This is a genomic window from Lacticaseibacillus sp. 22 (assembly GCF_055413445.1).
Window position 1 is genome coordinate 1 of record NZ_JBVAYD010000013.1, and the last position, 57671, is coordinate 57671.

At 46.3% G+C, this 57671-nt stretch carries 55 protein-coding genes; 34 read left to right on the plus strand and 21 right to left on the minus strand.

All coding sequences use genetic code 11. The features are described 5' to 3' along the window. Window positions 1–222 precede the first annotated feature (222 nt). Window positions 223–1800 carry a reverse transcriptase domain-containing protein gene (locus ACWP87_RS07580; protein ID WP_223804809.1) on the minus strand — a complete coding sequence of 526 codons (1578 nt, stop codon included), beginning with the start codon at window positions 1798–1800 and terminating at the stop codon, window positions 223–225. A 685-nt stretch (window positions 1801–2485) separates the two neighbouring features. Continuing rightward, on the minus strand, window positions 2486–2812 hold the full coding sequence (locus ACWP87_RS07585) for a helix-turn-helix domain-containing protein (protein WP_005685962.1): 327 nt from the start codon (window positions 2810–2812) through the stop codon (window positions 2486–2488). 656 nt (window positions 2813–3468) lie between these two features. Here ACWP87_RS07585 and ACWP87_RS07590 point away from each other — a divergent pair. Next, a complete protein-coding gene (locus tag ACWP87_RS07590; protein WP_015764995.1) occupies window positions 3469–7071 on the plus strand; it encodes a LysM peptidoglycan-binding domain-containing protein in 3603 nt (1200 codons plus the stop codon). 254 nt (window positions 7072–7325) lie between these two features. On the opposite strand, the gene ACWP87_RS07595 is transcribed toward ACWP87_RS07590, so the two are convergent. Further along, a complete protein-coding gene (locus ACWP87_RS07595) occupies window positions 7326–8084 on the minus strand; it encodes a matrixin family metalloprotease (protein ID WP_005685966.1) in 759 nt (252 codons plus the stop codon). A 201-nt stretch (window positions 8085–8285) separates the two neighbouring features. On the opposite strand from ACWP87_RS07595, the gene ACWP87_RS07600 reads away from it, so the two are divergent. From ACWP87_RS07600 to ACWP87_RS07655, 12 genes are all read left to right on the plus strand, one after another. Further along, on the plus strand, window positions 8286–9146 hold the full coding sequence (locus tag ACWP87_RS07600) for a phosphotransferase (RefSeq protein WP_014569813.1): 861 nt from the start codon (window positions 8286–8288) through the stop codon (window positions 9144–9146). A gap of 127 nt (window positions 9147–9273) precedes the next feature. Beyond that, window positions 9274–12036 carry a DEAD/DEAH box helicase gene (locus tag ACWP87_RS07605; protein WP_005685970.1) on the plus strand — a complete coding sequence of 921 codons (2763 nt, stop codon included), beginning with the start codon at window positions 9274–9276 and terminating at the stop codon, window positions 12034–12036. 136 nt (window positions 12037–12172) lie between these two features. Next, entirely contained in the window at window positions 12173–12571 is a 399-nt protein-coding gene (locus ACWP87_RS07610; protein ID WP_015764993.1) for an iron-sulfur cluster biosynthesis family protein, read from the plus strand. 462 nt (window positions 12572–13033) lie between these two features. Next, window positions 13034–14620, plus strand: a complete 1587-nt coding sequence (locus ACWP87_RS07615) for an ATP-binding cassette domain-containing protein (RefSeq protein WP_005685974.1) — start codon at window positions 13034–13036, stop codon at window positions 14618–14620. A gap of 1 nt (window position 14621) precedes the next feature. Next, entirely contained in the window at window positions 14622–16274 is a 1653-nt protein-coding gene (locus ACWP87_RS07620; protein ID WP_005685975.1) for an ATP-binding cassette domain-containing protein, read from the plus strand. Window positions 16275–16339: 65 nt separating this feature from the next. Beyond that, entirely contained in the window at window positions 16340–16603 is a 264-nt protein-coding gene (locus tag ACWP87_RS07625) for a hypothetical protein (protein ID WP_005685977.1), read from the plus strand. 1018 nt (window positions 16604–17621) lie between these two features. Continuing rightward, window positions 17622–19292 (plus strand): peptide ABC transporter substrate-binding protein, encoded by a 1671-nt coding sequence (locus tag ACWP87_RS07630; RefSeq protein ID WP_014569812.1) that lies wholly within the window; start codon window positions 17622–17624, stop codon window positions 19290–19292. Between the two features lie 103 nt (window positions 19293–19395). Beyond that, complete coding sequence (locus tag ACWP87_RS07635) at window positions 19396–20346, plus strand: ABC transporter permease (RefSeq protein WP_005685979.1); 951 nt, start codon at window positions 19396–19398, stop codon at window positions 20344–20346. 14 nt (window positions 20347–20360) lie between these two features. Beyond that, on the plus strand, window positions 20361–21317 hold the full coding sequence (locus tag ACWP87_RS07640; protein ID WP_005685980.1) for an ABC transporter permease: 957 nt from the start codon (window positions 20361–20363) through the stop codon (window positions 21315–21317). Window positions 21318–21417: 100 nt separating this feature from the next. After that, the gene (locus ACWP87_RS07645; RefSeq protein ID WP_005685981.1) at window positions 21418–21726 is read left to right on the plus strand and encodes a hypothetical protein; all 309 of its coding nucleotides are present in this window, start codon (window positions 21418–21420) and stop codon (window positions 21724–21726) included. Between the two features lie 72 nt (window positions 21727–21798). Beyond that, on the plus strand, window positions 21799–22863 hold the full coding sequence (locus tag ACWP87_RS07650) for an ABC transporter ATP-binding protein (RefSeq protein ID WP_005685982.1): 1065 nt from the start codon (window positions 21799–21801) through the stop codon (window positions 22861–22863). A gap of 20 nt (window positions 22864–22883) precedes the next feature. After that, on the plus strand, window positions 22884–23774 hold the full coding sequence (locus ACWP87_RS07655) for an ATP-binding cassette domain-containing protein (protein WP_005685983.1): 891 nt from the start codon (window positions 22884–22886) through the stop codon (window positions 23772–23774). A 144-nt stretch (window positions 23775–23918) separates the two neighbouring features. On the opposite strand, the gene ACWP87_RS07660 is transcribed toward ACWP87_RS07655, so the two are convergent. Genes ACWP87_RS07660 through ACWP87_RS07670 form a run of 3 tightly spaced genes read right to left on the minus strand, consistent with a single transcriptional unit; the run spans window position 23919 to window position 25708 of the window. Further along, window positions 23919–24632 (minus strand): hypothetical protein, encoded by a 714-nt coding sequence (locus ACWP87_RS07660; protein ID WP_005685984.1) that lies wholly within the window; start codon window positions 24630–24632, stop codon window positions 23919–23921. Next, window positions 24625–25341, minus strand: a complete 717-nt coding sequence (locus tag ACWP87_RS07665; protein WP_005685985.1) for an ATP-binding cassette domain-containing protein — start codon at window positions 25339–25341, stop codon at window positions 24625–24627. The genes ACWP87_RS07660 and ACWP87_RS07665 overlap by 8 nt, the downstream gene beginning before the upstream one ends. Beyond that, window positions 25331–25708, minus strand: a complete 378-nt coding sequence (locus ACWP87_RS07670) for a GntR family transcriptional regulator (RefSeq protein ID WP_005685986.1) — start codon at window positions 25706–25708, stop codon at window positions 25331–25333. The genes ACWP87_RS07665 and ACWP87_RS07670 overlap by 11 nt, the downstream gene beginning before the upstream one ends. A gap of 167 nt (window positions 25709–25875) precedes the next feature. Here ACWP87_RS07670 and ACWP87_RS07675 point away from each other — a divergent pair, with 167 nt between their 5' ends. Further along, entirely contained in the window at window positions 25876–26733 is an 858-nt protein-coding gene (locus ACWP87_RS07675) for an alpha/beta hydrolase (protein WP_005685987.1), read from the plus strand. A 103-nt stretch (window positions 26734–26836) separates the two neighbouring features. Here the strand turns inward: ACWP87_RS07675 and ACWP87_RS07680 are convergent, their stop codons facing one another. Further along, entirely contained in the window at window positions 26837–27868 is a 1032-nt protein-coding gene (locus tag ACWP87_RS07680) for a helix-turn-helix domain-containing protein (protein ID WP_005685988.1), read from the minus strand. A 112-nt stretch (window positions 27869–27980) separates the two neighbouring features. Beyond that, a complete protein-coding gene (locus ACWP87_RS07685) occupies window positions 27981–28718 on the minus strand; it encodes a sulfite exporter TauE/SafE family protein (protein ID WP_005685990.1) in 738 nt (245 codons plus the stop codon). Between the two features lie 471 nt (window positions 28719–29189). Between ACWP87_RS07685 and ACWP87_RS07690 the strand changes: the two genes are divergently transcribed. Further along, on the plus strand, window positions 29190–30593 hold the full coding sequence (locus ACWP87_RS07690; RefSeq protein WP_005685991.1) for an MFS transporter: 1404 nt from the start codon (window positions 29190–29192) through the stop codon (window positions 30591–30593). Window positions 30594–30742: 149 nt separating this feature from the next. On the opposite strand, the gene ACWP87_RS07695 is transcribed toward ACWP87_RS07690, so the two are convergent. The 6 genes from ACWP87_RS07695 to ACWP87_RS07720 all read right to left on the minus strand — a co-directional run bounded on the left by ACWP87_RS07695 (window position 30743) and on the right by ACWP87_RS07720 (window position 36291). Next, entirely contained in the window at window positions 30743–31375 is a 633-nt protein-coding gene (locus ACWP87_RS07695) for a TetR/AcrR family transcriptional regulator (RefSeq protein WP_005685992.1), read from the minus strand. Then, window positions 31372–32988 carry an ABC transporter permease gene (locus ACWP87_RS07700; protein ID WP_005685994.1) on the minus strand — a complete coding sequence of 539 codons (1617 nt, stop codon included), beginning with the start codon at window positions 32986–32988 and terminating at the stop codon, window positions 31372–31374. The genes ACWP87_RS07695 and ACWP87_RS07700 overlap by 4 nt, the downstream gene beginning before the upstream one ends. Beyond that, window positions 32975–33892: an ABC transporter ATP-binding protein gene (locus ACWP87_RS07705; RefSeq protein WP_005685996.1), complete on the minus strand. Its 918-nt coding sequence runs from the start codon at window positions 33890–33892 to the stop codon at window positions 32975–32977. The genes ACWP87_RS07700 and ACWP87_RS07705 overlap by 14 nt, the downstream gene beginning before the upstream one ends. A gap of 304 nt (window positions 33893–34196) precedes the next feature. Then, window positions 34197–34985, minus strand: coding sequence for an NADPH-dependent oxidoreductase (locus ACWP87_RS07710; protein WP_371206769.1), 789 nt, complete (start codon window positions 34983–34985; stop codon window positions 34197–34199). 323 nt (window positions 34986–35308) lie between these two features. Then, window positions 35309–35905 carry a DUF1129 domain-containing protein gene (locus ACWP87_RS07715; RefSeq protein WP_014569809.1) on the minus strand — a complete coding sequence of 199 codons (597 nt, stop codon included), beginning with the start codon at window positions 35903–35905 and terminating at the stop codon, window positions 35309–35311. Between the two features lie 47 nt (window positions 35906–35952). Beyond that, complete coding sequence (locus ACWP87_RS07720) at window positions 35953–36291, minus strand: PadR family transcriptional regulator (protein WP_014569808.1); 339 nt, start codon at window positions 36289–36291, stop codon at window positions 35953–35955. Between the two features lie 231 nt (window positions 36292–36522). Here ACWP87_RS07720 and ACWP87_RS07725 point away from each other — a divergent pair, with 231 nt between their 5' ends. Further along, window positions 36523–37140, plus strand: coding sequence for an NADPH-dependent F420 reductase (locus ACWP87_RS07725; RefSeq protein WP_014569807.1), 618 nt, complete (start codon window positions 36523–36525; stop codon window positions 37138–37140). Between the two features lie 4 nt (window positions 37141–37144). Here ACWP87_RS07725 and ACWP87_RS07730 read toward each other — a convergent pair whose 3' ends face one another. Beyond that, complete coding sequence (locus tag ACWP87_RS07730; RefSeq protein WP_005686006.1) at window positions 37145–37651, minus strand: GNAT family N-acetyltransferase; 507 nt, start codon at window positions 37649–37651, stop codon at window positions 37145–37147. 51 nt (window positions 37652–37702) lie between these two features. Here ACWP87_RS07730 and ACWP87_RS07735 point away from each other — a divergent pair, with 51 nt between their 5' ends. The 15 genes from ACWP87_RS07735 (at window position 37703) to citG (ending at window position 49996) form a co-directional block, all read left to right on the plus strand. Next, window positions 37703–38257, plus strand: coding sequence for an RNA 2'-phosphotransferase (locus ACWP87_RS07735; protein ID WP_005686008.1), 555 nt, complete (start codon window positions 37703–37705; stop codon window positions 38255–38257). Between the two features lie 80 nt (window positions 38258–38337). After that, window positions 38338–38595 (plus strand): hypothetical protein, encoded by a 258-nt coding sequence (locus ACWP87_RS07740; protein WP_005686010.1) that lies wholly within the window; start codon window positions 38338–38340, stop codon window positions 38593–38595. Between the two features lie 281 nt (window positions 38596–38876). Continuing rightward, the gene (locus ACWP87_RS07745) at window positions 38877–40226 is read left to right on the plus strand and encodes a CitMHS family transporter (protein WP_005686012.1); all 1350 of its coding nucleotides are present in this window, start codon (window positions 38877–38879) and stop codon (window positions 40224–40226) included. A gap of 199 nt (window positions 40227–40425) precedes the next feature. After that, window positions 40426–40749 carry a hypothetical protein gene (locus ACWP87_RS07750; RefSeq protein ID WP_005686013.1) on the plus strand — a complete coding sequence of 108 codons (324 nt, stop codon included), beginning with the start codon at window positions 40426–40428 and terminating at the stop codon, window positions 40747–40749. A gap of 5 nt (window positions 40750–40754) precedes the next feature. Further along, window positions 40755–41162 (plus strand): acetyl-CoA carboxylase biotin carboxyl carrier protein subunit, encoded by a 408-nt coding sequence (locus tag ACWP87_RS07755; protein ID WP_005712341.1) that lies wholly within the window; start codon window positions 40755–40757, stop codon window positions 41160–41162. 14 nt (window positions 41163–41176) lie between these two features. Continuing rightward, window positions 41177–42301 carry a sodium ion-translocating decarboxylase subunit beta gene (locus ACWP87_RS07760; RefSeq protein WP_005686017.1) on the plus strand — a complete coding sequence of 375 codons (1125 nt, stop codon included), beginning with the start codon at window positions 41177–41179 and terminating at the stop codon, window positions 42299–42301. A gap of 189 nt (window positions 42302–42490) precedes the next feature. Then, window positions 42491–42634 carry an OadG-related small transporter subunit gene (locus ACWP87_RS07765; RefSeq protein WP_005686020.1) on the plus strand — a complete coding sequence of 48 codons (144 nt, stop codon included), beginning with the start codon at window positions 42491–42493 and terminating at the stop codon, window positions 42632–42634. 1 nt (window position 42635) lies between these two features. Further along, window positions 42636–43640, plus strand: a complete 1005-nt coding sequence (citC, locus tag ACWP87_RS07770; protein WP_005686022.1) for a [citrate (pro-3S)-lyase] ligase — start codon at window positions 42636–42638, stop codon at window positions 43638–43640. Then, window positions 43630–43935 (plus strand): citrate lyase acyl carrier protein, encoded by a 306-nt coding sequence (gene citD, locus ACWP87_RS07775; RefSeq protein ID WP_005686024.1) that lies wholly within the window; start codon window positions 43630–43632, stop codon window positions 43933–43935. The genes citC and citD overlap by 11 nt, the downstream gene beginning before the upstream one ends. Continuing rightward, on the plus strand, window positions 43923–44801 hold the full coding sequence (locus tag ACWP87_RS07780) for an aldolase/citrate lyase family protein (RefSeq protein ID WP_014569805.1): 879 nt from the start codon (window positions 43923–43925) through the stop codon (window positions 44799–44801). Before citD ends, ACWP87_RS07780 begins: the two co-directional genes overlap by 13 nt. After that, window positions 44801–46333: a citrate lyase subunit alpha gene (citF, locus tag ACWP87_RS07785; protein ID WP_005686027.1), complete on the plus strand. Its 1533-nt coding sequence runs from the start codon at window positions 44801–44803 to the stop codon at window positions 46331–46333. The genes ACWP87_RS07780 and citF overlap by 1 nt, the downstream gene beginning before the upstream one ends. After that, window positions 46326–46874 (plus strand): citrate lyase holo-[acyl-carrier protein] synthase, encoded by a 549-nt coding sequence (citX, locus tag ACWP87_RS07790; RefSeq protein ID WP_005686029.1) that lies wholly within the window; start codon window positions 46326–46328, stop codon window positions 46872–46874. Before citF ends, citX begins: the two co-directional genes overlap by 8 nt. Beyond that, window positions 46867–48270 carry an oxaloacetate decarboxylase subunit alpha gene (locus ACWP87_RS07795; RefSeq protein WP_005686032.1) on the plus strand — a complete coding sequence of 468 codons (1404 nt, stop codon included), beginning with the start codon at window positions 46867–46869 and terminating at the stop codon, window positions 48268–48270. Before citX ends, ACWP87_RS07795 begins: the two co-directional genes overlap by 8 nt. A gap of 177 nt (window positions 48271–48447) precedes the next feature. After that, on the plus strand, window positions 48448–49143 hold the full coding sequence (locus ACWP87_RS07800) for a GntR family transcriptional regulator (protein ID WP_005686034.1): 696 nt from the start codon (window positions 48448–48450) through the stop codon (window positions 49141–49143). Next, entirely contained in the window at window positions 49136–49996 is an 861-nt protein-coding gene (gene citG / locus ACWP87_RS07805) for a triphosphoribosyl-dephospho-CoA synthase CitG (RefSeq protein WP_005686036.1), read from the plus strand. Before ACWP87_RS07800 ends, citG begins: the two co-directional genes overlap by 8 nt. Before the next feature lie 78 nt (window positions 49997–50074). On the opposite strand, the gene ACWP87_RS07810 is transcribed toward citG, so the two are convergent. Next, a complete protein-coding gene (locus ACWP87_RS07810; protein WP_014569804.1) occupies window positions 50075–50473 on the minus strand; it encodes a hypothetical protein in 399 nt (132 codons plus the stop codon). A 220-nt stretch (window positions 50474–50693) separates the two neighbouring features. On the opposite strand from ACWP87_RS07810, the gene ACWP87_RS07815 reads away from it, so the two are divergent. Continuing rightward, window positions 50694–51305: a hypothetical protein gene (locus ACWP87_RS07815; protein WP_005686039.1), complete on the plus strand. Its 612-nt coding sequence runs from the start codon at window positions 50694–50696 to the stop codon at window positions 51303–51305. A gap of 104 nt (window positions 51306–51409) precedes the next feature. Here the strand turns inward: ACWP87_RS07815 and ACWP87_RS07820 are convergent, their stop codons facing one another. Continuing rightward, the gene (locus tag ACWP87_RS07820) at window positions 51410–52219 is read right to left on the minus strand and encodes an alpha/beta hydrolase family protein (RefSeq protein ID WP_014569803.1); all 810 of its coding nucleotides are present in this window, start codon (window positions 52217–52219) and stop codon (window positions 51410–51412) included. A gap of 135 nt (window positions 52220–52354) precedes the next feature. Here ACWP87_RS07820 and ACWP87_RS07825 point away from each other — a divergent pair, with 135 nt between their 5' ends. Together ACWP87_RS07825 and ACWP87_RS07830 are read left to right on the plus strand one after the other, a co-directional pair. Next, entirely contained in the window at window positions 52355–53212 is an 858-nt protein-coding gene (locus ACWP87_RS07825) for an RluA family pseudouridine synthase (RefSeq protein ID WP_005686041.1), read from the plus strand. A 211-nt stretch (window positions 53213–53423) separates the two neighbouring features. Beyond that, entirely contained in the window at window positions 53424–54740 is a 1317-nt protein-coding gene (locus ACWP87_RS07830; RefSeq protein ID WP_005686042.1) for a Fic family protein, read from the plus strand. Window positions 54741–54965: 225 nt separating this feature from the next. Here ACWP87_RS07830 and rpmG read toward each other — a convergent pair whose 3' ends face one another. The 4 genes from rpmG to ACWP87_RS07850 form a co-directional block, all read right to left on the minus strand. After that, window positions 54966–55115 carry a 50S ribosomal protein L33 gene (rpmG, locus tag ACWP87_RS07835; RefSeq protein ID WP_003566154.1) on the minus strand — a complete coding sequence of 50 codons (150 nt, stop codon included), beginning with the start codon at window positions 55113–55115 and terminating at the stop codon, window positions 54966–54968. A 62-nt stretch (window positions 55116–55177) separates the two neighbouring features. Then, window positions 55178–55753, minus strand: coding sequence for a hypothetical protein (locus tag ACWP87_RS07840; RefSeq protein ID WP_005686053.1), 576 nt, complete (start codon window positions 55751–55753; stop codon window positions 55178–55180). 12 nt (window positions 55754–55765) lie between these two features. Next, complete coding sequence (locus ACWP87_RS07845) at window positions 55766–55990, minus strand: hypothetical protein (RefSeq protein WP_155404102.1); 225 nt, start codon at window positions 55988–55990, stop codon at window positions 55766–55768. A gap of 54 nt (window positions 55991–56044) precedes the next feature. Continuing rightward, window positions 56045–57076, minus strand: a complete 1032-nt coding sequence (locus ACWP87_RS07850; protein ID WP_005686056.1) for a DUF916 domain-containing protein — start codon at window positions 57074–57076, stop codon at window positions 56045–56047. Between the last annotated feature and the right edge of the window lie 595 nt (window positions 57077–57671).

Genomic DNA, 57671 nt, shown 5'->3' on the forward strand with positions numbered 1-57671 from the left:
ATAGTGAATCGTCAATGACGAAGGCTTGATCACGGCCGCTCACGACAAATTGATGGAGGTATTGAATCAGACGAACCGCTACCAGTAGAACCATCCGCTGCCAATTGATTCGAGCATCATTCAAGCAATTACGCCTTGTCCGTTTTGAAAAGTTGGGATCAGCTTCAGCTCGATGCAGTGAGTAACGTCGAAAGACGGACCGACTTAAAGGGCTTACACTCTTTAGAATTGATATTTAGAGTATCGCCAATGCTTATAATTATCCCGCCCTTGATGAAGCTTTTTTTGGTTATGCTTAATCTGACGCAATACCTGACGAAGAATGACAATTCGATACTTAGGTTGTCCAACTTCAAATATCTGCTGAGCTCGCGAAGCATACGCTAACATTGAGGCTCTTGGATTTTTTACCTCAGCACTTAAATATCGGATCGTCACCCCTTTGTGAATAGCGCGCAGTGTCTCATATTTCATTTCTCTAATCTGCTGAAGTCGGTGAAGAGTCTGTACCGTCTGATATATGTTTGGAACCACAGGTCTTTTTTTACTTTTTTCGGAACGTGTATTATATTTAAAGGCCATTTGATTTTGAATGATATCTGAATCGCTAAATCCATTCTTTACCTGATCATACAATCGACCAAGAGTGACATACTTGCCGACCTTTCGTCTTCCTCGATAGATAAATTTGTAAATGCTCTTTGACCGCATCGAAACAGAAATACCATCAAAAACGAATCCAAGATAGTCAATTCTCCCTGAGCGTTGTTTACCTGTTTCCTGAATAGGGTATAACATCACGGAATGGTTGTCTTGATCATATGAATACAGTTTTGTTTTTGTCGACTCAATTTTTAATCCCAGTTCAGTTTTGCTTCGCTGAATAACTCCCATCGCAAAAGTTTTGACGGACTCCTCACTAAACTGTTTTTGAGGTAAAACGATAATAAAGTCATCAGAATATCGGCGATAGAGTCCTCCCTCTTTCTCACACAATTTTGCTAACCACTCGTCAAAGTCAATCATGTATACATTGGCTAATACTGCACTAACAGCAGTACCTTGTGGAATGCCCACACGGTTTTTCCCAGAAAGACGAATTTTCTTGTCCTGAATTAGTTTGCCGAGTTCTTGTAAATTTTTTACATATGCGCGGGCATTGGACTGATCCGAATGATGCGTCCGGTAGGCAACTTTGATATGCGCCGTTTGCAGCTGTTTTTCTAAAGTCTTTCGACTGATCGATTGGCATTGTGTGATTGCTCGAAACATCTTTTTCCAGTCCTTGGGCAGATTTCCACTAAAAACTTTTTGTAAATTGGTTCCGAGGTATCGATGAGATAGAGTGTCGAAAAAATGATGGAAATCACCCTTAATAACCCATGATTTCGACAATGCAGTTATGCGGTCAAAGACTTCTTTTGCAGTGGTAATGTTTGAAAGATGGACTCCAGGATGTCGTTCGCGATACGCGACAGCAACATCGTTAATGTGATGACTTAAAGCATAGTCAGAGTATAGCCGATTCAATGCTTGGCCATAAAAGCGATACATCAAAGCATCATGATGGGAAGGTAGCATAATTCTTCGCGCTTTAGCCTGAACTGACTTTTGTCGAGCGTGATAGATCCGAAATCGAATTTCAAAAGAAATAAACGGTAAGTAACGGTGATGGACAATATCACCACTTACAATATCCGAAACTAACTGTTTCCTTTCACTCTCTGTAACTGGAAAGTCAAAATGCAAGTAATCTTTACCATTGATTCTTTCAAGCGCACGTAAACCAACCTGTGTCACTAAATCCAAGAAATTTCCTCCGCCAATTTTGCAATATCAATGACTTTAAAGCTAAAAATGAAATCAGGCGAAACCTAAACGACTGTATTTGTCGAAAGTCTCGCCTGTCTATCTTATCTCCGCAGGGATACACTGCTTCGAAAATAACATCTATCATTGTCTGACAGATGAATACAATTAACATTACAATTATAGTGGTTAACATTATAGTTGTGTCGTTAGTCAGCCATAAGGAGAACAGCCAAATGAATAAATACATCGTGTCTGCACTTGCTAACAGCATTATCGAGCAAATATGCTTGACATTACCAGCGGCTGGCATTGCGAAAGTCTCACCCGCGACCAACGTCGAATAGTATCATATCGGGATCGGTAATTTTAGTCTACCATATTTTGCATCCTGAATAAAGTTGTGCCTAACCTAACACCAGACGGCATTGTGCCTAACACCAAAAGTCCCGTCTTCTCGGGACTTTCTCCGGACATTCAACTTTCACTCTTTAGTTATCGCACATAAAAACCTCCAGTCGCGTGCATTTGCACAAAACTGGCGGCTTTTTTGATGAGACTTGATTGAATACGTTAAAAACAAGAGGAAGAATTTAAAATTGCCATTTTGAAATCAAAAATATAAGAAAAGATGTTGGATTAAATAAATTCATGATCAGTCGTTTACGCATGGTTATCACTTATTGTCCCTATGAATCAACGTGTTCACGATCTTGTGGAGTGCCCGGATAACTTCCGGATCTTTAATCAAAGCGATTGAAGAAGCCAGTTCGGTTGTTTCATCTCCGTCTTCTGGAAAAGTGAAGAATTCTTGATAACTGACGTCTAATCCGGAAACGATGCGTTCTAGTGTGCTCATTCTGATGTCGCCGCGGCTTCCGCGTTCGATTCTGGCTAGCATGGAAACGTCCATGTTGGCTTTTTCGGCTAGTTGTTCCTGGGTCATGGATTTGCTGAGTCTTAATTCGTGGATTCTTTTGGCGACCTTTTCCTGTAACCGCATCCCTTAACCCCCTATCTGCCTTGGTCATAACATCAACGCTACCTGACTCCGGATTGAAGGATTAGGGCTAAATAACACATATTTTTAAAAAAAGTGGACTTATTAGACCATAAAGCTTTATAATATTATTTGTGGTTGACAGATGATGTGAGGAGCAATTGCCATGGTAAACCTTGTTATTCGCTGGAATCGTCGGACGGATAAGGTTTGCGCCACTGTTGGGGTGGTAGTGTATATACTTTCAATCATGTTGCCAGCTGCAAGTCGTAGGCAGATCAAGCCGGCTTTTTTGAACGCATCATGAAAAGCATATGGGGATGTTCTTTTTTCGACAAGATGCTTACAAAACATAACAGTCTGTGTGGCGACAATTTTCGTGTGGGGCGAAGATTATCGCTGCCGTTCGTATATCATTAGTTTATTTTAATGGCTTGCAGGATCTGTCTTTTCCTAGTAAGTTGTGCCTTGAATATCCTGTCTATGGCGGGATATTCTTTTAGTTTACGCTGGTTTTGATCATTGTGAATTTGTAAATTGATTCTGTAAAAAAGATTTGGTAACTTTTACAAAAATTGTTGAATAGTTTGTATAAAGAAATCGAAAATAGAAGTATAATAACATTTGTATTTAATATTAAAGGATTTGGAGGAGTACAAATGGGAACAACGAAGCGGCGAAAATTTTGGACAGCGCTTACAAACAACGAACATAAGGTGACATTGGTTCATAGTAAGCATCATGGCTGGTTGGCAATTGGATTAACGTTTTTTGCAATGGGGACTGCAGGAATCGCCTTGTCAAGTCAGGGCCAAGTGGTGCATGCAAGTGACCAACAGCCTGCAACACAGCAAACAGCGACCAATCAGGGCCGAGTTTGGAAAGTTCGTCCAGTAAGCCAAATCGAAGCACAGATTAAAGCTTCCGGGACGGGCTCGACGAATTACAACATTCAATGGGGTGACACGCTTTCAACGATCAGTGAAGCGCTGAATCACACCGGCTTCACAACATCAGTAGCGCGACTGGCAGCCATTAATCGGATTGCCAACGTGGACTTGATTTATGCCGGCGCCAAGTTATCCCTGCAAGGTAGTGGTGACAATGCGACAGTAACGACGCAAGACGTCTCGGGAAATAATCAAACATTTAATTTAAATCCAGCAAAACCGGCTACCCTTACACCGGCGCAACAAGCTGAGGCTAAATATACTGTAGTTGGCGGATCAACTGGCGGCACTTCAACTGGTGGCGCGTCATCTGCTCCTGCTGTCACACCTAATCCTGGAAGTACCGATAAGGATGCCCTCCAAAAACAACTGGAAGCGATCCAAGCGGCGAAGGATAAAGCAGAAGCTGAAAAAGCAGCAGCCGAAAAAGCCCAACGTGAAGCAGAAGCTAAGTTGACCGCCTTGTTGAACAACGAAAATACGGAGACATTGGCGCAGTTGCAAGCCAAACGAACCGCGGCGCAAAGGGCAGTTGATGCAGCCAAAGCTAAAGTGACGGCCACGCAAGAAAAGCTTCAAGCCGCTCAAACAGCAGCACAGCAAGCACAAACAGCTGCTGACCAGACAAATGCGGCAGTGGCTGCAAAACAAGCCGCCGTTGATCAGAGCACAGCCCAAGTCAACAGCGTCACCACACAACTGAGCGATTTGCAGAATCAACTAAATACGCTGGCAGACCAAGTGAAGACCAACCCAGATTCACAATCAAAGGTTAATGAAACAAAAGCCCAGTTGGCAGTTGCACAACAAAAGCTGACAAGTTATGAAGGCCAGTTAGCCGATGCAACTACAGCTCTGACTCAAGCAAAGCAAACAGCTAGTCAAGCGGGACAAAAATTAACCGCAGCCACCCAAGCGGTTAATGCGGTTAAAAATGAGGCTACGACAGCCCGAAATGAATTTGACCAAGCTGAAACAACTTTGAAAGCTTTACCCGCATCCGTGACGAGTCAAAACAGCCAAGAAGCAGAAACCGTTAAAGCTCAGTTGGCTGATTTGAAGGTCAAAGTAAACCAATTAGATACAACGATTGATACGCTTAACGCTCAAATTGCAACGTGGCAAGATCGTTTGGCAACGGCACAAGATGATGCTGCAACAGCTCAAACAGACTTGGCCGCTGCTAAAACCAAGTCTGAAAAAGTCGACACAACCGACCATCAACAGACTGTAGAAGCTGCTCAAACATCAGTTGCTGACGCTAAGAAGACTTTGCCAACAATCTATGTGCCAAAGAACACTGACAAGAAAGTCACCATCAACAAAGACGAAAATGGCCAGACGCTCAACAACTTGGACGGGTACAAACTCATCACTGCCGGAACGCCTGTTAAGTCGGTTCAGACTTCTAGCAACGGTGACACAATCACGACTTATACAACGACCAATGTTTATCATAAGATTGCCTATCAGACAGTTAACAAAACGGTCAATGTGGATCAGTCCGGAAATGCGTTAACGAACACAGATGGCTATACTAAAGTTTCTGTATCGAGACAAGTTGCTGAATCAACCGATCCTAAGACTGGCGATGTCACGACGACGGTTACATTAACCACTGTTTGGAAGAAGACGGAAACGCCAACGCATACCACGGTCAACAAGACTGTGAACGTGGATCAGTCGGGCAAGGTTTTGACAAGTACAGATGGCTATACAGAAGTTTCACGTTCTAGCAAGTCGGAAGACACCAAGGATAACGCTGGCAACATTACCACAACGGTTACAACCACCATTATCTGGAAAAAGAATGAGACGCCAACGCACACCACCGTCAACAAGACCGTCAATGTGGACCAGTCAGGTAAGGTTCTGACAAGCACAGATGGCTATACAGAAGTTTCACGTTCCAGCAAGTCAGAAGACACCAAGGATAACGCTGGCAACATCACCACGACGGTTACGACTACAATTGTCTGGAAGAAGAACGAGACGCCAACCCACACCACCGTCAACAAGACTGTGAACGTGGATCAGTCGGGCAAGGTTTTGACAAGCACGGCTGGCTATACAGAAGTTTCTCGCTCCAGTAAGTCGGAAGATACCAAGGATAATGCTGGTAACATCACCACAACAGTTACGACCACGATTGTTTGGAAGAAGAACGAGGTCACAACGCCAGCCATTGTGAACAAGACCGTCAATGTGGACGAAGCAGGTAACGTTTTAACTAGTGTTGACAATTACTCGCTTGTTAACAGTTCAAAAACGTCTAAAGAAGACCCAAGCTCATCGACAACAACCTTCACCACGACCAACGTTTGGAAAAAGAATACCGATCCAAACGAAACAATCATCAATAAGTTTGTTAACGTTGATGATCAAGGCCACGAGCTAACTTCTACTGATGGGTATGATTACATTGGTGGAGGATCAGCTACAAGTTGGTTAACGACTAGTGATGGTCACAAGACAACAACAGTGACCTACACAAGCACGTATCACAAGCCACAAGCCAAAACCGTCACAAAAGAAGTTGACGTAGACGAAGGCGGCAATACCTTGACCGACAAGACCGGTTACGTCAAGATTTCGTCAACGCCAATTACAACAGTATCGAAGGATCCGAATACTTGGGATACAACGACGACGATCACGACGAAAAATGTTTGGCGCAATGTGGAAGCTGCAGGAACCATTATCGGCGCAATTAAGAGTGTCAACGATGCTACCACGCAGCTGATTCAAACGCAGATCGAAAAGAATGATCGGAAAGTTTCGATTGAACAAGCTGCACAGTACACGGACAAAGATCTAACCATGGCGGTCATCAAGAAGTTCAATGTGCTGATCAATGGTGAACAGAAGCGTACCGGTCATGTTCAAACTTCCTTAACTTCAGATCCGAAAGCTTATGAGATGGAAGCACCGCGCGCCGTTGAGGTTATGTTCAAGTTCAGTCACACGCGGCCAGTTAATGCACCAGCAAGTGGTACTGAAGCCGTCACCTATCAAAAAGGCGAGCCTTACATGAGCCGAAATACTGAGAACATTTCAATTTCCTCGCTTTGGAAGAAGGATGTCGATGGCAGTGCCGATAAGCTGAGCACTTTGATTGCGGAAGCGATGTTCAAACAATACATTGTGGATGAACGTCCAGAAAACAACCACGGTGAAACAGGCGGTCACTACCAAAACATCATTAACTCTGGCTACAAGAACATCGTCATCGGCGTTTACGTCGTTGATGAAGGTGATTTCTATGCCGCTTCAACTGCTGTTGCAACCGGGAATGATGGAACCTTCAATTAAGATGAACCACTGATCGAAACCGATCGCTAACCACGCTGGTGCTGTGAAGTTTAACATTTTACACGCGGGTCCGATTCCCGCGGTGGTTTTATAGACAGAACAAAGTCAACATGCACTTTGAAAACTGGCAAATACTAATAAGGCAAAAACTGTCAGAACCCTCAATGCTGATATGAAGGCTCTGACAGCTTTTTTGAGATATGCGTGAGTAAAGCCAAAGCAAGAATTGGGTTCCATGTAAGCAAGCAGGCTGCTTATTGGGCATAAATCGCCTTGAGCCCTGCAATATCGCCATCAGATAGTTGCGTAACCCCGCGCGTGACTGGATACATCACCGAATCAGTCGACTGGCTATGATCCAGTCCGAGCGCGTGGCCAAGTTCATGCATGGCCACGGCCGCATTAATGGATTGTGATGGGTAAGCTAGGTTGAGACTGGCGCGGGCATGGTTGATAACGGTAACCTGTGCGCCTAGCGTTTCCACGATAATGGTCGGCCCGCCTTCTCCAAGTTCGGTGGTACCAAGACTTGCTTGGCTCATGTCTTTTTGATAACTGGAAAAAGTGATCTGATTGTCGCTTCTTTTGCCTTGACCGGGGATGAGCTTAACAATACCGGTTGCGTTGTAAGCGCGCACGGCATTGGTGAAAACAGTGTGTTCTGCTTGCGGTAAATTGGCGTCAAAATGGTAATAGTAAGTACGCTTAAGGTGTCGGCCTTGGACAATATTCAAGGCCGGGGTGGCTCCTGCTGGCGTACTTGCCGAGCGTGAAGTTGCCTGGCTAGTGGTGCTTGAGGCAAGACTGGTGGAGGAGGTTTGACTGGCCGAGTCCGCAGATGAATTGCCGTGCAGCCAGTTACCAACAGTGTGCGTTGTTGTAGCCCATGCCTGGGCGATGCCGGCCTTCACTGTTTCGCGAGTTGTGAACGGGAGTGGACTTTCGGTGCTATAAACCAGAAAAACGCCTGCCACAAGCAAGATCAGCCAAAATAAACGGTTGCGGTGTTTCATGCCCATTGGCCTCATTTCCAAAAAAGAATTTGCTGACTGCGTACGATTATTCTATGCTAACTTAGACGTGGTTGTCGTGCAGCTTTAGACTGATATTTTAACGGTTTTGTAGGGAATCGTCATCCGGTAGTGTCACAAGTGAACGATCTCACCGGAGAAACCTGTTAGCGAGCCATCAGTTGAAAAAGTGGAGGGGATCAAATGGATTCTTTATCAAGCGTGCTCCTTGCTTATAACCTTGGTCGCGTCACAAAAACGATTCCAATGACAAATGGTAAAAGCAGCATGGCATGGCGAGTTGAGACAATATCGGGACCGGTTTTGGTCAAAACAGTTCCCAGTACGGAACAGGATTTGCTTGAATTTGCGCTAACACAAGCTATTCAAGACGTTGATAGCCACTTGACGCCAGCAATTTTGTTAACACAAGCTCAGCAACCATTTATCAGTGTGAACAAGAAAATTTATCAAGTTCAGCGATTCTGGGAACACCATCCCTCTGCACCTACATTAGCGGCAGCACTAAGTTGTTATCTAAAAATTCGGAAAGGTTTAGATCAGTTTGAATATGATTGGCAACCACAAGATCCGCAGCCATTGCAGCAACTGTGGCAAAAGCAGCATGCCAAGTTGCAGCAAACTCAGCCGGCAATTTATGCACATTTGGTTTCTCAGATAGAATCGATGCTCTTGCTCGACCAAGCTCAGGAAGCATGGGTGCATGGCGACTTAGGACGGTGGAACTTGCTCACAATGACGAATAAGCAAGTTGGTATCATCGACTTTGGACAAGCTCGTCGCGGTCCGCGTTTTTTGGACTTAGCGGCCCTTTATCATGGTTTTATGCCGAGGCAGGGAGTCGCACTATCTGTCTATACTGAGCGTTTTTGCCATTTAGCTGGTATTAGTGAAGCTGATCGGCCACTCTTTTTAGCAACAGTTCGCTTGTGGTTGGTAAAAGGATTATTGGTAGGAGTTGAAAAAGAACCGACTGCTGTCCAGGAGTTGTGGAGTAAAATTCGGTTAATCACTGGGATTGAGGAAACTGGTGAAGGTTGTTAGTCGTCTTGATGTGACTTTACTTTACTTTTCATGTGCAAAACCATCAATGATATTGTAAAGTAGTTGTTAATATTAATTGATTGGGTACGCTTTTATTAAAGGCCTAAGGAAAAGGACATTGACGACGATGAGTAAAACCTACACGATAGATGGAAAGCAATATCTTTATATAAATATCGCGCAGGACTTGAGCGCCCAAAAGTTAGGTAAAATTGTGATTCTGCAAGATATTGCTAGTAACAACTATTGTTCAATTCCTCAAAGTGAACTTGAAATACGCTCGGGGAATAATTTGGCTGCTCATGTAGCGCTTTATCGTGCGCGAATTGTTGGCCGCACCGATGTTTACGCACATCGCTATTTTAATAAAAAAGCACAGAAAGATATTTATTCGCCTTTTCCGGTTTTTAAAGATAGACGACCAGTTAAAGGTACTTATGCACCGTTGACCGATCAAGATCTTATTGATCATCTTGAGGGACAAGAATTTTTGGGGTTTTACCCAATGCTGAAAGACGATACGACTAAGCAACTTATCTTGGACTTTGATGGTCATCATGAAGGCCAGCACTGGCAAGCGGTGACGATGACGGTCAAAAAATTGTGTAGGAAATATAATATTCCTTGTTTGGTGGAATTATCGCAGTCTGGAAAAGGAGCTCATATTTGGTTCTTTTTCGCTCAACCCGTTGCAGCAGGATTGGCGAGAAGGCTTGGAGACGCGATTTTAAAAGCGGCAAGTGCGGTTAACACCAACATTTCGTTTTCCGCATTTGATCGAATGTTTCCTAGTCAAAGTGTGTTGGGAAATGGTCAAATCGGCAACCTGATTGCTGGGCCATTGCAAGGGGAACGCCGCTTGCACGGTTTTGCTAGCTTTGTCGATGACGCGTTTAAACCGTTAGCGGATCAGTGGCAGGCGTTGGAACGAGTCGGTTTAATTGATGCAGCAACGATTGATCAATTGCTTAACGAGTTAGCGAATCGGTCTGTATTTCGACTGTATAACGATGATCAGGACAGTGAGCTAGATCTACTAAAACAACCTCTTGTTATTGACCAAAAGCTGACCATTATTCACGCCAACGCTTTATATATTGACAAAACAAGCTTGACTGACCAGCAGATTATGAGTCTCAAATATCTTGCGTCTTTTCACAATCCCAAATTCTATGAACGTGAAGCCCAGCGTCAGTCGACTTTTGGCGTTCCAAGAATTATCAGCCTGTTTGAAGAAAATCATCAATATCTTCTGCTTCCGCGTGGGTTAGCGGATAGGTTGCGTGGTTTGATTCCAAATATCCAGTGGCAAGACGAGACGATTAAAGGATTACCCATAAAGGCTACATTTAAGGGGCAACTTCGCCCTGATCAACTACCCGCATTTACCGCATTGGGAAAAGTTTCCACCGGCATTTTGCAAGCGCGTCCAGGTTTTGGCAAGACGGTGATAGCGGCAGCCTTAATTGCCAAGCATCAGGTTAGCACTTTGATATTAGTTAAAAACAAGGCGCTTGCAGAACAATGGGTTACTCGACTGAATCAGTTTCTCGAGGTTGAAACAGCGCCAATTTTGACTGAGTTAACCCGAACTGGTCGAAAACGGCATAAGCGCAGTATCGGCACGTTTTTTGGCAATAAGAAAAATCGCAGTGGTGTGATTGATGTTGCAACCATTCAGTCTTTGACGGGAGATATTCAAGTTCAAAATATCTTGAAGGACTATGGCATGGTGATTTCAGATGAAGTTCATCATGACGCGGCTTACACTTACGATCAAGTGATTAAGCGGATCAGGTCGCAATACTTATACGGATTATCTGCCACCCCGTACCGACGCGATGGACAAGATCCCATCTTAATCATGCGCTATGGACCAATTCGTTACCAAACGGATGCCATTGATAGCCAGTTCGCGCTTAAAGTAAAGCGAAATGTCATTCCCCGCTACACGAGCTTGGGTATGCTGTCTTTGGAAATGGCAAATAACAGCCTGACGCAAAATCGTGAAGCAATGTTAAATGATGAGCAGCGTAACCGAGCATTAGTTCGAGATGTCCAAGCCAATTTAGCAGAAGGTCGGCATGTTCTTTTATTGACCGATTTGCGTGCGCATGTTGAACAGTTGGCAGAGGCGTTACCGGAGCAAGGCGTCTACAAACTTTATGGTGGCCAAAAATCAAAGGAAAATGATCAGATCGTAGCAAAAGTTTCGCAAACACAGGCGGCTTATGCATTGATTGCGACAGGAAAGTATGCCGGTGAAGGGTTAGACATAAGTGGTATCGATACCATCATTTTAGCCATGCCATATTCGTGGAAAGGCATTGCGGTTCAATTTCTTGGCCGAATGCAGCGGTCGTTGAGCACCAAACCGGAATTACGAGTTTACGATTATATTGATCCGTCAATCCCGATGCTTGCTCGCATGTATCATAAGCGTCTTAAAGAATACAAACGCCTTGATTACAAGATAACCGAAGATCAGTTTTCCAAGCAGTCAGGATTGCGCGTTTATAATGGTGATTATCAAAAAGACCTGCGCCGAAATTTAATCGCGGTTAATAAGATAACCATTATAGCAAACCAACTCTCCAGATTTATGGAAAATATGATGACGATTGTCCAAGCCAATCATGGACAGATTCAGGTCATTTTGAATCAGGATCAATATAAAGAAGTCGAGCTGAAACGATTAAATGACGTGTCTTATACGTTTTACAATGGCAACTTACCTAACTGCTTAGTTTTAGGAGAAGAACAACTTTGGTTTTCTTCTGACAACGGTTTTCAACGTAATAGCGGCATGACGATTCAATTCAATCAGCCTGCCTTTGTTAAACAATTTCAAACAATGATGACTCAAAGCACTCGGGGACTGGATCTTTAAATGCAAGTAAACCGGTAAGTGATGTACGAGCAGTTGTCGTTGTTTCAAATTTAATGGCAAATTTCCTCGCGCACAATTGATTTCCCCTACAAAAAGTGGCAAACTAAAAGTAAGTAACAGGAAAGGTGACGGTATGATGGCAACGATCAAGTTATCGCAGTCGTTTGTTGATTTGATGAAGAAGAAGCATTTTGACCAGAAGATTCTGTTGTTGATTGCTGATGATGGCGGCGGGCGGTATTCCTTACAAGGCGGGGCCTGCAGTATCGGCACAAAGTTTTCGTTAATTGTCCTTGATGAACCGGATCCGGATTATCAAGTGAAGTTGGAAAATGATGCCGGGTTGCAGCTTTACACGTCCGACTATGACATGATTTTCTTTGCAAACGGCTTGGCGATGGACTTTAAGCAAGGTGCGATCAGTATCAAAGATGACGCTCATGCTTATTTGGACGGAAGCGTTCGAATTGCTAAGGGTTCAGATGTGCTGGCAGCGTTTAAGAAGGGCATTATGATGAGTGGCGCTACTTGCTAGTTATTCGCGGCAGTATTAGAAAATAAGTAAATTAGACGACACTGGCGATGGTAATTTCGTTGTCAGTGTCGTTTTTGTCTAACCGCAGTGAGCTAGTCAATAACGTTAAAAGGCACGCACAGCATGTGAATGTTTGTAAACTCACCGTAGATTTTTTTGAAATGACAAACCTTCTTCGTTGCCTTTTGACCAAATAATTGGTACTATTGCATCATAAAATAACAAGTCGAACGGAGGCTTTTTCCAATGCGGATCAAAGACCGATTTACCCCATCAAAACTTAATGTCGGGGCTGCGCTTGGTGCAGGGTTCTTTGATGCGCTTCGCAGGTAGACTTTCGGTCGGTCATAAAATTGGATTAACGTTAGGCGGCTGAGAGGTCGTCTTTTTGTTTGCCATTGTGCAGCCCTAAGTAGTCGTTACGATTGGTTCGGCCAGTCGGAGGAAACGAGGGGATATGCTATGCAGACAATCATGCAAATCGGCGCCTTGAAGAAACGGTGGTTATTGGGATTATTCATTTTACGGGTTGCCATTGATGGGTTCAATGTGGCGATTTCGATGTTGATTCAGCTGGGATTGACCGCTGCATTAACAGGTCGCACAGGGATGCTGGTAGGTGTTTTTGCTGGCATGCTCGGGGCAACAGTGGTCTACACCGGACTCTACTGGCTGTCAGGCGTTGTCATGGAACGGTTAAAACGACGCTTGAGTGTGGCAGTCGCCCGGGCGTTGATGGCAAGTTTCTTGTCGGGGGATGCGCAGGATGCACCGGATGCAGGTGTGGCAACGAATTTATTGATCTCGGATACGCAGAATGTGATGCAATTTTTGGACAGTGGTGTGCTGCCGTTGGTTGATTTTGGCATGACAGTTAGTTTAGGACTGGTGTATGTCGCGACGCAATCTTGGCAGTTGGCTGTGGCTTTTATTGTATTTGGGCTTTTGTTTGCCTTGGTGTCACGCCATTTATTTCGCCGTCAAAATCAGGCACAAACCAGTTTAATTGCGGTGGATGATCGGCATAAGGGATTTTTCAATAACTTTTTGGCAAACTTTGAACCGGTTCGTAATCTGAATGTCTTTGGTTATATTCGGCAGCGGCACCAGGCCATTTTTCAGGAAGCACAACCGGCTATTCAGCAACTGGCAGGCGCAACCGGGGCGCTGGCAGGTATTTTTAATGGCGGCATTTATTTGGCGGAGGTGCTGACACTAGCGCTGGGGTTTGGCTTGCTTCCACTGACGCATCAATCTGTTGCCGGTGTTTTGGGAGCCTGGAATGCCGGGGTGGGGTCCATTCTGTGGCCGTTTTTAGGATTGGCACCAACCATTGGCTATCTCGCGCAACAACGGACCTCACTGAACCGGATTTTGCCGCGCTTGCAGGGATCGTCAAAAGTTCAAATCGCGCCTTCCGAGGTCAATTCGGCACAACTGTTGACTATCGTAGGCGATCAGGTTGCTTTTCATTATCCGCATAGTGAGCGCCAATTATTACGCGGATTGAATTTTGAGATCCATAATCGCGGGATCACTTTTATCGTTGGGGCAAACGGTGCTGGCAAAACAACGCTGATGAAATTGATCCTCGGCGATTTGACGCCAACATCTGGTCAGATTAGGCTTCAGGGATCCGTAGATAAAGTCACCCCGGCTGAATTAATGGCTTTTGTGCCGCAACGCAGCGTGATGTTTACCGCTTCGGTGACAGCCAATTTGCTTTTGGACATGGAGGCTTCTTCACCTCAGATAAGACCGTTACTGGAAAAACTCGGGTTGGGAAAATATGCTGAGGACCTCAATCAGATTCTTCAACCTGCACAGTTATCGCCGGGTGAACAGCGGCGATTCGGCATTGCCCGCGCCTTGCTTTCAAATCGTCCGTGGCTAGTCTTGGATGAGCCGTTTTCAGATATTGATGCTGCCAACCAGATGGCAGTGATGCAAGTGTTGCGACAGGCTGCCCACACTCACGGCATTTTGATGATCACGCATACGTTTGATTTTGTCACTTCTGCTGATCAAATCATTAAGGTGGGTGAATAAGATGACTGAATTAAAACAGTTTTGGCATCTTTTTAGTACGCGGATTGTGCCAGTGCTATGGATTATTGCCATGATTTGTGCCGCAATTGAGTTTGGGTTAGCGCGGTTGATTCAACGGTTGACCCAGCGAGGTGCACTTACCATGCCGTTGATGATGATGGCTGTTGTAGCAGCAGGGGTGATTGGCGGTGGTCGCTGGCTCATCGCACGCTGGCAAACGCAGGCACATTATCAACTCACCCAAACGCTGCAATCACGCTTAATGGCAGCACTAATGAACGGACCAGTTGCAGTTGATCTTGCAGCTCGAAATGAACGGGTCAATAGTTTGACAACCGAAGCGCCACTAGCAGCACCTTTGTTTATCAAATCGGTAACGGCTATTTTAGTCGGATTATTTTCATTTCTCGCTGCCAGTCTATTTGGCTGGTTAAGCTCCTGGCCGTTGATGCTTATCATTATTGGGTTGTGCTTGACGGCTTTGCTGATTCCTAAAGTGATGGCCGGTCGGTTAACCCAGGCACAAGACACGCAACAATCTGAAAATGCGCGGATGCAAGCAGCACTGTTGGAAATTCTCGCCGGACGTATGCTTCTAAAAGATTATCAAAAAGAACAGTTTGGTTTGCAACTATTTAGCCGAACATACCAAAGCTTTGCCGATTCCCAATATCGCATGGGTTTGCAACAAACCGGTACGATTGTCATGGGGTTTGCACTGGGCTTATTCGTTGATATTGTGATTTTGGGCGTTGAATTACTGTTTGTCGGTTTCAAATTTATCTCCATCGGGCAATTTGCTGCTTTTGCAATGCTGACGCCCAGTTTTACCTGGTTGTTTTACAGTATGCCAGGCCAGTACGCGCAGTTATCACGGAATCTAGTTGCAGCTAAAAGAATCTTCGGGTTAATTGTGCCGGTACAAGCAGCGTCGAGAAATATTGCTGCTGAAAGCCAAGAAGCGCCCTCAGCTCACCAGCCAAAAAACTCGGTACAACAGTTGCTTCTCAAACACATCACTTACACGTATCCAGATGCATCTCGGCCGGTTTTGGCGCAATTGAACCTAAAGCTAAATGTGGCGGCACATGAAAAGATTCTGATCACAGGGCCAAGCGGTGGCGGTAAATCAACTTTGATTCGAATTATCTTGGGGCTTTTATCACCGCAAGCGGGCAGCGTTCAAGTAGAGCCGGACACTCTTGAAACATCACACCAACTTGCGCGCATCATCGGCTTTGTACCCCAAGTGGTGGCTTTGTTTGATGATACGTTGCGGCAAAACATCGCGCTTGGCCGCAATGTAAGCCAGACGGCACTATCGGAAGTGTTAGTCCAGACTGATTTACAGACATTTGTCCAGCGATTGCCAGAAGGACTCGCCACGCCGCTTCATGGCCAGACAAGAGCCAATGTTTCGGCCGGTGAATTACAAAAGATTGGTTTGGCACGGGCACTTTTGGCACAACGGAATATTTTGGTATTAGACGAGCCCTTCGCAAATTTAGATGCCGCAGCTGCAAAAAGCCTCAGTCAGCGATTGCGTCAACTACCAGTCGCATTGATTGTTATTTCACACCGTCAAGATGTTGAACAATTTTGGGATCGCGCGCTGCGGTTAGAACATGGACGGTTGAATGAAGCCAAGTTTTGAATAAAAGTAATTGGCAAGCGCTCTCATTTTCCGTATAGTGAAGATACCAAGAAAGGAGATAAAGAATGTTTAACTGGTTGATTTTGGGACATATCGTATTTGGCCTCATTGCATTTGTTGGTTCGTTGCTGTTGGCGCTTGGTTTCCGTACCTCCTTTGCCAGCCTGACAGCGATGCAGCAATGGGGGATTGGCCTTTCGATCGGCGGCCTGTTTGCGACCATGGCGTTTGTGATGTTCACGGCAGCTAATGTCATCCCTGCGCTTTTATTTATCGGCGCGGGCATCGCGTTATTGTGGACGTTAATCCACCGTCGTACCGAGGCATAAAACCGCGAGCACATGAAGATGAAAAAGTCGACTGAGTGTTTTACTGAGTCGATTTTTTTAATGGAAAAATTGCCGTAGCACGAAGAAAGTGGTCCACTTGTTTAAATTCATGAGAAAAATAAATACCTATATTTAATTTAAAACAGTTTCAAATAAACGCAAACTCATTTTGTTCAAAAACGGGCCTATCGTTCATTTGTAGTACAAGGTGGCCAGTTTTAGAGCTTCAAAGTCTTTTTTCAGTACAATCTGTGGTTGATTTATTAATTTTGCAATTAAAAGGCCGTTTTTTTAAAGAAGATTAAAAGCCACTGAGCGCTAGGTAGGACTGATATAGCAGTTTATGTCGCCGTTATTTAGGCGGGCTGGTGAGGATCTTTTTAAAAATTAACCGTTGACGAACTATTTTTTTAAACGTATGCTAACTTTAATTTCTTCGAAGGGAGTTAACATGATGACCCAATTTATTCAAGCCATTTCCATGTGCATGTGCAGCTGCTATGAACGACATAGTGGTTCTATTTACATGGCTGGAGATTAGCTTGGGTGACGGAAATCACGTGACTTGAACGAAGAACGAAACTGGCGGTGTATCTAGAATCCTAGATGCACCGCCAGTTTTTATTTTATAACGCGGTTAATGGCGGAGGAATGAGAAGGTAAGCAATTTAACCACAATGGCCAATTTAGGGCCCAGCCATCATGGTTAAGGTTGGTGACACTTCGAGCTCTGCTCGCGCGCTGATTTACGCTCCATAACGCGTTCACCGGCGCAGAAGTCTGCGTGTAAGGACCTTGGTCGCAATGGCCAAAGTGCGGCCATCACGCCCAAGGTCGCTTACACTCCGACTTCTACCCGCGCTGACTCACGCTCCATAACGCGTTCACCGGCGCAGAAGTCTGCGTGTAAGGACCTCAGCCGCAATGGCCAAAGTGCGGCCATCACGTCTGAGGCCGCTTACACTCCGACTTCTACCCGCGCCGGTTCACGCTCACTTTATTTTAGGAGATGGCTTTTATGAAGAAGCATCATTTGTTAACAGCACTTATCACAGGCGCTGCGCTTGCGACGTTGTTGGTCGGTTGTGGCGGTCAAAGTAGTTCGGCGTCTGGAAATGCGCAGACGCTTAACTTAACTGAATCGGATGATCCGACAACATTAGATGTCAACGATATGCGCAATTCTAATGAGAACGATATTTTATCCGAAGTACAGGAAGGTTTGACGGCGATTCAATCGACAAATGGTAAGGATAAAGTCGTTTTGACCGGAGCCAAATCTTATACCAAGTCGGCTGATGGCCTTACTTATACTTTTAAGTTGCGGGATGCAAAGTGGTCAGATGGTAAAGCCGTGACCGCTCAGCAGTATGTGGATTCCTTCCGGCGGTTGCTGAAGAAAGAAAACGCCTTTTCACAGGCCACTAATGCCTATTTCATCAAGGGTGCGGAAGCTTATAACACGGGAAAAGGCAGTGCTGAAGACGTTGGTGTCAAAGCAATTAATAAGAACACCCTCCAAATTCAACTTGCTTATGCTTACCCGTCACTCTTGTCAGATCTCTCCTCGGTTGTGTATTATCCGGTTCGCCTCGACAAGATTAATCAAGTCGGTAATAAGAAGTGGAAAACTGACGTGAAGGATCAAGTCTTTAACGGGCCATTTAAACTAACAGCGTGGAAAAAGAATGACAAGATCACGCTGAAAAAGAATCCATCGTACTGGAATGCCAAGAAGGTTAAGCTCCAGAAAGTTACTTACACAACGACGGACAAGCCATCGACCGTGCTGTCATTAATGCAAAGCGGACAGTTAGATGCTTTGTCAGCCTCAGGGAAACAAATTGCCGATTTTAATAAACTTGCAAAGAGTAATAAATTGGTTTCACGCACGCAAAATGGTCCCGGTACCACAGTTTTGATTATGAATCAGCATAATGGCGGGACGCAGGGATTGTTCAAGAATACGAAGGTTCGGGAAGCATTTTCATTGTCCATTAACCGCGATGATTACAATAAAGCGGTCAGTGATGGCCAGGACAAATTGACCTACACAATGGCACCGCCAACGCTGAATGTCGGGTCGACCAATTACGGCAAATATGTCGGCAATCCATTGAAAGAAGCCCAGGCTCAATACAACACAAAAGCTAAGCGGCAGGCATTGTTGAAGGAAGGTCTAAAAGAGTTAGGCAAGTCGACCGACCTTAGCAAGTTGAACTTTGTTTATTTAACGGTTGGCAGTGATGATACTGGTACTTGGTTGAAGCAGGCGATTAAGCAGCAACTTGGTGTCAAAGTAACGATTAAAACGGCCCCAGATGATGCCAGCTTCATCCAAATACGTAACAACAATCAATACGATTTAATGAATAATGGCTGGTCGGCTTCAGCAGATCCTAACTCTTACCTGAGTCTGTGGAATTCAAACAATGGCTTCCAGAAGTTCTTTGGTGGTTATAGCAGCAAGACGTTTGATGATCTGGATAATAAACTGAATGGCAACTTGCCCACCAAAGAACGATTGGCTTTGTACAAACAGCTGGAAACCCAGTTAGTTGCCAAAGACTTCGGGGTCGTACCGTTAACCAACCCACAATCAAAGGTTTACATCAATAAGTCGGTTAAAAATCTGCAAACAACGGTATTTGGCGGAACCTTTAACTACACTTATGCTTCGAAAAAGTAATCAACCGAGAACGTGAGTCATGCGTTTGGTTGATGTAGGTACGGATTGATGGGAGATGGCAGAAAATGACAAACCATGATTTGAAAAACAGGTGGTTACACTTATGATCAAATTGATCATTCGGCGTTTCATTGAATTGCTGATATCGACCTTTTTAATTGCAACTGCGACGTTCTTCTTGATATCTGCAGTTCCAGGCGATGCGTTGAGTGCGCAGACTGATAAGTTACCAGAAGCCACGCGGGAGCAAGTCTATAAAAACACTGGTCTAGATAAGCCGGTTCTGGAACGTTATGCCATTACGATGAATAACATGGTGCATGGGCAATTTGGCGAGTCGATTAGTGACCCGTCTGTGACCATGAGCAGTTTGATTCGTGATCGGCTGCCAGCATCGGCCCGGTTAGGTATTCAGCAGATGCTGCTAGGCATTCCGCTGGGCTTGTTGCTTGGCATTTTGGCGGCGGTTTATAAAAACACCTGGATTGATCGTGTCATTACGATTTTGGCACTGTTCTTAATGTCAATTCCCAGTCTGGTGTTGGGCCTGCTCTTGCAAAGTTATTTTGGCGGCAAACTTGGCTGGTTTCCGATTATTGGCTGGCCAAGCGGTGATCAGACTTGGTGGGGTGGCTGGATTTATACGGTCCTGCCAACCATTGCTGGTGGCATTGGCTACATTGCGGGTTATGCGCGTTTATTGAAAAATTCAATGGTCGATGTTGGCTCAAGTGAGTATGTCATGACGGCACGCGCGAAAGGATTGTCAGAGCCGCAAATTGTCTTACACCATATCGTGCGAAATGCCTCTATTCCAATTATTACGTCATTGCCGGTTACCTTGGCATTCGGTATTACCGGATCGGTGTTTATCGAAAGTATTTTCGTCATTCCCGGTGTCGGACAATATTTTGTCACGGCACTGAATAATCGGGATGTTCCGATTATCATGGGCGAAACGGTGCTGCTGGCGATCTTGTATATTGTCACGATGTTCATCACGGATTTACTGTATACACTGGCTGATCCGCGAATCAAACTCTATGACAACTGAAGGGAGATGGACGAATGGCTGCAAGTGATACGGATTTTCATTTTGTTCAGGCAAGTGGCAATTTTAGTACGCCAACTGTGCTGACCGAGCCAGACCAAGTCGCGACCATCGAAGCAAATGCTCCCAAAAGTATCAGTTTCTGGGCATCGGCTCGCCAAAAGTTGTTAAAGGATCGACTTGCTGTTGCCTGGGGGATCATTTTGATCTTAATCGTATTGGCGGCGTTAATTGGTCCACAGATTCAACATTATGATCCTAACCTCATTCGTGTTAACAGTCGTAATGTTGGCCCAAGTGCCGCTCACTGGTTCGGAACTGATCGCTTAGGTCGGGATTTGTTTACCCGAACCTGCATTGGCGTTCAGGTGTCATTGATGGTCGCTATTTTGAGCACTTTTTTGGCCATTGGTTTTGGAACCATTTATGGGATGATCATGGCTTTCTTTGGCGGCTGGGTTGACGAAATCTTGATGCGGATTATTGAAGTGTTTAATTCGTTACCAGGCTTGCTCATTACGATGCTGATTATGGTGGTTCTAGGCAATGGTATGTGGACGATGCTTTTTGCTTTGGCGGTTACCAGTTGGTCAGGATCAGCGCGTCAGGCTCGCGGATTGGTGATGCAGTTGCGGGGCTTGGATTATGTTACAGCGGCAGTGATGTTGGATACACCGTTGTGGCGGATTATGGCGCGGCATCTGGTTCCCAACATGATGAGTATTTTGATTCTGGATATTGGCCAAAGCATTCCGGATAACATTTTTGGTGAAGCCAGTCTTAGTTTCCTAGGGCTGGGGATTCAAGCACCGAATACGAGCTTGGGAATTTTGATTGCTAATGGTCAAGACCAGATGCTCCAACATCCGCTGCAACTGTACATCCCGATTTTGATTTTAATCGCCATTGTCTTTGCGTTTAACATTCTGGGGGATGGCTTGCGTGATGCGTTGGATCCAAAGTTTCAGGACTAATTGAACCGACTGCCGGCAACGAGAAGTATTTCGTCAGGAAGACTTCACCCAAAAGCCGTTGCTCAGGCAGTTGCGATGAGAAGTATGAAGGAGGACCATCATGATTCAAAAACATCCCTGGCAAGTCATCACCGCTTTATTTGTCGGTTTGTTTGTCACAACAACCGGCTTTTCCCTGACGCATGAGCCCGCGTTAGTGGCCTTGCTGTGGGGGTTGCATCAAACTTTTTGGCTGCTAGTTGGCTTAGCGTTACTTGCAGTCGGCATTAAATTACTGCTACACACGCGGCGACCGCATGCTGCTTTAACCAGTCGCTTTCTTGGCAGCCTCCCCGGAAATGGTCAATTGGCACTTGTGGCAGCGATTAACCTGCTGGGTGGTGCGTTAATTGATTTGTATTTGTACTGACAAGCAACGCGATCTAGAATCGTTTATACAAAGCAGTAAAATGGCTAAACTAATTCATGAAAGGGGCGCGGCATGACTGATATTGTTTCCATTAAGAATTTAAACGTGACATTTCATGAAGCAAATGAAAATGTTTATGCGGTCAATGGCGTCAACCTGACTTTGCATCAAGGCGAGACGCTGGCATTGGTCGGCGAATCAGGATCGGGCAAATCGGTAACTACGCATGCGTTATTAGGCTTACTGGGTAAGGATGCCGAGGTCAAAGCAGACGTCATGCAATATGGTGACACTGACCTTTTACATGCAAGCAAAAAAACTTATACCCATTTACGCGGTCAGGAATTGGGCTTGATTTTTCAAGACTCGCTCAGTGGCCTTAACCCGACCATGCGGATTGGCCGTCAAATTGGTGAAGGTGTCAAAGCACATCAACATCTACATGGCGCGGCGTTAAAAGAAGCGGTGTATGCTGCTATTCAAGATTTCGGTCTTGATGATCCTGCTTTGATTGCCCGCAAGTATCCGCATGAACTTTCCGGCGGGCAACGGCAACGGGCAATGATTGCGATGGCTTTGATTATGCATCCGAAAGTATTAGTCGCAGATGAACCGACCACGGCTTTGGACGTTACCTTGCAGGCACAGGTGTTGGATTTGATTAAGACCCAGAAGGCGAAACATGATCTAAGTGTCATTTTCATCACCCATGATCTCGGCGTGGTGGCTAATATTGCCGATCGGGTGGCGATTATGTATGCCGGGAAAATCGTGGAAGTCGGCACTGCCAATGAAATCTTTTACAATCCGCAGCATCCCTATACGTGGGGCTTGTTGGATGCCGTTCCGAGTTCGGATGACCAGCGGGAGCAGTTATTTACGCTACCGGGAACGCCACCGGATATGCGTAAACCAATCACAGGTGATCCGTTTGCACCGCGTAATCCTTATGCGATGGCGATTGACTTTAAAGAAGCACCGCCGTTGTTTCAGGTATCGCCTACCCATTTTGTTCGCTCGTGGCTGCTTGATCCACGCACACCAAGCTATCAGCCGCCAGTGACGATTCAAAAACGGTGGGATCGCTTTGCGGACATGACGGCAAAACCACAAACCGTTGTCGCGAGCCGGGCTTAGGTAAAAGGAGATGACGATATTTGACAGCACCATTGTTTACCATTGACGACCTGAGTGTTACGTTTCATAAAGGCCGCCAGCCCATTAAAGCAGTGGATCATATTAGCTTCACAATTGAGCCGGGGACAACGGTGGGATTGGTTGGCGAATCGGGCTCTGGCAAAACCACCACGGGTCGCGCCATTGCTGGTATCGGGCCGATTTCAGGCGGCGATGTGCGCTTTTTGGATCAGTCGATTCAGCATTTTTCCCGTACTGAACGCAAGCAGTTTCGGCGTCAAGTTCAAATGGTGTTTCAGGATCCGTTTGCATCGCTGAATCCGCGGCAAAAAGTGGCGGATATTATTGCAGAAGGAATTGATAACTTCCATTTGGCTGGCTCGCATCAGGAACGAATGGATCAGGTATTGCAGCTGTTGGCGCAGGTCGGATTACCGCCAGACGCCATTAATCGATTTCCGCATGAATTTTCAGGCGGTCAGCGGCAACGGATTGGGATCGCGCGCGCTTTAGCCGTTCAACCCAAGTTTCTGGTGCTGGACGAACCGATCTCGGCATTAGATGTGTCCATTCAGGCCCAAATTGTTAACTTATTGCGGCGAATTCAAAAAGAGCAGCAGTTGACCTACTTGTTTATTGCTCATGATCTATCCATGGTGCATTACATTAGTGACAAAATTGTCGTCATGTATCGTGGTCGGATCGTAGAAGCAGGTGCAACCGAGGCGGTGTATCGCCACCCGCTGCATCCCTATACGCAAACATTACTGGCGTCTGTCCCACAAGCCGATCCGATTTTTGAACAGCAAAAGACCCATGTTCAGTTTGACCATGAACCGATTGCACGAACGGCAAACTTAGTCGAGGCGGCACCGGAGCACTGGGTACTGGCGGCGCAAACTGAAGCGTAATTGGATTAAATTGCAATAGATGAAGAAATGCCTTATTCACTTAGCCAGCAGCAAGCGAATGAAGTCAAACGAAAAGCCTGTGATGACCAATAACTGGTCGCACAGGCTTTTCATTTGGAATCAATTATTTTGGATGGGGTGAGGTTACTTAGTTTCAACCCATTTTTCCAGTAAGTAGACGTTGATAGCAGAGATGAGGGTAAAGATGATGAGGAAAACAGCGATCACGGCACCGAAATTGTAAGTGTGTAACGGCATGAACAAGAGGCGCTGTAGTTGATTGAATAGATATGAAGCGATAACAATGACGACTAAATAAATGCCCCATTGAACAATACGAATCCGAGTTTCTGGTAAGAACGCCATGATGGTGACGGATAACATGTGCACGAGGCTGACAAATGCCCAGATGAAGAGGCAAGTTAGTGCGATGATAATGACGCCTTCGATAATGTCTGGCCAGGCACTAGCAGTTGGCAAGTGCATGCCACGACCGGAAAGTTCCAGGCCACCTAATACAAGCCCTTCAATGATGCAGTAAAAGGCGAAATTAGCAACAGTGCTGAATAAATTCGCGACGTAAAGCTTTAGATTTGTGGTCGGCACTGCGCGGTAATAATTGTTGACCCAAGTATGTTCTTGTTTGATGGCAAGCCGGATAAATAAGTAGATGCTACCAAACAGGACATAAGGGGAAAGCATACTGAAAAAGAATTGTGCTGACAGTTGCGAATCACCGCCAAAATAGACCAAAATTGCGGTGATAATAGCAGCAACAATGGTCACGATAAAGGTGTTCAGCGCAGTCTTAAATCGTTGCCGAGTCAGCACTTTTGCCATGGTCCAGGTATTAGTCATTGGTTTTGCCTCCTTGATACAGACTTTCATAGTAAGCTTCCACGCTCATGCCGGTTTCCGCACGGAGCTGTTCCGTGTTCTTATGGGCGACAATATGTTTATCTTTTAACACAACGATTTCATCAAGAATATTCACGATGTCGTTAACGTGATGATCCGAAATGATCACGGTGGCGGCATCGGGCTTCCAAGCGATCATATTGCTGATGAGTCGTTTGCGGGTCATACTGTCAATGCCTTCAAAGGGCTCATCAAGCAAGTACAGCTGGGTCTCGCGGGCCAAGGTCAACGCGGCGATAAACTTTTTACGATTCCCGGTTGAAAGGGCGTTGAGTTTTTGGTGCAAATCCAATTCATACTCAGTGGTGAATTCCGCAAACGCTTTTTCAGAAAAGTCGATGTACATCATGGCATAATCGATGGCAATTTGCTGAAGGGTGCGGCTGGCGTTGACACCTTTGAGTGATTCGCTGAAACTGCTGAGTTGTTTGCGATCGACAATGCTTTCTGAGGCGCCGATTTGAATGGTGCCGGTAAAATTGGTTGCCAAGCCGTTTAACAGCCGCATCAAGGTGGTCTTCCCGGCTCCATTCGCACCAAGCAAACCGATGAAGTGGCCTTGGTGGACGTTGAGATTAAGATCATCCAAAATCAGGTGACGATTGCGTTTATAAGTAAGATGTTCTGCTGAAATCATGCTAGTTGTCATGGTGTTCCTCCTGTTCGTCAACATACTGAGAAAAAGCGTCCTTCATTTCGTCGGCCGTTAGATTCAAGTCGGCTAATTGACGGTATAAATGGTCAAGTTCGGAGCCGATGACGCGTTTTTTCATGTCGATCAGCACTTTAATGTCATCAGTAACGAAATTGCCTCGCCCCCGACGCGTCACGAGCACGCCTTCTTGAATTAACTCGCTTAACGCACGCTGCACCGTGTTGACGTTGACGGTTAACTCGGCGGCAAGTTGGCGAACCGCCGGCAGTTGCGCGCCTGATTTGAGCCGATCGGTAATAATGGCTTGATAAAGATATTGTTTGATTTGAAAATAAATCGGCACCTTATCATCGAATTCCACGGTGTCCCTCCTCACTAGTGTATTAGCTATCTATTACACTATAGCATTAAGCGATGACGTTGCCAAGGAAGTTTGACAACTATTTTGAAATTAAGAGGCTTAAACCTCAAAATCAGGGTAAGCGTGGTACAATGCAAAGCAAGAACTACTGGGGAAAAGTGAGGCGAATGATGACGAAAAAATGGGCTAAAGTCTTTCTTATCATTGGCATCTTTTTGGTTGTCAGCGGCGGCGCGTGGCTGTGGCTGAATCGCGGGGCAACCCCTTCGACCAAACGGGTTGCCGGAACCTACCAGACGCCTACCGTTTTTGTTCACGGCTTTGGTGGCGGCTATGGTTCTGAAAAGGACATGATTAACGATCTCAGCAAACATCCCGGATTCCGCCAAGTCCTACGATATACGGTGACCAACACCGGACAGCTTAGCGTTAGTGGATCGTGGTCGCCAAGTATTCGGCATCCGTTAATCGCGGTGGTGTTTAGTAGCGGCCGGCCAGATGCATCAACGCTGGATAAGATTCTAAAACAAGTCAAGAAGCGATATGGCGTTAAGGCCTTTAATGCAGTCGGTCATTCTGCGGGTTCGACGGCTTGGGCCGAATGGTCGCTCATGCCGGATAAAAAAGGGACGCCGGCATTGGAGAAACTCATTACGATTGCCGGACCTTTCAATGGCTTTCCGGGGATGGGCGGCATGAATAGTGGTCTTGATATTAAGCTGGCTAGCGATGGCCGACCAAGTACAATGTCGGATCGGTACAAACCGATGTACGAGCATCGCCAGTATTTTCCCAAAACAGCCGCGGTTTTGAACCTGTATGGAAATCTTGGGAAAGGCTCGGATGGCCGCGTGCCGGTTAACTCAGCCCGGTCATTACGATACCTTGTAACAGATCGTGCCAAAAGTTACACCGAACGGGAGATTACCAACAGCAAGGCGCAACACAGTAAATTACACGAGCATAATCCACTGGTGAATCGGTACTTGTATGAGTTCTTAAGTACGGGGAAGATTAACCATTAAGGATCGCCAGCACAAACAAAAAACCTCATCACAAGAAAATTCGCGGTGAGGTTTTTATTTGCAGTTTGGTAGTTCCTAAAAGCCTAATTGGCCAAAAGGTATTTTACGCATCAAACTGGTGGATGAGTTTTTGAAATTCAGGGTCGTCTTTTAAATAGTCCAGTTCCGGATCAGCAGCAAAGCTTTGGGCTAATTGTTTTTGGGCTTCTGTAAGTGATGCGATTGGCTTAAGCTTAGGTAAATGCTTTAGAACTGCCGGAACTTTCCGATCAAGCTTGTCGATGGACTTTTGAAGTACGGCGATGGCTTCTTTAGGTTTGTTGGCAGCTTTTGCGAGTCGTAGTTGTGAATCAATTGCCCAGGGACTGTACATATTGAAAACAGCATCAAACTTGAGGAGTGTATCGACATAAAGCTGAGCCGTGGCCAGTTGGTGATCGGCAATGGCAACTTGAGTTAACAAATTGAGGACAATGGTAAGGGCGGAGAAATCGCTTGTAAGCAGCTGTTCGCCATCAACATAAGCTTTGTCAAACTGTCCTTGGCTCAACTGGAGTTTAAGCTTCAGCGCCTGATAAGCAACGGTTTCGGATGGTAGATTTTGAAGCTGCTTTTCCGCCGCATCGAATTCGTGCTCGCTTAAATAGAATTGGAATAACCCTTCCGCTGCGATCTGGGCTTCTGGCAAACTTGAATGTGGTCGTTCACTTGCTTGGTAAAGTTGAATAATTCGCTCCCGAACTGCTGGCCACTCATTTGTCGGGATGTCAGATTTTAAACCTTGAAGAAACGCTGGTACCATCATTTGCAGCTGCGGTACAGACGGATATTCGCGTAGTTCTTCATCAACCAAAGCAACTGCCGCCTTCCAGCCATCCTTTTGGGCCGTTGCGGTTAGTTTCGTATAGAAACGACGCAGTGCAGCTGGATCTAAGTCAGCCGAAAAGTCCAACAACGTATTCACATCCGTGTTGAGATTGCGTGCGAGAATCGGCAGCAACGTGATATCAGGATAGGAAATACCTTTTTCCCATTTACTAACAGCCGGCGCCGTGACACCGACTTTTTGCGCCAGCGCTTCCTGAGTTAAGCCTGCTGCCAGGCGTTTATTGCGAATAATCTGATTTAAATGCATGATGATCACCCCTTTTGATCACCTTCATTATGATGGTGCTTCTTAGTGAAGACAATGGCGGCGTTTTCAAGTTGCTGGCAAATTTTTTAACTGATGGTTAAGTTGAAAATCATTACCATACTTGTTCGATCGCCATGACGACCAAAAGTAAACCGAGGAGCGGACGTAAGATGGCGGTCAACTTACGCGGGTCAAAGCGATTGAGGATGCGGGGTGTGATTGCGGCACCGACCAGCGAGCCGAGCATCAGGAGGCCGCCGACTGTCCACGCAATTTTTCCTTGAGTGGCGTGCAGAAAACAACCGATGATGGACAAAGCTACTAAAGCATAAGATGAGGTTGCAGCGGCATGGGGCATATCCAAACCCATCAACATCAGACCAGCCATAATCGGGCCGCCACCACTTAGTCCGGCAACGCCAACCATTAAGCCGCTAATCATACCAAGCACATAGGCGAACCATGCCGGCTGGGTGGTCTTCTTTGCTTTACGCCCAAAGGATTGGCGCAACATTTGAACGCCAAGAACCATGAAAATGATCGCAATCGCCCATGAATAAACCAGTTCCGGGATGTAAGGTGCGGCCAGACTACCGACAACGGTTGCTGGTACCGCCGTCAGCAGAATCCGGTTGCCAGCGTGAAAACGCATATTGCCAGTGCGATAGTGACTATAACAGCCCACCGCCAGCGCCGGAATCGCCGTAAACAGCGATGTCGCCGCCGCAGTACTCGGCGAAAGATGTGCAACGCCGGTCATAATACCAAGATAAAAAGCACCGCCGCCACCACCCATGGTCATAATAAATGCCCCGACCAAGAAGCCGAGAAGCACTAAGATAATTGTCATTATAAAATTCTCCTAAACTAAAGTGAGCGTGAGCCAGCCCGGTTAGAAACCGGAGCATAAGCGGCCTTGGGCGTGATGACCCGGGCTTGGTCATTGCGTCCAAGGTCCTTATGTGCAGGTTTTTGGGCTGGAGAACGCGTTATAGAAAGTGAGCGTGAGCCAGCCCGGTTTTTGCACTGAAGAACGCACTATGTTGACATGCGAACCATCCTCTATACCGAACCTGCGCAGTTACGTTCACTCACGATTAATATAACCGAAAACCATAAAAATATTTGTATCAAGTATCCTTATCTTACCTCATTTCACAAGTAGTTTTCATCGCAACCCGCAATCCAAAAGCGGAATTTTCACCAATCAAGCCGAAATTCAATGTTGTTACTGAAAATAATCCGGCCTATCATGAAACTATAACGCAATTGCCAGCATGGTTTGCTGACGAGCCGGCAGTTGCATACAGAAGGGTCGATCATGACAAAAACAATCATTGAAGCAAAAGAACAGAATACTCGCCACGCCTTATTCGTCATCACTATTGTCGCCTTAATGTCGTTTTTTGGCGTTTTGACGGAAACTTCGATGAATGTCACATTTCCAACGTTGATGCATGACTTTCATGTGTCGTTGACAACCGTGCAGTGGGTGACATCCGGTTATTTATTAGCGGCCGCTTTGGTCATGCTTAGTTCAGCGTATATGAAACGCCGCTTTACCAATCGCCAATTGTTTATCACCGCGGCGTTGCTCTTTATTATTGGTGATTTGATGTGTGCATTGGCGCCGGTGTTCTGGGTGTTGCTGATCGGACGATTGGTGCAGGCGGGTTGTGTTGGCTTGTGCGGACCGCTGATGGTGAATATTATTTTGGACACGGTGCCGACCAGCAAGTTAGGGACGTATATGGGCGTTGCTAATTTAATCATTCTCATCGGACCGGCTTTGGGGCCAACTTTTGGCGGTGCAGTTGCTAACTTTTTTGATTGGCGCATGATTTTCTGGAGTACGCTGCCGTTTGCCTTAATGTTATTAATTTTAGGACAAGGGCGGATTAAGCAGTACACGCCTACTTCCGCATTCGCGTTTGACTGGTTGCGGTTTGCTGCGTTGGGGGTGGCGCTGATCAGTCTGACGGTCGGTTTAAATGGGGTGAGTGATCGAACGTGGGCGCTGGCCGGTGTTGCTGGCCTTGTGGTGGTGGTTGCCATGCTGGTTTTCCTGTGGCTGTCAAAGCATCATGCCAAAGCTTTGTTTAAGCTTGATGTTTTTCATGACGCGGGCTTCCTGTACAGCTTTTTGCCTTACATTTTGTTGCAGTTTTCTAATGTCGGCATTAACTTCTTGCTGCCTAATTACGTGCAAACCGTGGATGGGGCCAGCGCGTTTGTCGGTGGGTTAATCTTGTTGCCTGGCAGTGTGTTTAATGGACTTGGTCAGCCTGTATATGGGTGGATGCTGGATCATTTTGGCGGACGGCTGCCACTCTTGTTAGGCAATAGTTTGTTTACACTGGGCATGATGGGCTTTACGATTTGGGGGCGGCATATTAGCGTGCTATGGGTCACGGTGCTGTACCTGATTTTTGCCATTGGCCGCTCGATGGCATTTGGTAACAGTACGGCTTATGGACTGAAGGTGATGGCACATCAGTATCAAAGCGACGCCAATGCGCTGTATAGTACCGGCCAACAAGTTACCGGCTCAATTGGCACCACGGTTTTGGCCGGCATGATGACAGCCGTGACCGTTCCGGGTTTAACCCATGCTCAAAACGTCGGGATCGGCAGTCAGCTGGCATTTGGCTTGTTGCTTCTGATTGGGTTGGTTAATTTTGGGTTGTATCTGCGACTCTTTAAAGCTACTAAAAGTCAGGATTAGTTAAACAGGTAAAAAAACTCAGGCAACTCGCTAGCTTTTGTGCGGTAGCGGCGTGCCAGAGCTTTTTTGTGGGTGACTTGGTTTGCAAGGTTTGAATGCGGCCATTCGATGCGAAATGATAACAATCAGAAGCTAAACCGACTTTCCTATCAATCAGGTAAAAAACCATGCTCGATAATCTTTAACTGACGATCCATCTGGTCCACGACAACCTGTAAATCATCAAAGTTGCGGTAATGGCCGGTTGCAATCATCCGGGTAGTGGTAGCCGTTTGCTGGGCAATGACGGCGGAAACCACACTAAAAATGTCAGCAACCGAAACACCATCCCGGCGCGGAAGTTGCTCGATTTTTTGGCGGAAAATGCGGTTGGCTTCAGCCGAAATTGCCTGGGTTTCTTGCTGGATTTGTTGCTGTAAGGGTTTAGGAAAATGCGGTAAGTCGGCATAAGCCTGCATCATGAGGCGATATTCGTCCGGAAATTTCAGCTGCAGTTGCATCTCGTATTTAACGGCCTGTGTCATCATCGTCGCTAGTCCCGGTGCGTCCTGCCATTTATGGGGGTCCATATGATCATAAATGCGATGATACGCGGTTTTAAAAGTATCTAGGTAAAGGTCTTGTTTGTTACCGAAGTAGTGAAAGATAAGGCCTTTAGAGACACCAGCCGTTGCGGCAATATCATCGGTTTTGGTTTTAGCAAAGCCTTGTTGGCCAAAAGCGGTGGTAGCCGTTGCGAGAATTCGGGTGACTTTTTGCGGATCATTGACGACATTTTTCATACGCTCAAGTCCTGTCTGCGGTAACCGGCCATTCCTAATATGACTAGGATAATGGCGCTAATGAGCATCACGGACAGCCATGGTTGAGCCAGCGTTTTGAGTGGGACATCCGCAATCCAGCCAAATGGCGTAAAGTCGGCGGCGTGTTTGGGCAAATCGAATAAGCCGCGGAAGACTTGCACAATCAGCCCGGCGCCCATATACAACCAGAAAAGACTGCTTAGGCGCGGCCATAAACCAGACAAGGCGATGCCTAACGCAATGAAAGCCAAGACAGCTGGAATGCCACCAATAAAGAGTCGACCAAGGTACTTCGCCGGCAGCGGATGACTCAGCACCTGATTGCCGGTGAAAAACAAGGCGAGTAAGCCAACTGTCAGCACCAAAACGCCAGCTAACAAGGCCATACCATTGTAACTGGCACTGATTAAAATGCGGGTCGGCTTTTCGGCGTGAATGATGCTGAGATAGCCGTGCTGATCGTCATGTTTGAGTCGAAAGGCAATCTGAACGCCCGCTGTCACCGCCAAAGCCACAAAAATGCCCATGTACATCGCCAAAAACGAAAGCACCATGGTTTGATTGGCAGCGTTAATTTGGCTGACATCTAAAAGTTTTCGATAAATTGGATTGGTTTTCAGAATATCACCTACACCGCCGAGCACGCTGCCCATCACGCCGCCAAAAACGACGGCCCCGACTAACCAACCAGCCAACAAGCCGCGTTCGGTGCGCCAGACTAAAGCAGGCATGGAGCGCAGCCAGTTTGCCGCTCGCGGACGGCCACCGTTTTCAGCAATGATCCCCGTGCCAAGATCCCGTTTCTGGGCGATCATGACGGCCACGCCTGCAAGCAATGCGCTGACGATAAGCCCTAAAAGCAGGGGTACAGGGTTGTTGTCGGTATAAAAGTTAGCTTTTTCAAACCAGCCGATTGGTGAAAGCCAGGTCAGCTGTTGATGGTTGATATCGGTGACTAGCCGCATGAGATAAGCAATCATGAGTACCATATAACTCAGCATGCTGGCGGTCCGACTGTTATTGGCAAGTTGGGCAAATAGTAGTGCAATTGTGCCGAAAACCAGATTAGCAACGACCATTCCTAAAGCAAATAGCAAGTCGCCTGCAAGGGTCGCACCATCCATTTTAATGGCGAGCAGGCTGATCAAGTAGGTGAGTCCCATAACGAGACTGCTAAAAACTAATTCAAAAATAGCCGCAGTAACAGCAGCGGTGCGGCCAACATTGCGTGCACGCACCATTTCCAGTAACCCGCTTTCTTCTTGCCCCCGCGTGTCGCGAATCATTAGCGGCATGACCCACAATGCTTGCAGGATGATCATGAACACAACCATAACGCCAGCAAAAATAATCGCCGAGTGGTAGGTAGCAACTTTTGGCGTGGCGCCAAACATCGCCGCCATACCTGGTGCTTGCAACATTTTGACGATATCCTTCGCCCCAGCCGTGCCGTTTGCAAAGGCTGCTTCCAATTTGGCGGCCCCACTGATGATCATCATGATGAGAATCACGAGCCAAATGCCGGAAAATTTGAAGTTTTGCTTCAGGTTAGCCCGGAATAGGTAGCCAGCATGACGATTATTGTGCCGCATGATCAGCACCTTCTTTTTCGTAATATCGCATAAAGAGATCTTCCAAAGTTGGCGGCGTGACTTGCAAATCCAGGATCGCGTGGCTGGCCAAGGTTTGCATGATCGCACTTAGGTCATCGCGATCAGCAGTGAAAATGGCCTTCGTGTGCTGTCTCTCTGGAAAGGTCAGCTCATGAATACCGGTTGATTGGGTCAAACTATCCAAAGCCGTTGTCGACGTGACTTCAACACGTAAACGCGATAAGTGCTGCATTTGAGCGAGATTCCCACTTTCAATCACGCTGCCGTCACGAATAATCACAATCGAGTCACACATTCGTTCCACTTCTGACAGAATGTGACTGGAGAGCAAAACACTTTTGCCCGCCTGCTTGAGTTTAAGCACTTCTTGTTGAAAAGTTTGCTCGTTCAACGGATCCAGTCCTGACGTTGGCTCATCGAAAATATAAAGATCCGCGTCTTGTGACAAGGCGGCAATGAGGGCAACTTTCTGGCGGTTACCTTTTGAGTAGGTACGAGCTTTTTTCTTCGGATCAAATTCGAATCGTTGCATCAGTTCATCGGTTTTTTGATTATGAGTGCGTCCGTTTAAGCGGAGTAACAAGTCAATGATTTCGCCGCCGGACAAATTCGGCCACAGATAAACATCGCCCGGGATGTAAGCAATCCGCGGATGAATCGCAGCATCATCATGCCAAGCGTCTTTGCCAAACACGGTGACCGAGCCACTGGTTTTCTTTAGTAACCCCAAAATAATCCGAATCGTTGTCGACTTGCCAGCACCATTCGGCCCTAAAAAGCCTAAAATCTGACCTGACGACAACGTAAAACTGACATCTTTTAAAGCCTCAAACTTACCAAATCTTTTTTGAATATGGTCAAGTTCGATAACATTTATTGTCATGACTAACCTCCTAAGTAAAGTGAGCGTGAGTCAGCGCGTGTTTCTACGGTATGGTGCGTGCGGATACCAAGTCGTTGACCGAACCGAGAACCGATGTTTTCGTTACAGTAGTCAATCATCGCTCATTTCAACCGAAGTATAGTCGCCATTGACCCACCAGTCAACAAAAATTGACTGGTGGGTCAATAATTCTTTATCCATTTTAAATGCTCAACAGAAGACACAACAATAACCGCTTGATCACCTCATCAAACGGTTAGTATTTTGGACAATATAGGTGTGAACCAAAAAGAAAAACAAACGGTTAGCTTTCAGGGAAGAAGCCTTGATGACGCATCACATCAAATAAATCAGCGCGTTTGGCCGGGGTATAGCTTCCGGCACCCACGGCGAGATCGGTGTAAGTCTCTTCACGATGGGAGCCATGACGGGTGGCGTAATAATTATGCACTGTTTGATCATAGTCGCTCAGTACATCTGCTTTTGGCGCCGGTTCACCATAATGATTGGTGAAAGCAACCAGCGACTGAGGTATGCGCGGTTTTTCGTCTGGCTGGTCAGCCGGCAAACCCACTGCTAAGCCTAACAATGGAAATGTGTACTTCGGCAGATGCAATAAATCGATCATGGCTTGGGCATCATTTTGAATACTGCCTAGTGTGACGGTTCCAAGACCCAGGCTTTCAGCGGCCACCACCATATTTTGCAGTGCCAAGGTAGCATCGGCGCTTGCCTGGAGAAACTTGTCCATCCGCCCGACGCGATCAAGCGGGTGATTGGCAGCGGCGGTCAAGGAGGCAACGCGATTCAGGTCAGCAATGAAAATAAATAATTCCCCAGGACCGTTTAAATAGGCCTGCGTACTAATCTCGGCAATTTTAGCCCGGATTTGCGGATCGAGAATATGAATAACCGAAAACAGCTGCAGATACATGGAACTTGCTGTATGCTGAGCGACATCCAGCAATGTGCGGATCGTTTGTTGGCTAAGCTGTTCCGGTTTAAATTGCCGAATCGAGCGGTGGTGAAGCTGGTGCCGGATGGTTTCATTAGGGATCAAAATAGTCACTCCTTCAGTTGGAACGTATGCCATCTATTGTAGCTGAATTTGCGGCCTAGAAAACCCGTTGGCGCGAATTCTCAGACCAATACTCTCCACACGCAGCGGTTAGTCTTGATGGCGGCGTTGATAAAACCAGTAAATGAAGCCCACAATCGCGAGTGAAAAGAGTACTAGACCAATGGTGACGACCCATTTCCACGGACCTAAGTTGGCTTTAGCTGTTAGAAACGGCCGGGTTTGTGGGAGGCGCAGAAGCAAACCCAATACCAAGTAGAACGAAACGTACAGGTAGAAGAAAATGTTGAGCTCATTTAGATGCTGGACGAACGGGAAAATAATAGCAATAGCTAAACCTAAGACGATAACTGCAAGCGATATTTGCGAGGAAAGGGTGATTCGCCAGCCGGTTTAAAAAAAACAGATATGAAAAACAAAACGATAACTATAATGACGCTATAAACTATTAATTCGATTGTTTCAAGACGGGGGTGTTTCGTAAAAGCGTGATGTGCCAGAAGCCAAAGAACCCCCCAGCTGCCGATAACAGCAATGATGCCACAAAGAAGTGCCATACCGATATCAACGATCATAACCGGTCTAACCAACTGTGGGATCCAGAAAATAAACAGCATCATGAACACCATTTTTAAATTAAACCAGAAAAAGTCAGTGAGATTGAGCGGAATCGTCTTCAGCAAATCATCAGCAATTGCTTCTGGATTCTTTCCAAAATAAGCAGCGGCATCAACCCCATCCGCTTGGGCATCAATTAAGTCCTGCAAAATAGTTAACAAATTTTGCTCGACTTGATAATCATCGCGCAATAGAGATTTTCCTCGTAAGTAAGCCAGCAGATTCTCGTAATACTCACGGTTTTCCTTGGTTAACTGCTCACGTAATTCATTGTTCTCAGCAACCATCTTCTTAACTGCCTGATCTTGTTTTTTCATCGTCAAGTCCCCCTAGGTCTGGCGGTATTGTCGCGTTATAACCTGCTTTATTTCTCCGGTCGATCGGCAATAAGCTGTTCGACATGATCTTTAAGTTCCGACCATTGCACCATAAAAGTCTGGCGGGCAGTTTCTCCCAAAGGCGTCACGGCATAGTATTTGCGCTGCGGGCCATCCGGTGACGGGCGCATGTGGCTGACTAGCAGGCCTTTTTTCTCCATCGTCATTAATAACGGATAGATGGTGCCTTTGGGGACATCGCCAAATCCGAAAAGATCAAGCGATTCACTGATGGCATAACCGTATTGTTCTTTTCGCGCCAGTAAAATAAGCAAGCACCCTTGTAAAATTCCTTTCAGCATCTGACTGTTCGCGTCGGCTGCCACGTGCATCGCTTCCCTTCAACTAGCATGTTTTGCATACTAGTAGTTTAAACCGACTTGACTAGTTTGTAAACCATAATAGTGGAAAAGAGACAACTGGCCCAGTCTGTCTGCTAAATTAAATAATTATAAAAGATGTAATATCTGCACGCATAACAAGGATATAAAAGCTTATTTGCCTCAAAAAGCGATGGCGCGATATAATTAATGAATAATGAAGGTGTGTGATGATGAATGAAAATCGGGATGATTGGTGCAGGTGATGTTGGTCAGGTTTTGACGCAGCTTTTTGTGCGGGCGGGGAATACCGTTGTGCTGGCTCATCGCGGTTCGGTGGATGCATTAGATGATTTGGCACGCGTGTTGGGGGCAGCAACAGGTACAGTTGAGCAGGCAGAGGCGCAGGATTTAGTCGTGTTGGCGGTGCCGTTTTTTGCTATCAAAGCGTTACCGTTACCAAACGGGAATGATCCGATTATTGTGGATGCAACCAATTACTTTCCAGATCGGGATGAACGGATTCCCGAGATTGAATGTCATCAAAAAGCAACGTCACAAATGGTCGCGGAGCATTTTCATTCACACCGCGTCGTCAAAGCCTTTAATTCAATTGAAATGGCGGTATTTGCACAGCTCACACGTCCCAATCAATCAGTGGATCGCATTGCACTGCCTTATGCCGGTGACGATCCTCAGGCTAAGAAGCAAGTGGCGGCGTTAATCTGGGCAATTGGTTTTGAGCCGTTTGATTTAGGCGATTTGGGTGCTAGTTTGCCGGCACAGGCTGACGGGTCGCTTTTTTTAGTCAAAGAAACAGCACCGATTTTGCGACAGCATCTACGCCAAAGTTAGCAACCTAGATTTTTGCAAGGGGCTTGACTGGTTTTGACATATTGAACCAGACTTCACCGGCATGGGTGGAAGCTGCAAGGCCGTCATTATGAAACCCGACATGCTCATAAAAAGGGATAAGACGTGATAGGCAGGTTAAAGTGAGCGCAGTGCGTTTTTGCAATTGCGCAACTTGAGTCAGCTTAGTTAGTAGTTGGCGGCCGATCCCATGGTGTTGCATGTTTGGGGCCACGGCTAAGCTGAGAATTGCAAGGTAAGGGGCAGCGGGCTGATTAGGTTGACTATCCGTAAAAAGATCATCTGTGATTGTAGGCTTGAAAGTGGCTGGACCCACAACATAACCCACAATGGTATTTGCAACCCGGGCGACAATAAAGGTATCGGGATAGTTCGTGATGCGCGCCGCCATACTGATACGGCTGGCCGCTTCTTGCGGGGTGAATCCGGCATGTTCAATTTGCATGATTGCATCAAGATCGGACATGCGTGCAGTGGATAAATTAAGTTTCAAGGTGATCCTTCCTTAGTCTCATTGGATTTGGCGAAAATGGGGTATGTAGCAATGGACAAACAACTTGTGAAGATCAGTAAGCTTCTCAGTTTTATTTTACGCCATCATCCGGAAAGACTCGGCTTAAAACTTGATGCATATGGCCGCGTGGATCTGAACACCTTGATCCAACGGTTTAACACACATTATCAGATGCATTTAGATCGACAGGTACTGGCTGCCATGATGCGTCAAAGCGATAAGCGGCGATTCGCGCTTGAAGGTAATAAGATTCGGGCAGTATATGGTCATAGTGTTCCGGTTTTACCGCTAATGCCTGCCAGCAAACCACCTACTTGGTTGTATCATGGGACTTCCCATCAGGCGGCCATCATGATTGAAAGTGAGGGGTTGCGGCCGATGAATCGTGATTTTGTCCATTTGTCTAGTGATCTTGACATGGCTAAACAAGTCGGGTCGCGCCATGATGCGCACCCGGTTATTTTTCGAATTGACGCATTAGCAGCATTCACGGCGGGCGCACTTTTTTACCCCACTGGTAGTCGGGTTTGGCTCACTGGAAAAATTTTACGAAAGTTCCTAACCCGAATGCCCACATCAGGTTGACCGAGAATGAACGTTTTTTCTCAAGAAGCGTTCTTTTTTTATGTTAGTATTAGGCATACTTAAGAAAAGGGGGTTATATCATGAAGGCTGATTCGCCGGATGATTTACGGTTAAATCCGAAACAGTTCGCTAATCTTGTTGTTGGTTCACACCAGGTACCCGATGACAAAGATCCGGAAACAATTGTTAAACGGAAGCTAACACTTTATCTGACCGCTTACTACTTAGCAGAGCGGTTTAACGAGCTTCAGGAAGAAACACTGAGTCATAGTCCATCGCGCGAAAATTTCAACCAGTTATTGAAAAAGTTGGAAGAAGAACGCTTCCAGGACTGGTAGACTGATACAGAATTTTGTTTCTGTATTAGTTGAATGTGAACTATGTAACAATAGCTATAGCCTCTTTTCAAACTAATCTGCACACCTTTGCTAAAGTGTCCTCATTGACTTAAAAGCGAATTTTAAGCCAATGGGGGCGCTTTCTTTTTGAAAAAATTTATTTTTGCGGTCAAACGACGATTGTTCTTTTCGTGTTCTAAACGGGGAAAAACCGCCATTTAGTGACGAATATCACGTAATATGAGGGCAGCGATAAAAACTTATGAAAAGAGGTTGGGACTATGTTACTCACCGTCATTGCTTATGCCATGATCATTGTCTTCATGTACGTCATCATGACTAAGAAACTTTCACCGTTTACTTCCTTGGTTATGATCCCGCTATTATTTGCGATTATTGCAATGGTGGCTGGCGTGGCAAAGAAAGGAACGATAGGCGATTTCGTGTTAAAAGGTCTGACGACGACTGCTAACACCGGGATCATGCTCTTATTCGCCATTCTTTATTTCTCCATTATGCTTGACGCTGGTTTGTTTGATCCGATTACGGCACGCATGATCAAGATTGCAAAAGGCGACCCAATGAAAGTGCTGATGGCAACCGCAATTGTTGCGATGGCCGTTTCACTCAACGGGGACGGCACGACCACAACTTTGATTTGTTGCTCGGCATTTATTCCGATTTATAAGAAGCTCAACATGAATATGATGAACCTGGGTGTTTTGATTATTCTGCAAAATACCATCATGAACCTATTGCCTTGGGGTGGGCCAACTGCACGGGCAATGGCAGTTTTAAAAGTTGATGCGGATATTTTGACCTACCTGTTGCCAGGGATGATTTTGGCACTGGCTTATGTGATCTTCTATGTGGCACCGCACATGGGTCGCGCAGAACGGAAACGCTTGGGAGTTCGGGAGTTAACCGATGAAGAAATTGACGAAATGACATCGGTAGTGGATCCGGAAGTTTCTGAAATTCGCCGCCCGAATATGTTCCTGTTTAACGGTATTTTGACGATTGTTCTGATTGCCTGGTTGGTGGCAAGTTCCTTTATTAAAGCCATTGCAATGCCGCCATTGTTGCTGTTCTTGGTCGGAACCTGTATCGCATTGATGGCAAACTATCCTAAGTTAGGCGACCAAAGCAAACGGATCGGCGCTAATGGTGGCGATGCCGTTCAAGTGGTTATTCTGGTGTTTGCAGCCGGGGTCTTCATGGGTCTGTTCCAAGGAACCGGGATGGCAGAAGCGTTGGCTAAGAGCTTTACCGCAATTATTCCAAATTCTATGGCTGGCTTCTGGGGGCTCGTGATCGCATTGATTTCGGCGCCAGGGACATTCTTCTTAAGTAATGATGGTTTTTACTTCGGCGTTATGCCGGTTTTGGCAACTGCCGGCCGTGCCTATGGGTTTACTAACATGCAAATGGCATTGGCTTCATTAATGGGTCAGGCATTCCACTTACTGTCGCCATTGGTTGCTTTCATCTACCTCTTACTGCGGCTAACCGGCTTGGATATGGGTAAGTGGCAACGCGAAGCCGGAAAATATGCATTAGGCGTGTTTGCAATTTTCGTGGTGACGGTTATGCTCTTTGGTCACGTGCCGTTCTACCTGCCGCAAAAATAGCATTTAACCGAAAAAAGACACCGAAAAGCCAATTGTGATTGGCTTTTCCCCGTATGATAGATCTATCAAAGTTATGCGGGTTGCGCTATTTAATAACGCGCGTTCGCAAGCGGGCTGACTCACGCTCACCATAACGCGTTCATCAGCGCAGAAGTCTCGCGCGCTGACTCACGCTCACTTTAAGAGAAGAGGTGATGTTATGTTTGGATGGTTGCATCGTAAAAAGCAGCCGCCGCAGACACCGGTTGAACCGACAACGAAGAAAGTAGCGGCTCCGGTCGAAACAACACAATGGGAAACGGTGCCGAACTTTTTGGAGGTTGATCCTAAAGCCGAGTTAACTGCCAGCCTAATTGCCGCGGCAGTTACTGCGGATTCGGCACCTGATGCAAAGCTGGTGTTGAAACATCTGTACGTTGAAAATCCCGAAGCTAAGCGTGTGGGTTTAATTGCCAGTGCGATTGCTGCTGGTGATGGCGATGCTCAGTACGCGGTCAAGTCAATTAAGAAAAAGGTGGACTGAAGAAGATGTTGAGAAAGTTCAAGATAACGATCGATGGGAAAACCTATTTGGTCGAAATGGAAGAAATCGGCGGGACACCGGCTGCCGCGGCTCCGACGCCAGCACCGGCTGCGGCACCAACACCTGCAGCTGAAACACCAGCGCCGGCACCGGCAGCACCAACACCCGCCCCAGCAACGCCGGCAGCGGCAAGCGGAGAAGGTGAAGTGGTCACGGCACCGATGCCAGGCACGGTTACCAAGATTTTGGTTAAAAGTGGTGATGCAGTCACCGAAAACCAACCCTTGATGATATTAGAAGCGATGAAAATGGAAAACGAAATCGTCGCGCCTAAAGCCGGGACGGTGGGCGATATTATCGCAACGCTAAATCAAAGTGTCAATTCCGGTGACGGTCTTATTAGCATTATTTAGGGAGGAGGAAGCTTATGGAAGCGCTCATTCACGGAATCACCACTATCACATTAGGTCAAATCGCGATGATGTTGATCGGTGCACTCCTGATGTATCTGGGAATCAAGAAAGAATATGAACCGACCTTATTGGTTCCGATGGGACTGGGCGCCATTTTGGTGAATTTTCCCGGAACCGGCGTTTTAACTCAAGTTGTTGGGGGCACCAAGGCAGAAGGGGTGCTGGATGTTTTATTCAAGGCCGGCATTAACACCGAACTTTTCCCATTGCTGATTTTCATTGGGATTGGCGCCATGATTGACTTTGGCCCGTTATTACAAAATCCGTTTATGCTGCTTTTCGGAGCGGCGGCACAGTTTGGTATTTTCGCTACCGTTTTTGTTGCAGTATTCTTCGGCTTCAACATTAAAGAGGCTGCTTCAATTGGGATCATCGGGGCTGCCGATGGTCCGACATCCATTTTTGTTTCAAACCAGTTGGCGCCGAATCTGTTGGGGGCTATCACAGTGGCGGCTTATTCGTACATGGCACTGGTGCCGATTATTCAACCCATGGCCATCAAAGCAGTCACAACCAAGCATGAACGTCGCATCCGGATGACGTATAAGGCAGAAGGCGTATCCAAGACAACCAAAATTCTGTTTCCGATTATCATCACCGTCATCGCTGGCTTCATTGCACCGATTTCACTGCCATTGGTTGGCTTCTTGATGTTTGGTAATCTGTTGCGGGAATGCGGCGTGTTGGATCGGCTTTCCAACACCGCGCAGAATGAATTGGTCAACATCGTCTCCATTCTCTTGGGCTTAACCATTTCCGTTAAATTGCAGGCAGATCAGTTCTTAAATATTCAAACATTGATGATTATTGCGTTTGGTTTGTTTGCTTTCATCATGGATTCGGTTGGCGGCGTTCTTTTTGCTAAGCTGTTGAATCTTTTCCGAAAAGAAAAAATCAATCCAATGATCGGTGCGGCCGGTATTTCAGCCTTTCCGATGTCGAGTCGCGTGATTCAGAAAATGGCCACTGACGAAGATCCGCAGAACTTTGTCTTAATGTATGCAGTCGGTGCCAATGTTTCTGGTCAAATTGGCTCAGTGATTGCTGGTGGGCTATTGTTGTCATTCTTTGGCGCTTGATGTGGTTTGTAAGTGCGGAAGTCTACCCGCGCTGGTTCACGCTCACTATAACGCGTTCGCTGGCGCAGGGATCTGCGTGTAAGGACCTTGGTCGCAATGACCAAAGCCCCGGCCATCACGTCCAAGGCCGCTTACACTCCGATCCCTAACCGCGCCAGCTCACACTCACTTTACTAGGAGGTCTCTATCATGAAGTTTGATCCCACAGCAGTTGAACAGGCTGGTGAATTGATGTTGGTCGGTATGGGCGGCGTGTTTATCGTTTTGTTCATTATCTATATTGTGGCCAAATTACTGCTTAAGTTTGCGCCAGCCGATAAAGCGGCGAAGTAAGATGGCAACGTTAAAACGTATTTGGTTTGACCTGAATCCGCAAGAAAAAACGGCTTGGCAAACGCTTTTACGTGCGGCTGATTTAACGCCGGATGAACACGTTGATTTTACAGTTGGTATTTTCGAAGATGGTGCGTTATTAGCAACCGGTTCATTAGCTGGCAACATCATTAAAGAGGTTGCGGTGTCACCAGATGCTCAGCACGAAAATCTGTTGGCACAGATTATTCAGGCACTGTTGGATCGGCTGGATGATGAGACGATTACGCATAGTTTTGTCTATACCAAGCCAAGCACGAAAAAGTTTTTTGAATCGTTAGGCTTTAAGCAGTTAGTGGCAACAGACACGGTGGTTTTGCTCGAACGTGGTTATCCTAATTTTGCTGACTACACGGCATTGTTGGAGCAGCATCAGCACTCAGGACAGCCGGTTGCGGCAATTGTGATGAACGCCAATCCGGTTACCCGCGGTCATGCGTATCTGATTGAGCAGGCAGCTAGGGACAATGCCGTGGTTTACGTCTTTGTGCTGTCAGCCGAACGCTCGCTTTTCACCGCTGCCGAACGCTTGGGCCTCGTAAAAAAAATCGCCTCACGCTGGGCGAATGTCGTGGTGTTGCCAACCGCTGATTACATGGTGTCGAATACCACGTTTCCGAGTTATTTTCTCAAGGATCAGGCGGATGCGGCAATTGCGACTGCTCAAGCCGAATTGGATGCGGCGCTTTTTAAACAGCGAATTGCCCCCATTTTAGACATTACCCGGCGTTATGTCGGTGAAGAGCCATTGTCACCCGTGACCGCTATTTACAATCGCCAATTAGCCGCCACTTTTGGTGACACCATCGAATTGATTGTTGTTCCGCGCTTGCAGATTGCTGGCGAAGTTGTCAGTGCCACGCGGGTTCGGGCGGCGATTGCACAACAGGATTGGAAAACGGTGCAACAACTCGTTTATCCAGAGGTTTATACAGAAATAAAGGAGCGATCAACCCATGAAAATTAATCATCCCGGTACGGCTGGGACACTGGAGTCAAGTGATATTCAAATCACGCTTGCACCAGCCGCTGACGGTATCACGATTCAGTTGCAAAGCAGTGTTGAAAAGCAATTTGGCGAACAAATTCGTGCGGTCATCAAAGCAACACTTGCAAAACTGGCGATCGAAAACGTTGCGGTTGAAGCCAATGACAAAGGTGCACTGGATTGTACGATCAAAGCACGCACCATTGCGGCGGCTTACCGCGCTGCTGACAACAAGACATTTGACTGGGAGGAGATTAACGCATGGATAAATTAAGAAGAACCATGATGTTTGTTCCGGGCGCTAATCCGGGCATGCTTCGTGATGCGCCGATTTATGGGGCAGATGCCATCATGTTTGACCTTGAAGATGCGGTTTCGTTAAAAGAAAAAGATACCGCGCGAATGCTGGTCTATTCTGCATTGAAAACTTTTGATTACAGCAGTGTTGAAACCGTTGTCCGGGTGAATGCCTTGGATGCAGGCGGCGATCAGGATGTTGAGGCAATGGTGCTTGGCGGTATCAATGTAATTCGGCTGCCAAAAACCGAAACGGCACAGGACATCATGGACGTGGATGCGGTCATTACGGCAGTTGAAGCAAAGTACGGTATCAAAAACGGCACGACCCATATGATGGCCGCCATCGAATCGGCAGAAGGGGTATTGAATGCCCGGGAAATTGCCCAGGCATCCCCACGAATGATCGGGATTGCACTTGGCGCCGAAGACTATCTAACCAGTCAGCATACCCATCGTTCCGCTGATGGTGCCGAATTGTCATTTGCCCGCAACTTTATTTTGCATGCTGCCCGTGAAGCCGGCATTTCTGCAATCGACACGGTTTACACGCAGGTGGACAACGAAGAAGGTCTGCGTCATGAAACCGAGCTGATTAAGCAACTCGGCTTTGATGGCAAATCCGTGATTAATCCGCGGCAGATTCCGGTCATCAACAGCGTGTTTGCGCCTGCTTTGGCTGAGGTTCAAAAGGCTCGGGAAATTGTTGCCGGACTAAAAGAAGCAGAAGCTAAAGGCGCCGGCGTGGTTTCGGTCAATGGTCAGATGGTTGACAAGCCAGTGGTAGAGCGTGCTCAATACACGATTGCGCTCGCTAAGGCGTCAGGAATGGAGGTAGACTGATGGTCAAGAATAAGCTTAATCGTGAAATCCCGGAGCCGTTTGCCGATCAATATGGCGTTTTCGGTGGCGAGTTTGCCAATATTCAACCTTATGATGAACATGCGCGCCACATTAAACCCGTCAAGCCTGATCACAGTAAACTAGTGGCGTCAATTCATGATGCCATTGTCGCAACCGGCCTAAAAGACGGAATGACCATTTCATTTCACCATCATTTCCGCGAAGGTGACTATGTGATGAATATGGTACTGGCTGAAATTGCCAAAATGGGAATCAAAAACCTGTCGATCGCCCCTAGTTCAATTGCCAATGTTCATGAACCGCTGATTGAACACATTAAAAATGGTGTGGTTACCAACATCACCAGCTCCGGTTTGCGGGATAAAGTTGGCGCGGCTATTTCAAGCGGAATCATGCAAAACCCGGTTGTCATTCGTTCTCACGGCGGACGGGCTCGCGCTATTGCTCGTGGCGATATTCATATCGATGTGGCGTTCTTGGGCGCACCAAGTAGTGATGAATACGGTAATATTAACGGTACCAAAGGCAAAGCGACTTGCGGTTCCTTAGGCTATGCCATGATTGATGCCAAGTATGCCGATCAAGTGGTTGCCATTACCGACAGCCTAATGCCATATCCCAACACGCCGATCAGTATTCCCCAAACAGATGTCGACTATGTGGTTCAAGTAGATGCGATTGGCGACCCGACCGGTATTGCTAAAGGTGCCACCCGCTTTACGAAGAACCCTAAGGAATTAAAGATTGCCGAATATGCAGCTGAAGTGATCACGAAATCTGCTTATTTCAAGGATGGCTTTTCCTTCCAAACCGGTACAGGCGGCTCTTCGTTGGCCGTAGCCCGCTTCTTGCGTGAGGCGATGCTGCAGCAAAATATCAAAGCAAGTTTTGCCTTGGGCGGGATTACCAACTCCATGGTTGAATTGTTGAAAGAGGGGCTCGTTGAAAAAGTGATCGACGTGCAGGACTTCGATCACCCATCTGCAGTCTCGCTTGGTGAAAATGCCGATCACTATGAAATTGATGCTAACATGTACGCGTCACCGTTGAGCAAAGGCGCGGTCATTAATCAGCTTGATATCGCTATTTTGTCAGCGTTGGAAATCGACACGGACTTTAACGTCAATGTGATTACCGGTTCCGATGGCGTGATCCGTGGCGCATCCGGTGGCCACAGTGACACAAGTGCCGCCTGCAAAATGAGCATGGTCATTGCGCCGCTGGTTCGTGGACGCATCCCAACGATTGTCGAAAATGTGAATACCGTTGTGACCCCAGGAGCCAGTGTTGATGTTGTTGTGACGGAAGTGGGCGTGGCCATTAACCCGGCCCGGCCAGATCTGATTGAAATGTTTAAGGATTTGAAGGTGCCACAATTTTCGATTGAAGCACTCAAGAACATGGCCTATCAGATCACGGGCACGCCTGCAGCTATTCAGTATGGCGACAAGGTGGTTGCTTTGATTGAATATCGTGATGGTACCTTAATCGATGTGGTGCACAATGTTTAAATTGTCAGTTTTGGATGGCCCCCAAGTTGACTTAGGGCAAATGTTGGCCGCCAAAGATGCGCGTATGACCAAGGAGTATGACTGGTTAAAGGCAAATCCGGACACGACGCTATTACACGTGACGTTGCGGATTCCGGGACCGGTCAAAACCGGAAAACGCGTCGTTACAGTGTTTACAGCTGCGATGCAAGCCTTGCAGGATCAATTACAACCAAACGTGCAAGGCATGCAAATCGAATCGTTACCAACTGGCCCTGAAGCTTACTTGGCGGTGCACATGGACCCGGTTAGTTTAAAGCGCCGAATGATCGGATTTGAGCAGCAACAACGCTTTTGTGACTTACTGGACTTGGATGTGGTCACGTTGCAAGGTGAAGAACTGCATCAGGTTTCGCGCACCGATTTTAAGTTACCTCCGCGAGCCTGCTTGGTTTGTGGCGGAGACGCCAAAGCCTGCGCGCGCTCACGTCGACACGGATTGCCTGAAGTTCAAGCGGCAGTTGAAGCAATCATAAAGGAGGGTTGGACCACACATGGCTAAACAAAAAGTCCAATTCATGGAAACAGTTTTGCGTGATGGTCAGCAAAGCCTGATCGCTACCCGGATGCCATCAAGTGATATTTTGCCTATTTTGGATAAAATGGACGCGGCCGGCTACCACGCATTGGAGATGTGGGGTGGCGCTACGTTTGATGCTTGTCTACGCTATTTAAACGAAGACCCGTGGGAGCGACTGCGGAAAATTCGCCAAGCAGTCAAGCACACCAAGTTGCAGATGTTGCTGCGTGGCCAGAACTTGCTTGGTTATAAGAATTATGCTGATGATGTCGTAGCCGATTTTGTCACGAAATCAGTTGAAAACGGTATTGATATCATTCGTATTTTTGATGCGTTAAATGATACACGTAATTTGAAAACCGCACTGGAAGCTACCAAGCAGGCGGGTGGGCACGCACAACTGGCGATTAGTTATACCACCAGTGATTTCCATACGATTGACTATTTCATCAGGCTGGCAAAAGAAATGGCAGACATGGGCGCTGACTCCATTGCCATTAAAGACATGGCCGGCATTTTAACCCCGCAGAAAGCCTTCGATCTTGTAAGCGGCATTAAGCAGGAAATTACGGTTCCACTAGAGGTCCATACGCATGCGACTGCGGGAATGGCTGAAATGACGTATCTTGAGGCGGTGCGCGCAGGAGCTGATATTATTGATACGGCGGTTTCCCCATTTGCTGGCGGTACCAGTCAGCCGGCAACCGAATCAATGCTCGTGGCATTGCAGGACTTAGGCTACCCGACTGATGTCAAACTAGCTGAAGTCAGTGACATTGCCAGCTATTTTGCGCCGATTCGCGATCGATTCCGGGATGCCGGGCAGCTAAACCCCCGCGTTAAAGATGTTGAGCCAAAGTCACTGATTTACCAAGTGCCAGGCGGGATGCTTTCTAACCTGTTGGCGCAATTGAAAGATCAGGGACAAGAGGCTTTATATGGGGATGTTTTAAAAGAAGTGCCCCGCGTTCGGGCTGACTTGGGTTATCCGCCGTTGGTTACCCCATTGTCGCAAATGGTTGGTACGCAAAGTTTGATGAATGTGATGAGCGGAGAACGGTATAAACTGATCCCTAAAGAAATCAAAGACTATGTTCGCGGACTTTATGGGCAGCCGCCTGTCCCGATTTCTCCTGAGATGAAAAAGAAAATTATTGGTGACGCACCAGTCATCACCACGCGACCGGCAGACCTGATTGAGCCGCAACTACCGGCATTTCGCAAAGCTATTGCCGAGTATGCTCATTCAGAAGAAGATGTCTTGAGTTATGCGCTCTTCCCTGATCAGGCAAAAGACTTTTTAGGCCGGCGTGAAGATCCGTTTTATGATGTGCCGGTTCAAAAGGTTTCGCTGACGTTTGATCCTACTCATAATTAAGGTACATGATCCTTTCGCCCCCTAATCAATTAACGCGCGGCCGTGAGTTGGTAGGCTAGCACAATTTGAGCTGTTGACAAATTTGTCGGCAGCTTTTTAAGTGAGCGTGAGCCAGCATGTTTTAAGTGGTGAGACACGTTAAGGTATAATATTGGGTTAGGTGAGGGGGGACAATCGATGAATCAAGTGGTGTCAGCGGTTAAGAAAAATTTGGATTTGTCACAGAACCGGCCAATTAAAGAAGCGATTTACGAAGCGCTGCGTAAGACGATCCTTTTGGGCGAAATACCCAGCGGTGAGCGGATTAACGAGAAGAATCTTTCCGAAAATCTAAATATCAGCAGAACGCCAATTCGCTATGCACTTGAGCGTTTGGATGAAGAAGATCTGGTTGAACGCAAAACGGGTGTTGGTGTACTTGTCAAAGGTATTTCAATTAACGATGCCTATGAAATTTTTGACATTCGCAAGGAATTGGATGTGTTGGCCACGCGTAAGGCCATGCGTCTGATGACCCCTGAGCAATTCAATCAGATGCGGACTCTTTTGGAAGAAACGGATCGTTTGAACGCAGCCGGTCGTGTTGCCGAGGTGATGGCTAAGTTTACTGAATTTAATAATTTTATTTATGATGCCAGTCATATGTTGCGGCTGAAAATGATCGTCAACCAGCTGCAGAATTATTTGATTTATTTTCGTGACATCAGTATTAATGGCGATGATCGGCGCAATCTTGCCATTCAGGAACATTGGCTGCTTTATCGGGGGATGTTGAATCAAGATGACGATCAAATTAAGCTCATTACGCGCGAGCACTTAGAGCATTCCCTGCACTATATTCTGAAAGTTATGAAGGCAAAACATATTGAATGAACAAGCAATTGCACAAGCGGCAGTTACCAGTTTACAAGCAGAAGTTCAGTTGGCGCCTAAACCCGGCTTGGTCGACCCTGAATCAAATGGTGCACACCGGGATATGGATGTGACGACCTTTGCAGCTAGCATTGAAGCTTTGACGCCTTTTTTTCAGCAATATTTTCATGCCGGCGTCGTTGCTAAAACGGTTCCTGATCTCTATCGCCAATTACGCACCATTGGGATTGCAGCAGAAAATGCCATGCTCGCCGCTACTGCTGGTGTTAATACGCATCGTGGGGCTAACTTCTCCTTTGGTTTTTTATTGGGTGCATTGGGCTGGCTCATGCAGCAGCAATCCCTGCAACAAATAGTCACCGCTGACTTTGCGCCGCTATTCCCGACGGTGGCTCAAGTGACGCAAGGTGTGGCTGGTGATTTTCGGGACTTGGAGAAAAAAGCCCGCTGGAGCCATGGCGAAGCGTTATATGTCAAACACGGCGTTACTGGGGTTCGAGGTGAGGCTTTGGCTGGTTATCCGACTATCCGGCATGTGATCTTGCCATATTTACGCAAGACAGCCAGACGCGGGGATATGCGCTATTTACGATTAATGGTGCACTTGATGGCCCAAGTTGAAGATGCCAATGTCCTCCATCGCGGCGGGCCAAAGGGATTACGATTCGTGCAAGATGCGGCTAAAACATTGTTGCATGTCCCGGATTCACACTTGCCTCATGCCTTGCGTCAGTTAAATGCTGAGATGATCACGTTTAATCTTAGTCCGGGTGGTACGGCCGATTATCTGAGTCTAGCTTACTTTTTTGATGCACTGGCAGACTTGGCAACAACTGATTCCCAACCAGACTAGTTGAAGCTTCCTTTAGATGAAAAAAGACTGTGTTGAAAGATAAGCACGGTCTTTTTTTACTGCACACGCTCTGGTTGATTAAACAGGAAACGGAATCAGATCGATGTGGCGAATCATGCGGATACTGATGTTCTGGTCGCCGACATGAACGACATCACTATCGGTTACACCGCCGACTTTACCGGTGATCGGCGGCAGCATCTGGCCATCTGGTGTTTGCAGATCGAGCTGAATGGTTACGGATTGGCCTTCAGCGTATGCTCGAAGCAAGATCATCCGAATGTAAGCCTGATCTTGTAACGAAAGCGGCGGATAAGTCAGATGCTCGGTCTGCGCCTGTTTTTTTAACGCGGCGGTGTGGTCGGAGAGGTAATAGCCTTGCCACTTGCGTATCCCGCGATCAATGTAACGATTAGTAAAAAAATCAGCCACCAAGGCAGCAAACTTTTGCTTACCGATTTTTTCTTCGTAAGTCATCAATCTCACCCCAAAGATTAGTTTACGAACATATGTTTGCTATTTCAAGAAAAAGGTTATGTTTATTTGAATGTTACAAAACGATGACAGCAAAAATCTTGATAAGTCTTAAGATTTTCTTGATTTGAAATCATTTTGTAACATTTCCGCTTGCCGCATGTTAGTCTGAAATTGTTGAAACGATCCGACAAGCGACAACTTCTGAGTGGGAGTGATTGACATGAAAAAATGGATGATGATTGCAACGGCATTCTTAGCACTTAGCGGCGTTTCCGGTGCCGCTTTATATCAACAACATGTCAGTGCTAAAAGCGATGTGAAAACCACAACGGTAAAAACAGTCACGGAAAAAACAACAAGTCAGCCGAAAGCAACGAGCAAGTCACAGGCATCGTCAAGCTCATCATCAAGTACAGCTCAAACGACCAGCACGCATGAGTCCGGCGCTACCGTAACCGTTAAGACCCCTGCAACGACAACCGAAAAGACGACGGCAAGTTCAGCAAGCACAGCGACTGATGCTGCTGCCACAACCAGTGATGCTGCAGCAACAGCAACGACCCAAACGGCAAGTCAGCCCACGGTTCAAGCGCCGTTTTATGTTGGTACGTGGCATAACGAACATGTATCATTGACCATTACGGCTACTCAGATGACCATTTCCCAAAATGGCATTTCAAAGACGTCTCGCTACACGGCGACATCAAACGGTAATGGTTATGTTCTTACACCAACCGATATCGAAGCAGACGCGATTTACTTAGTACCAGTAACAGGCGGCATTGAATGGGTTGCACCCGGCACCACCACACCATTAATTCTTCGGCCGTAAGTAATGCGCATACCACATAGACTTATCTTTTGGAGCGATCAAAAAAGGCGCCGCGAAAGCCAACTTTTACTGGCATTCGCGGTGCTTTTGAAATGACGTCAAGACTAATCGGTTGCTTTATTCAGCGCCTTGTCTTCAACACTTGCAAAAAGATGGTGATCGAAGAAGCGTTTTGTTTCAGGTAAGGCAAAACTGGTATAATCACGTGCATGGCCAACGCCGGGTACCACGTGGATGGAAATGTCCCGGCCAAACATGGCAGCTTGCTGGACAAAATGCAGGGCACTTGGTAATGGCATTAATTCATCTGCCGAGTTGAACAATAAGGTTGGCCCGAGTTGATCAGTTAAATGATTGGTTGGGTTAACGGCGGTTAGTAAGCGCGGATCCAACCCGCCCAGATATGTCTGAATAAAGTATTTATAAAAAGCGTCATGGATTTCATGAATTTCGGTCAGGCCCAGTTCATTCTTCGCGTCAACCGAGGCTTTTACCATTTGATTCTTCTGCACCCAGTTGGCAAAATCAACTACGGGCGACCATGCCACAACTGGGTAGCCAGTGGTCAGACTATTTTGCAACACCATTGTGCCTCCCGAGCTGGCGCCTAACAAACCTACTCGTTCGCGATCAAATTCATAAGGAGAGGCAAGTAGCCAGTTTATGAAATGATCAAAGTCGTTTTGGGCGGTCGGATATAGAAACTTGGGAGCTAGCCGAAAATTGGGAATAGCCACCAGATAGCCGGCGTCCGCAAGATATTGGCCCAAATCGCTTTCGTTTTCTTTATCGCCACGGAACCAGCCGCCACCGTGTGCGTATATGACGGCACCGCCATTAGCCGCGTCCGGTACGTAAATATCAACGGGTAAATCATGGGCCTCATCATAGATCACGTCTTTTTCCACTTGCATATTTGCCTATTCCTCCTTATTCTTATACATTAATCATATTCTAACCATAGTCCCAAAAGCCGTTTAAATGCAAATCTTTACATATTTTTGTTCGGTTTTGAAACATCAGATTATTGGGATGGCGAAAGGAAAAGCATGCGATATACGTTTGATTCAAAGGTGACAACGGCAACCACAATTAAGCGCTGGTTAGCCAAACAAGGTGTTAGCCACAGATTATTCAAGAAAATGTTAGCGAACCATTTATTGTGGCTGGATGGTCATCGCACTGGCAATACAGCGATTCAGGCTGGGCAGACGGTGCGCTTCGCCATTCCAACGACGATGACGGTGACACCGGAAAAAGCCTCGCTCGATGTTCTGTATGAAGATCAAAACTGGCTGATTATCAATAAACCGGCTCATTTAACCAGCGTTCCCGGTCCTCATGATCCTCATCACAGTTTGTTGAATCGCATCGTCTGGTACCTGCAGCAGCAAAAGATAACCGAACCGCAACCCGCGATTATCACGCGCCTGGATCGCGATACAGTTGGATTGGTTTTAGCCGCGAAACACCCGTATGCACAAGGGCGGTTTGACCAGGCTCATCATGCAACCTTGAAAAAAGAATATCTGGCCGTGGTTGCCGGGCACCTCAGTCATGCAACCGGGACAATTGAAGCACCCATCGGTCTGGGTCCGGACGGCATTCATCGGATGGTTACGGAAAACGGACAATCGGCCATCACGAAGTATCAAGTGCTGAAAGAAGCGGTCAACACCTTGGTCGATGTGCAATTATTAACCGGCCGTACCCACCAGATTCGAGTACACTTTGCCAGCCTTGGCCATCCCTTAATCGGTGATTCACTTTATGGCCAAGCGAGTCCGCTCATTGATCATCAGGCATTACAAGCGACCCATTTAAGTTTTGTGGACCCATTTTCTGAAAAAAGAATTCAGGCTGATTTACCGATTCCTGATGACTTTGTGAACCTTTTAAATCAGTAGCGCCAGATCCTGATTGTCATAAACGCAACACGCCTTTTATTTGCTGATGCGGGTAGAAGGTTTTTTAATAGTCTATTTTCGACAATTGTATGATATAGTGTTTAAAAATGCGGGAGTCAATTTTTAAAAATGCTTGATTTTTTAAAATCGATATGCATAATTTGAAAAGCAGATTTCAATAATCGCCATTTTAAAGAATGGAGGCGCAAACGTGAGCTATTTACCTTTAAGCAGATTTAAATACAATAACAATGGCACTGGCAGAAAATCACCACAGGAAATTGATGACGAATATCATTTAAGGCTTTCAGGTCCCTCAACAGTCCGGACTGCGCTCTTTCCGGCACTCGAAAACACGAGTCTTCTGGATGAAGCAGCCATCGAAAAGCGCTCTATTTCAATCGCCAAGTATCCGATTTATTTTGTCGAAACTCACAAGATTAATCTTCTGGTTGCTAATATTCTTAGGAACTCAATGCAGATTACCAAATTGGCAAATCACAATGAATTGCCTCAAGTTGCGATTAACAGTTATTTAAAGAAGCTTCTTAGCAATGAGATTATTTTTACCAATGAGATTGAAGGTGTTGAAACAAACCCGAAAGAGATCGGGACGATTATTGGTAATTTAAAAAACCGGCCGGGTAGAGTTGAAAAACGTTTGGAATCAACCATTCGCAAGTATCATGACTCGATTACCGCAAGAATGCGTCAGATTGACACTTTGAAGGATTATCGTGATATTTATGATGAGTTGTTAAAAGGGGAGATTCCACCAGAAAAGTTGCCGGATGGTAAACGATTCAGAAACTCATTTGCATTTATTGGGACTGGTTCACATGCGGTCCATATTCCTCCGATTGATGAAGCAGAGATTGAGACGGCTTTAGAACAGCTCATCATCTTTATGAATAATGATGACCTAGTGACATTGGAAAAAGCGATCATCACCCATTTTATGTTCGAAAATGCCCATCCGTTCTTAGATGGAAACGGTCGAACTGGCAGGTATTTGCTCTCGTCATATTTGTCAAGCAAGTTAGATCCCTTCACTGGCTTGTCTGTATCAACAGCGATTCATAACAATCTTTCTGCTTATTACCGGCTTTTTCAGGAAGCAGACAATATTGAAAATCGCGCGGAGTTAACTTTTTTCTTAGAAGGAATGTTAAAAATTATTGAACACGGTCAACTTGAAGTTATTCAAGAATTAGAGTCAGCTAAAGAACAACTACATGTAACCGGGGAAAAATTATATTCAAAATTTGCAAACCTGAACGACGAGATGAAGGATATCTTATACTTGCTTCTCCAATCTTATTTGTTTACGGAGAGCATCACTTATGGCATTCAGGATCGTGATATTGTCCAAGTGCTTAAAAAGGGTTCAAAACAAACTCCTAGGTCGCGGACAAAACGCATGATTAATCAGTTGGAAGCTGACGGTCTCATCACAAGTGTCAGCAAAAATCCGCTTCAACATGTCCTTAGCAAGGCCATATTAGACCAAATATTACCTTTGAAGTAGCTTGCTATTAGTTAATTGGTTGAAATCGTTGCCGATCCGAAACTGTTGGCCATTTATTTAAGCCAAGCCCTACAACCGCTGCTTTTAGGTTAGGGCTTATTTGGCGTTGGGCAATAGCTTTCAGTATGGGCATTCTCACCAATCAGGCACAAAAGCAAAAAAATATCGCGTTCTATCAGTAAAAAACTGACAGAATGCGATATTGGCTGATGAACTGCGATCAGATTATTTAACTTCGGTGAAGACCACGCGTTTACGCAACTTTGGTGAATACTTCTTGAGTTGCAAACGATCAGGCGTGTTACGCTTGTTTTTGGAAGTTAAATAGATACGTTCGCCGGTTTCATTGTTACCTAAGATGATGTTGTTCCGCATCTTTTAGCACCTCGCTTTTTTCTAATTTAACCTGTCAAGCATACAGGATTGACAGACTAAAATCAAGGCTGGGCGTTAAAGGCAGCAAAGGGCGTGACGCCGTGGGTTCGTGCAATTTCCGCAACGCCATCAGGATCGGCCGTGGTTAAGCCAGGCAGGTCAATGGCATCACTTTCGCCAGTATCGGCCTGAACGACTTGAAAGAGGGGCTCAGCCGGATAAACGAGAAGTTGCGTTGAAGTTTTAACATCTTGTGTGTCTTCATGTAGCAATGGCACGTTTTGCAGTGAACTCAGTAATGCTTGGTTAGCTTCCAAGAAATCATTCAGGGTATCCCAACTGTCAAGAATTGCAATCGGAGGTTCTAGCGGTGTCAGATAAGCAGCAAAACGCCGTAAATCATCTTCCCATTTACGAACCGAACTTTCAGCAAAGGTGGTCTGATCTAATTGTTGGACTAATAGTTGCGGAACCGACTCACTTTTAACAGAGTCAGGCATCGCTGTCATTCGAGCGGTTAAGTCGCTAATGCAACGATAAGCCTGCTTAACATCTGCTAAAAATTTCAAAATATCAGTTCCACCGGCATTTTCATAGGCAGTTTGAAACTCATTGCCAAGTACACGTTTATTCGACATCAAAACTCCTCCTTACACGCAGGTTTCGCGGCTGGCAAACGTGTTGTGATGAATGCAGGCAAGTGATCCTTCATGCTGACCGATGCCCACAAACGATCTAGCCTTGCAAAGCTTTAAACTCGGCAGCACTTTAGCATACGCAACGCCTATTTCCAGCCATGACCGTACGATCAAAATGCGCACCAAACAGATGACACCGTGAGAAGGATTTACATTTCCAAGGCGTTTCATAATCATTTGGTTTCGCGCTACCTTTATCATAAGTCAAACTGTCAATGCTGGCACGCTTTTCTACTGATTTTGCCGATGGTGTACCACGTTCCAGCGCCATAGACCGAGAACAATGATTAGCAAAGCGGACATGATGCCGGCAATTATCCAAGGAAGCAGGCCATGATCATCCGCATCGCTTGGTGATCGTGGTCGGGAAGCAGTTACACTGATCGGTAACTGGCCGTTGTAGCGAAAGTTGACTTGTTTGGACCAAGTGTAAGATCCCGATTTTGCCGTCCATTTGAGCGTGTAGGTACCTGCAGCCAACTTGGTCTCATTCAAAGGCATACTTTGGGTAAAAAAGGAATGCGGTGCAACCGCTAACCCCGTAAAATGACCTGTCAGTAGCGGCTTTTGGCTACCGGGTTTAACCAAAATATAATCTGTTGCAATTTCACCGAATTGATTACTTGAAGGGTTATGCAGCCGCGCCTTGACGACCGGTGTGTGGTTGTTGGTGCCGATGCTGGCTTTGGTTATATCAAGCAATGGCGGATTCGGCGTGGTAAGATCTTGCCGCAAAATGGTCGTAATGCCGATTGCAAAGCGGTTTGTGAATTGAACCCCGTTGCTGGAAGCACGACTTGATGTGGCGCCTTCTTGCAGGACATAAAAGCCGCCTGCGATAATCCCGATAAAATGCTCAGCTGGAGCTTGCAACTGATACGTTACGGTTTGCTCGGAATTGGCTGCAACAGTAACCGTTCTTGGTCCTTGAATTAAGGTGCTCAGACGAATGGCGTTTTGATCAAGCGGTGGTTGGCTTTGATCAAAGGCAATGACCCCGCTATTGGTCGTATATGCCGGATTGACTGCAATACGGTAGGTTTGAGTCTGGTCACTTTGATTAGCGATCCGGAGCTGTAAATCTTCTTGTTGGCCCGGGCTAACTTGTAAGTCAAAGTAACCGGTAACCGACTGACGCTGATTATTAGGCAGGACCGGCGTAACCGTGAATGTTGGTGAAATGGCAGCGGTTGTCACGGTCAATGGCCAAATAAAGAGCACGCTAAATAAAAGAACCAAAATGGGACTTATTATCTTTTTCACAATTGTCGTCACCTTTCGCCTGTCGGTATGTAGGGCAGCTGTTCGTTGAGAACGGAATCAGCTGCCATTACTGATTATCAGACGTGGTTAACTTTGGCTAGTAGATCGGTTGTTACTTAAAAGTCCTCAGTATGTTGGAAAAATCACCATATATGTTTGTGAGGTGATGGCAGGTGACCTCGCCGCGAGATCAATGTGTTCCTGCAAGTTGGCGAACTTTCGACTAACAGTAGTGCTTGCCGGCATGGTGTCACGCACCTTTCTCAAGGAGTTGTTTGAACGACTTTATTTTACCGATAAGAACAAATAATCAGTCGTCAAATGCTTAGGCTAAGTTCGATGTCCAATTAGCTGAGGCTTGTCATACCGTGGAAGATACTTGATAATATGAAAAGATAAATAGTTTCGCGCGCCGCAATCGCGAGAAAATTTGCTACTGGAAATATTTTTGTCTCAAAAAATGGAAAAATTTTGTCAGTTGATGAGACAAGGTTAACGTATTTTCACAGGCCGCAATTTATATGTGTGGATTTAGGGGTTATGAGTGAATGTTGGATGTCTTGGCCGTTTGATTATAAGAGTGTTGGTTCGTAAC

Coding starts and splice junctions, on each gene's coding strand:
- ACWP87_RS07585 (WP_005685962.1), bottom strand. CDS start 2,812: ATGCGGTTACAGGAAAAGGTCGCCAAAAGAATCCACGAATTAAGACTC.
- ACWP87_RS07590 (WP_015764995.1), top strand. CDS start 3,469: ATGGGAACAACGAAGCGGCGAAAATTTTGGACAGCGCTTACAAACAAC.
- ACWP87_RS07595 (WP_005685966.1), bottom strand. CDS start 8,084: ATGAAACACCGCAACCGTTTATTTTGGCTGATCTTGCTTGTGGCAGGC.
- ACWP87_RS07600 (WP_014569813.1), top strand. CDS start 8,286: ATGGATTCTTTATCAAGCGTGCTCCTTGCTTATAACCTTGGTCGCGTC.
- ACWP87_RS07605 (WP_005685970.1), top strand. CDS start 9,274: ATGAGTAAAACCTACACGATAGATGGAAAGCAATATCTTTATATAAAT.
- ACWP87_RS07610 (WP_015764993.1), top strand. CDS start 12,173: ATGGCAACGATCAAGTTATCGCAGTCGTTTGTTGATTTGATGAAGAAG.
- ACWP87_RS07615 (WP_005685974.1), top strand. CDS start 13,034: ATGCAGACAATCATGCAAATCGGCGCCTTGAAGAAACGGTGGTTATTG.
- ACWP87_RS07620 (WP_005685975.1), top strand. CDS start 14,622: ATGACTGAATTAAAACAGTTTTGGCATCTTTTTAGTACGCGGATTGTG.
- ACWP87_RS07625 (WP_005685977.1), top strand. CDS start 16,340: ATGTTTAACTGGTTGATTTTGGGACATATCGTATTTGGCCTCATTGCA.
- ACWP87_RS07630 (WP_014569812.1), top strand. CDS start 17,622: ATGAAGAAGCATCATTTGTTAACAGCACTTATCACAGGCGCTGCGCTT.
- ACWP87_RS07635 (WP_005685979.1), top strand. CDS start 19,396: ATGATCAAATTGATCATTCGGCGTTTCATTGAATTGCTGATATCGACC.
- ACWP87_RS07640 (WP_005685980.1), top strand. CDS start 20,361: ATGGCTGCAAGTGATACGGATTTTCATTTTGTTCAGGCAAGTGGCAAT.
- ACWP87_RS07645 (WP_005685981.1), top strand. CDS start 21,418: ATGATTCAAAAACATCCCTGGCAAGTCATCACCGCTTTATTTGTCGGT.
- ACWP87_RS07650 (WP_005685982.1), top strand. CDS start 21,799: ATGACTGATATTGTTTCCATTAAGAATTTAAACGTGACATTTCATGAA.
- ACWP87_RS07660 (WP_005685984.1), bottom strand. CDS start 24,632: ATGACTAATACCTGGACCATGGCAAAAGTGCTGACTCGGCAACGATTT.
- ACWP87_RS07665 (WP_005685985.1), bottom strand. CDS start 25,341: ATGACAACTAGCATGATTTCAGCAGAACATCTTACTTATAAACGCAAT.
- ACWP87_RS07675 (WP_005685987.1), top strand. CDS start 25,876: ATGATGACGAAAAAATGGGCTAAAGTCTTTCTTATCATTGGCATCTTT.
- ACWP87_RS07680 (WP_005685988.1), bottom strand. CDS start 27,868: ATGCATTTAAATCAGATTATTCGCAATAAACGCCTGGCAGCAGGCTTA.
- ACWP87_RS07685 (WP_005685990.1), bottom strand. CDS start 28,718: ATGACAATTATCTTAGTGCTTCTCGGCTTCTTGGTCGGGGCATTTATT.
- ACWP87_RS07690 (WP_005685991.1), top strand. CDS start 29,190: ATGACAAAAACAATCATTGAAGCAAAAGAACAGAATACTCGCCACGCC.
- ACWP87_RS07695 (WP_005685992.1), bottom strand. CDS start 31,375: ATGAAAAATGTCGTCAATGATCCGCAAAAAGTCACCCGAATTCTCGCA.
- ACWP87_RS07700 (WP_005685994.1), bottom strand. CDS start 32,988: ATGCGGCACAATAATCGTCATGCTGGCTACCTATTCCGGGCTAACCTG.
- ACWP87_RS07705 (WP_005685996.1), bottom strand. CDS start 33,892: ATGACAATAAATGTTATCGAACTTGACCATATTCAAAAAAGATTTGGT.
- ACWP87_RS07710 (WP_371206769.1), bottom strand. CDS start 34,985: ATGGCATACGTTCCAACTGAAGGAGTGACTATTTTGATCCCTAATGAA.
- ACWP87_RS07715 (WP_014569809.1), bottom strand. CDS start 35,905: ATGAAAAAACAAGATCAGGCAGTTAAGAAGATGGTTGCTGAGAACAAT.
- ACWP87_RS07725 (WP_014569807.1), top strand. CDS start 36,523: ATGAAAATCGGGATGATTGGTGCAGGTGATGTTGGTCAGGTTTTGACG.
- ACWP87_RS07735 (WP_005686008.1), top strand. CDS start 37,703: ATGGACAAACAACTTGTGAAGATCAGTAAGCTTCTCAGTTTTATTTTA.
- ACWP87_RS07740 (WP_005686010.1), top strand. CDS start 38,338: ATGAAGGCTGATTCGCCGGATGATTTACGGTTAAATCCGAAACAGTTC.
- ACWP87_RS07745 (WP_005686012.1), top strand. CDS start 38,877: ATGTTACTCACCGTCATTGCTTATGCCATGATCATTGTCTTCATGTAC.
- ACWP87_RS07750 (WP_005686013.1), top strand. CDS start 40,426: ATGTTTGGATGGTTGCATCGTAAAAAGCAGCCGCCGCAGACACCGGTT.
- ACWP87_RS07755 (WP_005712341.1), top strand. CDS start 40,755: ATGTTGAGAAAGTTCAAGATAACGATCGATGGGAAAACCTATTTGGTC.
- ACWP87_RS07760 (WP_005686017.1), top strand. CDS start 41,177: ATGGAAGCGCTCATTCACGGAATCACCACTATCACATTAGGTCAAATC.
- ACWP87_RS07765 (WP_005686020.1), top strand. CDS start 42,491: ATGAAGTTTGATCCCACAGCAGTTGAACAGGCTGGTGAATTGATGTTG.
- citC (WP_005686022.1), top strand. CDS start 42,636: ATGGCAACGTTAAAACGTATTTGGTTTGACCTGAATCCGCAAGAAAAA.
- citD (WP_005686024.1), top strand. CDS start 43,630: ATGAAAATTAATCATCCCGGTACGGCTGGGACACTGGAGTCAAGTGAT.
- ACWP87_RS07780 (WP_014569805.1), top strand. CDS start 43,923: ATGGATAAATTAAGAAGAACCATGATGTTTGTTCCGGGCGCTAATCCG.
- citF (WP_005686027.1), top strand. CDS start 44,801: ATGGTCAAGAATAAGCTTAATCGTGAAATCCCGGAGCCGTTTGCCGAT.
- citX (WP_005686029.1), top strand. CDS start 46,326: ATGTTTAAATTGTCAGTTTTGGATGGCCCCCAAGTTGACTTAGGGCAA.
- ACWP87_RS07795 (WP_005686032.1), top strand. CDS start 46,867: ATGGCTAAACAAAAAGTCCAATTCATGGAAACAGTTTTGCGTGATGGT.
- ACWP87_RS07800 (WP_005686034.1), top strand. CDS start 48,448: ATGAATCAAGTGGTGTCAGCGGTTAAGAAAAATTTGGATTTGTCACAG.
- ACWP87_RS07810 (WP_014569804.1), bottom strand. CDS start 50,473: ATGACTTACGAAGAAAAAATCGGTAAGCAAAAGTTTGCTGCCTTGGTG.
- ACWP87_RS07815 (WP_005686039.1), top strand. CDS start 50,694: ATGAAAAAATGGATGATGATTGCAACGGCATTCTTAGCACTTAGCGGC.
- ACWP87_RS07820 (WP_014569803.1), bottom strand. CDS start 52,219: ATGCAAGTGGAAAAAGACGTGATCTATGATGAGGCCCATGATTTACCC.
- ACWP87_RS07825 (WP_005686041.1), top strand. CDS start 52,355: ATGCGATATACGTTTGATTCAAAGGTGACAACGGCAACCACAATTAAG.
- rpmG (WP_003566154.1), bottom strand. CDS start 55,115: ATGCGGAACAACATCATCTTAGGTAACAATGAAACCGGCGAACGTATC.
- ACWP87_RS07840 (WP_005686053.1), bottom strand. CDS start 55,753: ATGTCGAATAAACGTGTACTTGGCAATGAGTTTCAAACTGCCTATGAA.
- ACWP87_RS07845 (WP_155404102.1), bottom strand. CDS start 55,990: ATGATTATGAAACGCCTTGGAAATGTAAATCCTTCTCACGGTGTCATC.